Here is a 53,039-nt window from a genome sequence, read left to right as displayed (position 1 = left end):
CTCCCTTTCCCCCAAAGGGAGCTAACTTCTTCCAAGGAAATTTATGAAAAAATCCATTTTGTTTTTAGCATTTACACTTCTATCTTTGAATGCAAACTGGGATATAAATGTGCAAGAGTGCATTAATAAAAGTAACGCTAAAGCTTGCGAGAGTTTTACAAAAAAGCTTTCAAGTGAATGTGAAAATAAAGATAAAATTTCTTGCTTTATCTATGCAGATATGCTAGGGCGTGGTCTTGGCATAGAAAAAGATACGCAAAAATCTTTTGAGATATTTAAATCACTCTGTGATGACGGCAGCAGTGAAGCTTGCTATGAGCTAGCGACAAAGTATCTTCAAGGAAATCACACTGAGTAAAGCTTTGATCTTTCTGCAAACGCTCTTGATAAAGCTTGTAAGATGGGCAGTAAACGAGCTTGCAATGTATTAGAGCTTGTGCCTAAAAATTAGCCTAATTTTATGCTTGTACTAATTAAAAGAAATTTCTTAAATATAGTTTCTTTAAAGTTAAATTTACTTTAGTATTACTTGGAATTTCTTTTTTATTAACTAAAAATTTTATTAAAATTTATGCTTAAATAATACTATTTCATCGTCCTAAATGGACCCTCCTTTTTGTAACTGATAAGTCTTTGCTTCCCCCTTTTCTGGCTTTTCGTATACACAAAGAGGAGTTATTTATTCTTTTGAAAATCAAATCTATTTATTTTTTTTCAATTTACATTCTATAAAAATTTCTATTTTTCATAATTATAATTGATAATAGTTTTAAATATTATCAAAGTAAATTTTGTGTAAGATTGCGAGCCATTATCAAAACCTACCATCAAAAGGCTTTAAAACAAAGTGAAATTTCTAAATCAAAAATTTTTTTATAAATTGCACACTTATTTATCTCTTTTATTTTTTCATTCCACTTGCAGTAGTTTGTTTTAGCGGTGCTATTTTGGTTTATAAAAATGAGATAAACAGCCTTCTTGCCCCAAATGTCGTAAATGTAAATTTAAACAAAGAAAATTTAAGCAAAAGGATCAGCTTTGATGAGCAAAGAGAGATCATCGCAAGCGAGCTTGACGGCTACGAGATGGTCGGCATCAATATCGATCAAATCCTAAAAAGTGTGACAAAATTTGGCTAATCGAGCATAACGACAGCAAAAAAGAGTGGAAATTTATCTATTTTGATGCTTTTAGTGGCAAGATAAAGAGCGAGCCACTCGCACACGACGAGGGATTTTTTGGAGTTTTAACCGAGCTTCATGAGTCGCTATTTCTAGGAAAGAGCGGTCATGTTATCCTTACTTTAACCGCTATTTTTACGTTTTTTATCTGCATAAGTGGTTTCGTGATTTATAGAAAATTTTGGCTGACACTACTTAGGCTTCGTGTAAATAGGCTAAATGTTTTTATGAGCGACATTCATAAAATGATAGGAATTTTTTCTACGCCTATTTTACTACTCATTTGCATAAGTGGTGTTTGGTGGGAATTTCAAATGGCGCGCATGCCAGAGTTTAAAAATGACTTCGTTATAGATGCAAAAATTTATAATAAAAACCTATCTCTTGACGAGCTGGTAGCCCGCTCAAAAAATGATCTTGCTGGCTTTGAGCCACACTTCATCTCATTGCCTTTTATGCAAGGAGCAAATATACGCCTTTTTGGCTATGTAAAAGATCAAAATTTCTTGCATAACGAATATTCAAGCATATTAACTTACGATAAAGATAACGGCGAATTAGTAAGCATTTTGGACATAAAAAATGCAAATCTAAGTGAAGAAATTCTCTCAGCATTTAGAAAATCGCACTTTGGAAACTACAACCAAACTACAAAATTTATCTGGTTTATAGTGGGCATCTCGCCGTTAGTTTTGAGCATCTCAGGGCTTTATTTGTGGATTAAAAGAAATTTTAAAAGGAGAAAAAATGAAAAAATTTTTAATTAGTTTGGTTGCATTAAATTTGATGCAACCTCAAATTTTTGCTAGTCAAAGCGATAAAATTTTAGAAGCAGTCGATGTCGTGGAGAGCGAGCGAAGAGATGATGCAAACTACTTTGCAAAAGAGCTTGTAAAGAGCACAACTAGGCTAAATTTAACCTCTCGTCAAACGCCTCAGTCGCTAACCGTGCTAACAGAAGCAAGACTAAAAGATCAAGGCATCAAGGACTATCAAGTACTTCTTAGAAATGTCCCAGGCGTTACGCTAAACAAATGGGACGAGCGCGTATATCCGACGGCTCGTGGCTTTAAGATAGATTATTACTTGCTTGATTCGATGCCTAGCTTTGGCGGTTTTAGCCTTGGTGCAAACGATATGAGCTTGCTGCCTTATGAAAGAGTTGAAGTGGTAAAAGGGGCAAATGGCCTACTTGCAGGCGCTGGCAACCCAGCTGCAAGCTTAAATTTCATAAGAAAAAGGGCAGACTCAAAGGAGCTAAAAGGAAATTTTGGCGTAAGTGCTGGCTCATACGATAGATATGGCGTAAATGGCGATGTGCAAACGCCTGTAAATGAGAGCGGAAGCGTCAGAGCGAGGCTTTCATTTATGCATGAGAAGTCGCACTCTTATATGGATTATTACAACCGAAAAAATAGCGCGATTTACGGCGTCGTAGATAGCGACATAGGCGATAACTCATGGCTTAGCCTTGGTGCGTTTTATCAAGAGCTAAGACGCCACGGGGGTAGATGGGGCGGTATGCCAGCATTTTACACAGATGGCTCTAGGACAAATTTTAGTAAAAATGAAATTTTCTCTCAGCCTTGGACTAGATGGGATATAAAAACGCTTGATTTCTACGCTGATTTTAAGCACTACTTTGAAAATGAAGCGAGCTTAAATTTAAGCTACTCATTTAGGCGCGCAAATACTGATTCAAATTTACTTTATTACGGCGGAAGAGGTAGCCTAGGAGAAGTAAATTTAGACGGTACTGGCAATATAAACGGTCTTAGCGCTTATGCAAACAAAAGAGAGGAGAACATCCACAACGTAGATGCATACGCAAATATCCCTTACGAGCTAGCAAATTTATCCCATGAGTTTGTCTTTGGCGCTATGTATAACAACTATAAAAAAAGTAGCGATAAGGTAAGTAGCTACTGGCAACAAAAGACCACACCAGCTGGGAGTGCTTATACAGCTAGAAGTAGGATAGACTTTAAAAATTTACACCTTGATGATCCAAAACTCCCTTACGTAGATCAAAACAATAAAGACAAAACGATACAAAAGGCATTTTACGCGGCAAATAAACTATCAATCACCGATGAGCTTAAATTTTTGCTAGGTGCCAGGGTGAGCTACTACAAATACGAGATCGAGGGTGGTAAAGGCAATAGAAATTTCACAAATGAGATCACACCATATCTTGGCGTCACTTACGACATCGGAGCAAACCACACTCTATATGCTAGCTACACGAGCATATTTCAACCTCAAACCGTAAAAGATGCAAATGACAAATATCTTGATCCGATCCAAGGCAAGGACTATGAAGTGGGCATCAAAGGCGAGTATCTTGACGGGGCGCTTCAAGCAAGTCTTGGTGTCTTTAAGATCGTGCAAGACAAGCTTGGCATAAACACTGGCAAGAAAAATCTAGCGACAAATGCTGACATATATGAAGCTGGCAAGGGCGTGACAAGCAAGGGCGTCGAGCTAGATATAAACGGCGAGATCACTAAAAACTTAAGCCTAAGCTTTGGTGCAACGCACTTTAACGCAAAAGATGCCAAAGGTGAAAAATATGTCACCGACTCATCAAGAAGCACGGCAAATTTATTTGCAAAGTATGAATTTAGGGACTTTAGAGTAGGAGCTGGGGCTATGTATAAGAGTAAAATTTACAAAGACGCAGATAAAATCACACAAAAAGGCTACACTTTGGCTAATTTAATGCTTGGTTATAAATTTGCTAAAAACTTTGATGTACAGCTAAATATCGACAATCTCTTTAACAAAAAATACTACGAGGGTATCGGCAAAAATATGATGGTTTATGGCGATCCACGCACATTTAATCTCAGCTTTAACTACAATTTTTAATCTAATTAAATCACCAGCTAAATAAGCTGGTGATAAATTTCAACTCCTAAAGTGTATAATTAGAAAAATATATTTTAGGATGAGTGTCATGTTTAAAGTAGAGGTTATTTATAAATTCTGTCTTGTTTTAGTTCTTATTTTAGGGCTTTGTATGCTCGCATTTTCTGGTGTAAATTTTGCACTTGGTGAATATAATGAGTATCTATTAAATACCCATAAAATCGCAGGTTCTTTAATATTGCTTGCTGCAACACTTCATGTTATAAATCGCAGAAAAAAACTAGTAAAGCTAATGAATGAAACAATGGATGTGCTAACACGAAGTAAAAATCCAAGTATTTGCAACATGGACCGAATTATCGCCTCGCTCGAGCCATATAGCATAACTGAAATTTCGCAAATGTTAGGCTTTGACGAGGCTATTTTTTGCGAAACTTTACGTAAAAATGGAGTTAAATTTAATGACGCTAGCCAAACTCTACGCCAGATCGCACGAATGAATGATGAAAAGATATTTTTCGTGCTAGTTCTTATCATTGAGGCGAAATTTGGCAAGAGATTTTGCGGCGAACTAAAGTACAAACGCGGTGGAAAACTTAAAGATAAAAAAATGGTCGCGTAGAGCTAGCTTAGCCTTTGCTAGCTTGTGCCATGCAGATGAAGCTATCTTTACTCCAACGCCTAAATGCGCAGTCATAGCAGCTCCGCTCGCCTCCACAAGCCATCTCCTCTTCGTCGCTATCTAGCTTAAATTTAGCGCAGTTTTGGGTTATTTCTCGTGCTTTTTCGTAGTTAAATTTACCATATTTAAACTCATTTTTCTCATTGAAATTTTGCATCATCAAAATTCCCGAAGCTCTTTTATATTTAAATTTCTAAACTTGCCATTTTTGTCTTTTCGCACAAGTAAAGTTGCCTTGTGATCCCAAAATATAGGCTTTAAAGTACCATCTAAATTTATCATCTCATCTTTTGCGAGCTCTTTAAAATTCTCGTCCAAAACCGCCTCGATAAATGGAAGCTCTGTAAGCTTAGCAACGCTTAGCTTTGGCTCATTTAGATTAAATTTACCCCTTATCTTGCCATCATCGCCGCTAAGCCCTATACCCGCAAGCGCGCAGGAGCTCATACAAAAGACGCGCTGGGGGCTTGGCAGCGAGCTAAGCGAAACAGAGGAGGCGCGGCTAGCGGAGTATTTTAGCAGCGGCAAATACAAACCAAGGCAAGAATTTATGCACTGGGCGTTCGTAACTGTCGATAAGGCAAATAGAATCTAAATTTAAGCGTTCTATGCAAATTTGTCCCTGAAATGGAGCAAAATTTAATGTTAGTTATATGGCAAAGTAAAAGATAATTGGCAAGTTTTATAGAGTGGTTTTTTGCTTAGTGCCAATGTTTTAAGCAATAAAAATAAAGGTCAGTAGACTTTAAGTTATAGATAGTTTTATGGCGGGTAGAGAGGGATTTGAAAAATTAACTTTTAATACGCAATAGACATCATTTTAAAAATATTAGTCAGCTAAAAGGTCAGCAAAAAAGATATTTCTTATACTTTTTCGGCTCTATTAATCCAGCCTCTTTCATATCTAGCCAAAGTCGGATTAGTCGAAATAATAGCCCTATAATATGCTATTTCTGCTCGGTCGTAGTCTTTATCAAAACTAGCTTCATTATACGCATTTATCGCGGCTAGAGTATTAGCGCCTAAAATGCCATCCATTGTAACGCCTACAACCTTTTGGGCTGCTTTAATAGCGTTTTTGCATCCAGCATTTACGCCAAATATAAACATTTCCGCCTGCTTTTGATAGCTGTTTATTTCATCAAGCCTCATAGCGTCCCAGTAGTTAGCCTTATAAAATTTACCTACAAGCTCAACTAAGGCGTCATCATTATATAGGGCAACGCTAGCCTTTTCAAGATCACCGTATGCGTTGATTGCCGCCCTAACTTGCCCCCAGCCTTGCCAGTTTGGGTGAGCAGCTTCATAAATACCCATAAAAGTTAAGCCTTTTTCGTTTGGGTTTTTGTGTAGGGCGTTTTTAGGGCTGTTAAATTCTAAGCTCATTAATGTATAAAATGCATTAGTAAAATTTTTCATTTTTTTATCCTTTAAAAATTTAAATCTTTAGGCGGTTTAGGTGGGAAGTCATCATAACCTCCAAAACTACTGATCTTTTTGTCTATCGCTTTGTCGATCATTGTACTAACCCACGCTGTGCCACGCCATGCAAAAAAGCCACCGACTGCGAGGCTAAAGTTTGCTTTTTCAGTAAAGAAAAATGTCGCCTCGTAAGCTACCCAGCATATAAAGGTTGAGCTAATAGTGCCAACGAAAAAATTTATGATAGCCTTGCCGTCGCTTGCTGCCTTGGCGTTACCCCCTGCAATGCTTAGCACCCCGCCTACAAAGCCAACTATTATCACCCAAAAGTAAAAGCCTAGCCTATCCATTAAGTCATCCATTGCCCAGCCTCTTTTTTTAAAATTTATATGTAAAAACATACATTATTAGGACGGATAATATTATTTCTACTACAACCATCTTATTTAGCCAAAATTTCTTAGTCCTTTTTATGATCGCTTCCATTTACACATCCTTTTAAAAGTTCTTCGCACGTGAGAAAGTAGCCCATTAGCTCCTTAGCACTTTGCAAATCACTAGGGCTATATTTTGGCTTTGTTGGCATTTTTTCAATGCACGCCACCGGCACATATACATCTTGATATTGAGTTTTTACAATTATTTCAGGCTTTGAGCTACACCCAGCGACAAAAAACGCCACTATTAGACTACTTATTGCTAGCTTCATTTAATAGCCTTTCGTAAAAATTTAATTTTTCCTCGCAGGTGGCGTCCTTGACTGGTACTGCCACACGCTCAACTTTTGTTACAACGCGCTCTTTTATCTTAGCTTCGTCTTGTTTTGGCACACTTAGCGCTTTTAGGCTTGTGTTTGCTAGCTCGATCTTGGCGTTACATGTTTCCAAATTAGAAACAACTACGGCATTACTTGCCTCTTTTAGTGCCAGTTTCGTTGTTAGCTCGTCGATCTTATCGGCTGCGTTGTTGTTTAGCCAGTAGAGCACACCAACTACAAAACTCAAAAATAAGATAGCCCCTATATAAAATTTATCGCTCATTTCGCACCCTTTTAAATGGATTTACACACCAAACACTTTTAAGCACTTTCTTATCATCTGCTTCAAGATATGTGTTTTTATTCTCTTCATTCATTCCACATATATCCATAAGCTTCCAACCAAGATATATGCGGCAATACCATTTTGATTTACCGTAACGTATTTCGCGGTAGTAGCCAAAACGCTCACGTCCATCTTTAAGCCTACAAGTCACTAGGCACTGGGTGCTTTTTGCTCCTTTGTTTTCTGTAGCTAGAGTATTACCGACGCTTTTAACACTGCTTGCATCTATGTCTTCAACCCTGACGCCTAGATACTTCGCGCTAAAGTTTCCTATCCTATTACGATAGAGCCAACAAAGTCTAGCCCAATAAGTTTTATTTTTGCCATTTGGGAAATGCTCGTTTTCCCAGCCATCATCGCCATTTATCCCATAGTCGTTCTCATCAAACCACGCCGCCCATTTAGGCAAATTCTCACTTTTCTCATCGCAAGCTAGCAGAGCGATAGGCACTACGATAAAATGTAGTATTTCGATAGGTAACTCAATAGCTACATTTTTAAGAATTTGTAGTTTTTGCTTTTGGTTTAGCTTCATCTTTTCCCTCGCTTTGATATTTTGGGCACTTTGGGCACTCGCTCCAAGTGCAAGCGCCGTCTTTATCTAGCTTTGATGCGCAAATTTCGCACCTTTTAATTTTTGCTCTCATTTTTTCTCCTATATAGGTAAGTTCATTTTCCATATTATGTATCCTAAGCATATTAGGACACCTACAATTAGTGATATTCCACAAGCTATTACATAACTCATTTTAAACCCTCTCTTTGCACTATTAGCTCTTTTAACTCCGTCCTTAAGCTCTCCAATACGGCAGTGTTGCCGATAATAAGAGCATGCTTTATATCATCCTCACATTCTTTTATATCCGCTTCAAGCTGTGCTAAAGCCTTGGCTTTTTCATCTACCTTTGGCTCTTTGTTTAGGCCTTTTTCTTGGCCTAGTTCGGTTATTATTATGGCGTTGTTATCATTGTCATAGTAGGTTTCGCCTCGCTCGTCTTTGATTTGCTCCCACTTGCCATTAGTAAAAACATTTGTGTAGCCAGTTTTTGGCTCATTTGGTGCGATCTGCGTTGCGTTTGGTGGCATTAGGTAGATCGTTTCGCCCTTATTACTTTCTAGTGGATCTATTTGTGCTTCTGCCTCGTATAGATATTCATTATTTTTGGTGTCATAGATATAAATTTTCATAAGTTACTCCTAGTATTTTATCAACACGGCTACCGCCATATTGTAGGGGCGGTTTTCGTCGGCTTTTTTTGTTGATGAAAAAATATCTGCGTTGTCTTTGCCAGCTACACTTTTATACTCCAAATCTGATCCGGTATTTGAGTAGGTAAAAGCCACCCCTCTAAAATCTGAAGTAGTATTAGTACCATAAATGTGTCTATTGCCAACATTGTCAGTTGTTATGCTTCTTATTTGTAATTTTTTTGTATTTATTGCGTCTTGTTGAGCTGCGCCAAGTGTTGCAGCACCACCACCGGTGCTACGCATGAATTTTCCATCCGCGAAGTTTGGTAGTAAAAATTTATCGTTGATTCGTCCGTATGTGTAGCCGATCACTTCAAAAAGCGCGGAGTATGTGTTTTTATCAAGGGCTGATCCGTCACAACGTAAAAATCCATCTGGAGTATTTGTGTTTGAGCTATATAAAAGATAGCTTCCAACAGGTATGCCGTCCTTTAATTCTGATTTTTTTACAAATAGATTGTCACACCATTTTTGAGTCGCCACAACATCCCAAATTGTCGCCTCGTTTGCTGGGTTTTTGTTTGTGTTTTGGCTTTTTGCGATATAGATAATTCCATTTAGGCTCACAACTGCTCCGATCGGATATTCTAAATCTTTATCCCACTCACTAACGCCTCGCTGTAATTGATAAGCTAGTGATTTATCCACACGATTAAAAGCGGCGTTAAAATATTCCATAGGTGGGATAAAGCCTAAATTTTCGGTTACACCCCAGCCTCTTTTTACGTTTGGGAATTCTACTATTTCGCCGTCTTTTGCGTCACTGGCGAAAATCTCATTTTTTGGTTTTTCGTAAATCATTACTGCTCCTTATATATTCTTGCAAACTTGCCAACGCCAAAGGCTAGATTGGCTTTATTTTGCGTGAAGCCAAAGCATTTTTTGTCAGCGATTAGTATCACGTTTAGCCCTACGCCTACTGGGCGAGCTAAAATGTCGTTTTTAAAAATTAGGTTTATTAAAAATTGTGTTGTCTTAGCATTTTTTAAGACCAAATTTAAGGTCATATCGTAATTATCAAATATGAAGTTGCCAGCCCCTAATAAAAACTCTAGCGACTTGTAGCTATTCTCTAGCGTGCCAGTTTGGTAGTTCTTGATAATTTTTGCTTTTATTAAAAATCTATAATCACTATCGTTGAGATAAAAACTACCCTTTAAAGAATTGCCTAAGCGGTAAAACTCACCCTTATTAAAACCTTGTTTTTTCTCGGTTTGGGTAAAGGCGAAAAAATCTTTTAATATTAGATTTTGCTGCTCTCTACTTACACCTACGTGGCGACCGACCAAATCTAAAGCGTAACCGCTCGCAGTATCAATATTTAAAATTTCGGCTATTTTTATGGCATCATCAAAGGTTTTATACACTTCATCGTTTAGAAGCTTTGCGGTCGCTCTAGCCCTTGGCTTTTTGCGGTATTGCCAAATCAGTTCAACCATTACACTACCGCCAAATCAATATCGTTTTTATTGATTACGCATATCTCACGCACGGCTACCGGCAGGCTTTGTCCGCCATTTATTGTGAATTGCGTAACCTCAAAACCTTTAACGTCGTTTATAATGCTATATAGGCGGCTAATATAAACGTCCTCGCCTATGTTAAAAACGTGGTTAGATAGTAACTCTTTTATTTTATCGGTATTTATATCCGTTACGCCCTCGGTGCGTTTTATACGCAAAAATATTCTAGGGTTTATCTGTGTTGGGCGGTCAAATTTAACCTCACGCTTAGCACCCAAAAACTCAATTTCTAGCTTTGTCTGCCCTTGTACACCGCAGCCGCCTATTTTTTTTCTTAATATTGCTTCGCCTATTGCCGTATCATCGCCACCTAAAACAATAGCATTTAGGCTATGTGGCTCTACTCCGTTGGCGTCTGTTTGGTTAGTGTAGTTTTCTAAAACCTTGCATTGTTTTACGCCCTTTAGGTTGAGTAGGTAGCTTTCTAGCCCTTGGCGCTCGTCGTTATTGTTAATGCTATGGCTTTGCATAAATCTAAGCAAAAGGTCGCCGTCGCTTTCCTCGTCTGCTCCTAGTGTTGAGTTTTGAGTAGCCACTATTCTATCAACGCCTAGGATTATCTCTTGCATTTCTAGCTCGTCTTGCTCGTTTATCCTAAACGCCCCCGTTTCTTGGCTGGTTATACTAACGGCTTTTGACCCCTCTGTGCCTAGTGTTATTTCGTAGTCAGTTGCCCACAAATTGCTATTTTTATCTTTTAAAATTGTGCCTTTTTTGATAATAGTTCCACTAGCTCCGTGTATCGTTACGCCACTAGCCCTACTATAATCTGCCGTTTTTCTTAAAAGCCCTGCATAAGCTACGCGCTGGTCTAGCCACTCGCCAGTCGCTAAGTATGGGTCTAACATTTGTACGATAAAAGTAAGCACTTGATTAACTTCGCTCAACGCCTCGCTAAATAGCCCGATCATTTGTCCGTCTGGTGTTGATGACCCTAGTTCTAAATTTTCGCCATAAATCGCCTTAAAGCCATTTTCTAAACGCTCTTTTATGGTCTCTAATTCATCGATTATTATTCTATTTTCACTCACTCGCATTTATGTATAACCTTTGGCTTTCGTCGTAAATATCCCTATATTGCACCTCAATAGTTGCCTTGCGTTCGTTTAGATTTATGTTTAAAATTTCCAAACTGCTAACGCCATCAACGCTTAAGATTTGCCTTTTTATCTCATCTCGCATTTTGTCCGTGTTAGGATTTTTTGATAAGTAATTAAACCACCTAACGCCGTTTTCAAAGTCTAAAAACCAGTCATTGTAAAGGCTTAAAATTTGCGTTTTCACGTTTTGGGCTATTGCAGCACTATCCGCTTTATGCCCTAGTAACCAGTCGCCCTCGCTATCTATCGCCCTTACTTTCACTTATTGCCCCTTAGTTTGGTTGTGTAGTTGTACCGCCGCTATCGCCGCCATGTGTATGGTGTTTTAAACTTACGCCACTACCTATCATATCTTTGGCGGTAATTGTGCCACTACTTACGCTATCGCCCTCGACTTGTGAAAAATTGCCAACTAGATTTTTATTTCCTATTTGTTTATAGTCGCCCGTCTGTTCTATATTACCCTTGATTATGATTTTTCCCTCGGATAGTTTTAGATAGGTGCTTTTGCTTAGTGTTCGCATGCAAACGCCGTCTAAATCTACATCTTTAACCGCTAAGGGGCGAGGGCTAAAGCCAGTTAAAAAGAAGCCGTCCGAGTAGTCGTGTAGCCTAAAATCTAACGGCTCGCCCTTGCTAGCACTAGCAAACCAGCCGTCAATGCAACGCTCAGCAAATATACAAAGTCCGTGATCACCCTTTCTTATCGGCGTAGTGATTACAAAATCGCCACCCCTAAAAAATTGTACTGGCACATCGTCTATCGGCGGTAATGGCACGCTTACGCCGTCACGTTTTAGCTCGTTTATCATTAGCTCGACTTGCACCGTATTGTCACCTGCATTAAATTTAAGCACCTTAGCAGGTAGCGCCGTATGTACCCCTGCCTCAAAACTTAATAATCCGCTATCAAAAATCTGCGTTAAATTTGGATCGTTCATTTTTTCTCTACTTTGTTAAATTTTCCATTTATTGCGATTAATTCTGTTTGCCACGTATCGTTTAGAAAATCGCCACTATGCGTTAGCTTAGTTATCTTATAATCGCCGTCATATTCGCTTAGAATTGATTGTATTCGTACGAGAGAGCCGATATTTAATTTAGGGTTTAATAAACACGTGACCCTTAGCCCATCGTCGGTCTTTTCTGGGCTGTTAATCAAGCCAGTTTTTTCACTCAAAACAAAGCCCTCGCTATCGTTGATAATTTTATTCTTTGGTAAAATGTTTAAATTACCGTCTAATATATGCCAGTTAGCGTCGTTGTTTTTGGCTACGTGTTTTAAATAATCCTTTATATCGCCACTTAATACTTTACATCTTGGCAAAGCTTTATCTTTTGGCAAATCTACCACGCCTTGTTTTGAGCTTGACATTGCTTTAACGCACATATTTACTACGTCGCTATCCTTTACGCCAGCTTTTAGCGTCGTGTATACCCTAGATTTTGAATAGTCATTTTGTCCGTCGCCGCACTCAATATGCGTTATAAAATCCAAATCATTGCGGCTGGTATAAGCCTGCGTTATTTGCCCTGCAAAAATTAATCTTGGTTCGTCGTAGCCAGCAAATAATTTCACTTGGTTAAAAATCTTATTCGCTATTTGGTTGCGGTTGTTGGCGTTTAGGTTATAAATTTCTATTTTGCTAGTATTCGGCTCTTCGCTTATCGTCTTTTCAATGTTAAAGCTTATAGCGAGATTATCTATTACTATGCTTTGTTTATTATTGCCTATTTCTAAGCGATACCGCCTGCCATATTGTCTCACGTCCTATCCTTTGCTATCTCACTCATCGCTGCGTTAAACTCTTTTTTATCGACAGCATAAAGCTTCAAGCGTTCGCCTAACTCGCTAAAATAAACACAATTAACGCCGCTTTTCGTGGTATCAACTAGCATAAAAACAAAAGGTAGGTTCTTATTAATAAGACTTGGTGCATTAACCGCTAAACCCTTATTAAAAGCTAAAATTTTATTTGTGTTTAGATCGGTTAAATCATATTGCCAAACTGCGCCAACCTCGTTATATTTAAGGGTTAGTTCTAGCTCCATGCCGAATATATTAAAATTTTGCGTTTGTTTTAGCTCGGTCGTCGTCATTATCTCGTAAATCAAAATATATCCTTTAAAAGGCTTGATTTTTTTAGTTTTGGCTCGGTCTTGCCTAAATTTACACCTCTTTTACCTACGTTTAGCCCTTTAGCCGTTTTTGTTTCAACGACAAAAATCTCCTCGAGCGTGAGCGTAACGTCAGCGTAAAGATCGCTTTCAGTGGTTACTTCAATACTTGTGATTAACATATTCCTATATGTTTTTAATCCAGTTGTCACGATCAAAAACTCGCCGCTCTTTTGCACTTCTAAAAGCTTTTCGTATAGGCTTTGTAGTCTATTTTTGGAGGTGCTGTTATCTTTATTTTCTTTTCCGTCGGTTAAAAAGGGAGCTATTTCGCGTATTTTTTTATCAATACCAAAAATCCTAGCGTATCGCATTGCCTCGTTTTTTATATGCTTTACATTGTTGTAGAGTTTGTATGCCTTTTGAGTGAAGCGATGAGCGGTTTTTATATATGGCAAGTTAAAACGGACTACTTGCATAATCTCGTCAAATTGCGTAAAGCTAGGTGGCTCATAGGCTACTATTTTGCCCTTGATTGTTATTTGCTTCGGCTCTAGCACGGCGTGATCGGCTACATTTGCCCCACTTTCTATCGGATTTTTGGTAGTGCGTAGTGTGCTTTTATTATTTTCTTGCTCGGTTGCATCTAATCTAAACGTGCCTATCTTACGGCTTGTTACTTCAATCATTAATAGCCACCTCTTAAATTAGCTTGGGTAAATGCTAGGTCGCTTTTTTGCCTATTATTTATTATTTGCTTAGCCATTTGTGGGTTATTTGTGTTTACGTTTATTGTAGTCGTTGCCGTTCCGCCGTGGTATTGCACTGATCTATTGTTATCTGCGTATTGCGTAGCTAGCGCCGCTTTTGGCGTATCGTTACCAAAGCCTAAAAAGCTTTTTGTGCTTTCCCACATATCGCTAGCGGTTTGCCCTATATCAAAATTTTTAACGGCGTTTATAATCGGGGCTATGTACTCGTCATATTGGTTTTTAATCCATTTAAATGGTACTTCAAACGCCTTAAGGATAGCGTCACCAACTTCTTTGAAACCTTGCTTTATCAACTCCCAGTCGCCCGTAAAAATGCCATATAGCATTTTAAATACGCCAATTATCACATTTACGCTTTCGGTTATAAAATTAACCACGAAGCCCCAAACTTCTTTTATTGTTGGTTCGATTTCTTTATATAACGCAATGGCTTTTTTGCCCCACTCGATAAACGGCTTCCAGTAGTCGCCGAATAAACTTTCGCCTCCGTCTAAATAGGTCATTAGATCATCAATTAGTAAAATAAGACCGCCTATTAGCATAATTACCCAGGCGATAGGGTTGGTTAAAAATGCCGCTAGCATTGCACGCTTGACGACCGCTAAAACACCGACAAGAATTAATAGCGCAGCTTTCCAGCCTATCGTGCTACTTATTACTTTATTTAAAAATCTAAACGTATTTGTAAAGACTTGCCCTAGCTTCAAAATCCACTTAAAGACATTAGTTAGCCCCTCAACCACTAAAGCCTTATTTGCTTTTAGAAAGTTGTTAAAACCTTTTAGGCTTTGATTAACTACTGGGATTAATTTTAATGCTACTTGGGTAGTGATAGACTGCATTGCGGTTTTTGTATCTTTTAGCCTATCTTGGTATTCTTTCGCCTGATCTATTTCCGCTTGGGTTATATCAAATAGTTTATTCTTTTGTTTAGCTAATTCTTGGATATTTTGAAGTGGCACGGTTAAATAATTAGCTATTAAGCCACTAGCCGCTGTTGCTGCTGCGCCTATTAGTATAAATTTGCTTCTTATATTGCTTAGCTCTTGTTTTAAATTGATAGCTGGCTTTTTTTCGGTTAGCTTTTTCGTTTCTTTCGCTGCTTCTTTTGCTTTTTCGCCGACCTTTTCCTCTGCTTCTGCTACTTTGTGAAAACTAGTGGTGAGTTCCTCGGCTTGCCCTCTAGCTTCCTCACACCACTCTACGCCTTTATTTTTGGCTTGTTCTAGTTTTGCTATTAGCTCGGCATTTCTTTCCATGCCAGCTTTTACGGCGTCGCTTATGGGCTGGGCTGTTTGTTTGGCTAGGCTAGAGATATTTTTTAGCCCTTGCTCTATCTGCTTTATCTTGCCACTATCAACATCAAATCCGATTTTGTAAAGAAATTCATCTAATAGCACTATATATCCTTTTAAGGGGCATATTAGAGTATTTTTGAGTTGATTTTTCGGCTTGTGTGTAGAAATAGAGGAGTGAGCTTTATTGCTTTTCCAAGGCTCGGCGCTCCTCATTTAGTAGCTCGATAATAACCTCGTGCATTGCTATTGCGTCCTCTAGGTCGTAAATAGTGCGTAGGTCGTTTAGTGTGGCATAACCCTTTATGATCGGTAGCCACACCAAATAATCTATATCAAACTCGCTTTTTACGCCTTGTTTAGGTAGGCTGTTATACCCGTTAAGGATTTTGCCCCAGCGGGTAAGAAGTCTAAAAAATGGTATTTTAACCCCTCTAAAATAAGCTGTGCGTAATCGCCTCTGTTGGCATTAAAATGTGTTTCGGCTTGGCTCATATTTCTTAATAGTATTTCGCCACCCTCTGCATTTATCACGCTAGCGTATTTTAAAATAAAATTCTCAACTCCACTAAACGCCGCACTGCCTATATTAGCGATAATTTGCCCTACATCTATATTTACATCCTCGCCTTGCATTTTAATAGCGTCCTTGGCTAATCCTAAAAGGCTTTGCAACTGCGTTTTTGTTTCAAAGAAATTTGCACTTCTTAAAACGTATTTGTTTTCATTTATCATTAGCTCGTATGTTTGCATTAGTTTCCAGCTCCATTTTCTAGGCGTTTGTTTATTCTTTCAAAGGCAATTTTAAACTCGGTTGGGTTGTGAGCGTCGCCCCTCTTAAAGCCGCCATCGCTTACAAAAAAACCATTTATTCCGCTTAATTCATCGCCGTTTAGTGTGTCTTTAAATTCTAGTGTTAAAAGATTATCTTTTTTAAAGTCGCTCCGCTGTAGGTTGTAAAGGTCTTGCAAAAATTTACAATCCTCGCTGTGTTGTAGAAGTTTCAGAGTTAGCGTGCCGCTTTGGTTGCAACTTCCCACAAACACCCCTCTGCCATTTGCACCTATTGTATAAGCTCCTGCGTCCGCTGCGTTTTCTATACTTATTACATCGCTTCCGTCTGCATAAGCAGTTATTTCATAGCCGTTTAAATATAAAACGATCGTATCGTGTTGGTATCTTGCCATTTTAGCCCCTTATCTGTTGTAATTAATCAAAATATCTACGCTATGTATTGCACCAGCTAGCTTAATAGCCACATTGATAGGCACTGATTTTCTAGCTTCCCTATCTGCTTGTAGTTGCTCGGTGTAGCTAGGGCTGTAAACGTAATAGCCTAAATCCAAGTAATCGCCACTTTCTAGTGTGCCAACTGGGTCACCACGCCATTGTCCTGGAGCGATAAAGCCATTTTTAACAAACTGCTCGCAAACTTGCTTAACTGCTGCTATTAGTCTTACTTGTCCCTTGTCGGTTTGTGGCACTTTCTTAGCACCTTTTAGCACGTTAAATACTGCTATTTGTGTGCGGTTATTAAAAGCGTCAAGCCCTACAACTTCATCGATAAATTTACCGCCTAAAGCCACACCCTCGGCTATCATGCTTACGCCGTCATAATCAGTATAATAATTTACGCCTAATTTGTCGCACTTCTCGGCTAAATTTAGCGTGATTGTTTCATCGGTGCCAGCCGTTTTTAGGTTTTTAAACTTCATTGTTTGGGCTGTGTTTGATCCCTCCCAATTAGTGCTTAATGCTTTTGCTAGCAATTCAGCGCCTGCGTGTTCGTCGCCCGTGTTGTTGTATGTTGCAAAAAAGCGACCGCTGTCTTTGTCGGCTATTTTTTTTATCACGTTTGTATTCACACTTTCAAGCTGTGCCTTGCGTGTGATCGTATAGCCTACTACGCTTGGGTTTTGTGCTGAAGTGATCCACTCGTTAAGCTCTGCTACTTCCTCGTCTGCCAAAATAGCTGACGAATAAACGCCGTAAAAGCCTTGTGTTGCGTTGAATAATTTATCTAACGCCTCGCTTAGGCTCTCTTTTTTCTGCGTTACACTATCTTTGCCTACGTAAATATCGCTCTTGCCACTAACTAAATTTAAAAGCACACCTATAAAGTCGCCATTATCCGCTTTTTCAAAAAAGCCCAGCCTTGTGTTGTCATTTTTGCCAGCGGTTGCCGCTCTAATAATAAAGCGGTTGCCCTCTGCGTCATATACCGCCTTTATTCCGTCTTTGCTAATCGCCGCTGTTAGTTTTGTAGCCACCGCCTCAAAATCTACACAAGAGCTAAAATCCAAATTTGTATAAACTTTATCCACTCCGCCTACGTTTAGCTTAAAGCTTCCGCTTGCGATAGCCTTTAACTTATTTATTCCTACGTTTAGCGCCGAGCCTCTTAGTTCGTTTGCCGTTGCTTGTGTTGTCTTGTTCTCTTTTACCCACTTAGCAACGATCGCCTTTTTTACACCGCTCACGCTAAAAATAGCTTTTGCCGCCTTGGTTACTCTGCTTTCACTGCCAAAATTTAGGGCGGCGTCGTTTGCACTAGCGATACTTACAAATCTTGTATTTACATCATCGAAAGCCTCGCACCAATCATCGCTTAAAATAGCTATTACGCTAAAATCTCTATTCTTTGCGATCTGCCCTTGTTCGTTTAGCTGGATATTTACTATCCTTTTTATTGTTAAACTCATCTATTTACCTTTATGCCAAAATCTGCCGTTTTAATCTCGGCTTTTTTAATCTCGTTTTGAGAAACTTCCACTCTATTTATGTAGCTTAGCGTCAAATCTATACTAGCTCGCTCCTCTACGCCACCGCCTACTATTTGGCTTAAGTTCCTAATAGGACTAATCGTTACCAGCCCTAATCCTAAAATCTTAAGCTCTTTTAAGCACTCGCTAGAATAAAAAAGGGTGTTTAATTTTTCGATTATGAAGTTCGCATTTTTGCCAAAAGCATTTACGCTAACCACGGCTTCACGTGTTGAAGTGATAACCTCTTTTTCGCCCTCGATAAATTTATACTCACGCCCTTTTTGCGTGCTAGTTAGCAAATGAAGCGTTAAATATGCCGTCTTATCATTTAGCGTTTTGGAGTAGCTATCACGCACTAGGCTTTCATTTACGTTCAAAGCCTTGGCTATCAAAACTTTCAAGCCCGTCAAATCTAACGCCTGCAAAGTTTTTGTATCCATATTCGCTCCAATCTTGTATATTGATAATGCGGTAATTTACGCCCTTATAAGTGATTACATCTTGCAAATTTAGGTTAAATTTTGTATCTATCCTAACCGCTTCTTTGTATCTTTCTCCCTCTGGCAACCTTTGCATTTCGTCATTACTCAAAAACTGCACCACCGCCTTAAACTCGTCATCGCCCCTTTTGATAACTTGGCAAAAATCACTATCCTCTATTAACTCGCTAACGTTTATCATTTTCTGACCTCGTATGTTATTGAGCTTTGTAGCTCTCCAGTATCAATTAGTGGCTTAGTGCTTGGTCTGTTTAGCTTTGCTCTATGCCTAATTGTTGCTTTTTTTAGTGATGGTGCTATGCCGTCCGATATTGCCTCTTTGCTTATACCCTTAGCTTCCTCGCCTATTACTCCAAGCGCTTCTGCTGCTGATATTTCGCCTGCGATAAATTTTCCTATTGCGGTTTTTGCCAAATTAGCCACCGCCTCGGCATTGTTTATCAAAGGCTTACGCAAAAATGAGCGCTCTGGGATATTGTGAGCGGGGCTGCCAAACTCGTGGATCATAGCTAAGTCTGCGTTGGTTAGCTCGTTGCTTCTAGCGTTGCTTTTAGCGGTTACACCTACCACTACGCTAAGCCCTTTTAGCTCGGTTATCTTGCCCTCTAGTTTTTCGATCATCTAACTAGCCCAAAATGTGGAATTACTAGCTTTTTAAGCTCTAGGTAGCGTTGTCCGTATTTGGTTAAATAGTAGCTTCCGCTTTCGCTCTCAAAGCCAGTTTTCCCACTTGTATAGCTTACGCTTAGGCTACCTACGGTTTTACTGCCTATTTCTCGCAGAGGTTGGGGGCTGGTATTAGCTTCCGTGCTTAATGCCCCCTGCATTGCCAAAATGTGAGCCGCTAAGTGTAAAACGCCGACTTCGTAAAAACGCCCCCATATTTTTTCGGTAACCTGCAAACTCGCCTCATCTAAACTTAGCTCTATGCGTGTTTCATCTACCGCTTGAAATTCAGGGAATTTATTTAAAAAATCGGCTGCTGTCATAATTAAGCCTTGTAATTTACGTAAACCACTTTGTCAAGCTGGCGAATTAATGTGCCCGTAAATTTAGCTTTAACGGCGATTTCCCAGCTTAATACGCTTCTTTGAAATGGTTGCATTGCTGTCGGCGATAAAGCCCAATCAGTGCTTAGCACGTCCTCGCTCTTTGTATATACAACGGCTCTGTTTTTACCCTTGCCACCACCTAAGCCTTGTGCGAAGCCTAAAGGTATGCCGACGATATTAACATCGACACCCGTGCTTTGTTTTAGTGCCTCTTTAATAGCGGTTAGTGCGTTTATGCCACCATTTACCGCGCTAATAGAGTTATCATATTTGCTAGCTAGTGCCATAAGGTCTTCACTGTCGATTGCGATCGTATTAGGAATTAGTAGCCCGCCGTTTTGCTTGTAGCCAAACTCAATTAGCGATAAGAAAAACGCTCTAGCTTCTGCACCAGTCATTGTACTAATTGCCGTACCAGCTGTTAGGTCTTTTGCTTTTACGCTAGTGTTATTTAGCAAGCCTTGCACCGCACCGATCTTTGCGTGACCGACAAGCGCTGTTTTTTGCATTGTAAGAAGTGCTATACGCTCAAGGTTGCTAAGGTTTGCTGTGTCTAGCTCAATATCTAGCCTTTTAGCTCTAGCTACTGCTTCGCTAGTATAAACCGCTGACTTAGCCCATATTAGGTATAGTCCTTTTTTGGCTGTAATGTTTAAACCCTCGGTTTCTAGTGACGTTGTGTTTTCATCAATTAAGCCGTTTTCTAAATCTTGCGTTCCTTCGATCTCGCCGTAATCTAGTGCGTCTATGCTCTCGTCGCCCTTTTGTGTAATAGGCACAAAATTAGCTAGTTGCACTTCTGGATATTCACGCTCTTTAAAGCCCTCGTTAAAACTAGCCGCTGCCGACGCAAGCTGGCTTAAAATTTCCTCGTCTCTTAGTTTCATATTATTCCTTTCTCATTAGTTTTACAAGATTACCGCTTACTTCGGTTACGTAAAATTTGTCTTTAGCTGCTGTCACTGCTAGCGTTGCCGCTTTAGCTACCTTGCCAGCGTCTGCGCCTGCTGTTGCTTCTACTTGGATAGTGTCGCCAACTGCTAAGCCGTGATTTTCTTTACCTTGTACCCAAACTTCACTACCATAAGAGATTGATAAAACGCTCATAACCTCGCTTGGCTTGTTTTCGCTCTTAGTCCCCATTTTAAGGCTAACGCCCATAATCTGATCGGTTGCTTTGCTTACTTTGGCTACGCCGCCGTCCTTGCTAGTCACAAATACGCCAAAAGGGATAACCTCGGTATCGTTATTTACATAAGCTAACGCTACTACGGCACTTTCGCCCGCTCTAGCTACTTGTCCTGCAAAAGCTCTTTTATCTAAATAGCCCATTATTTACCTCCAAATTTTTTATTTAAATCAATTTTGTTTGGCTTAGCGTCGTAAAATTTATCTAACACGCTGCCGCTGTTGTCTTTAGTCCTTTTAGCCGCCTTTAGCCCTAGGTACAAAGCGTGTATCTCGCTATCGCTTAGCTTTTTGAGTTCGCTAGCCTCAAATACTTTACTATCTAGGATAACCGCCTCATAAACGCCCCTAGCGTTCTTAGCGTCGCTTAGTTTTACGTGGCTAAAATTTGCTTTAGCGTCTGTTACGGCTTCGGTTGTAGCTGCCTCGCCTTTTAGTTTCTCGATCTCTGCTTTTAGCTCGGCGTTTTCTTTTTCCAACGCTTCAATTTTAGCTTTTAGCTCGGCAATTTCTGCGTTCTCGTCCGTGCCGTCATCGTCTTTTACGCTTTTGGCTTTTACATCTGCTAGCTCAGTTTTTGTTTTTTCAAGCTCTGCTGTTGTTTCGTCTAGTTTTGTGCTTACTTCCTCAGCTCCACTTAATGCTTGCTCTAAAAGATCAACTAGCTCATTATTAGCCTCGTTAGCTTCCTCTACTTTCTCTTTACCAACTTCGTCGTTGTCTTTAAACTTTTTGGCTGCTGTCAAAGCGCCTTTTAATTTATTTATGAATTTCATTTTTATCCTTTTGCTATCACCTAATTTACAATCTTTGCCAGCTCGCCCCTCGGCTACTACTGCCAAATGATTGCCCCTTATATTCGTTTGCCAAATTTTCCCATCACGCTCGATTAGTTTGCTGTCATATCCGCAACTTACCTCCTTTATTCCTTGTTCTTTTATTATTTTGATCGCTATTTCGTCGTTTATATATGCGTCGCCTACCAAAAAATCACCCTCACGGCGCACGTTTTGAATATGTCCTATGGCAGTATCTTTCCAGTTCTTGGCGGTTACGTCGTCGTCTGGGTGTGTTAGCGTTAGCGGCTTACCCTCAAAGCTTTTTATTGTTTCAGGGCTAAAAACTTCTTTTTCATCCCGAAAAACTTTATATACCTTGCCGCTTGTGCGTCCTATTTCCTCGCCCAGGTATTCCATAGGCTGAATACTTGCCATTTTGGCTTTTGTTATTATGTAGCCGTCATCGTTTATCTTAAAATCCATTTATACCCCTATGATTGCTTTTGCAAAACAACGGCATTGTATATCAACGCCGGGCTTACATTTCGGCTTGTCCGCTTCTCGTTTTATCCACGTTTTGCCGCCGTCCTTGCTATATACGCTATCATCATCAAAACGACATAGTACGCCTTGCATATTCGCATGCGTGTGCCTTACCCTTTCATCTTTCGCCGTCTGCCAAATATAAAGCTTTACGCCTAGCCCTTGCATTCGTTCTTGATCTAATTCGGCGTTGATTTTTGCCGTTTGATCTCTAGCTATTAGCCTAGCTCTGCTTTTGCTTACGCCCGTGCGTTCGTGTATGATCGTGGCTAAATTTTCAGCCCTGCCGTTTTGTAGGTAGCTCTCTCTTATCGCTTTTTCTACGTCATTTAAATAGTCATTTTTAACCGAGGTTATCAAACTCACGTTTTTGGCTATGTATTCATCTAATTTTGTTTTTACGGCAGTATCTCCCACAAGTGGGGTTAAATCTACATCAGTGCCTTTTTGCACGTTTTGGATTAATCGCTCTTTGTTGGTTTCATTTACTGCACTAACTACACCACGGCTTAGCTTTTTGGCGTAGTCTAATGTGTCGGCTTTTCGTAGTCCGTCTAGTATTTGGGTTGTATGTTCTATGATTTCGGCGTCGCTAGGATTACCAAGCAAAAACGCTCTAAGCCTTTTTAATAAAGCCGTTTTTAAAGAGGCTATTAATAGCAATAAGGCGTTACGATATTTAACCTCTGCACGCTTGCTAGGCTGAGCAGGCTTAAACTCTTTATTGCGTTTTTTGTTAAATAATTCAGATAAGGTCGGTTTCATCGGCTGGCTCGTCTAACTTTTGGGCTAATAGCTCGGCTTCGTTTATATCCTCTACACTTATGTTTTTAATCAACCCCTCGTCTTTTAGCTCTTTTAAAATGATCGCTTCGGTTATTACGCCCTTATCTAATAAATTGCCTAATGCCGTGCTTTTAACGTTTAAAATTTCGGCTTTTTCTTTATCGTTTAAGCTGTCGATACTGTAAAAATCGTATTCTAAATTTTCGCCTAAAAGGAAAGGGTCAATAAAATCATAAACGGGGCGCAATAGGGTGTTTTGTAATTCGTTGATAGTTTCATAATATGCTCGGTTGTCCTCCTCGCCACTACTAAAGCCACCAGCACCCTCGCCAAATAGTATGCTAATAGGGCGATTTAGCGCGCCTGCTACTACTATACAACTCTTACTCCAAAGCTCGGCTATTCCAGCTAAATTGTTTTCTTTGGTTAGGTAGTCGTCCTCCATATCCATAGCTATTGCGTTAGTGTAGCTTTTGGCTTCATTTATTAGTCTTAGCCGTTTTAGTATCTCGCCCTCATTGCCCATTGCTATTTGCTCGTTATATCCGTGCATTCTATAAATATCTATTTTGCACTCCTCGATCAAGTCGCTAACACTTAGCGTGATAGTGTCAAACATTTTTATCACGTCTAGGGCAGTGGCTATATCACTTATGCTTTCACGCTGTTTTACGCCGTAGCTTTTTATTCCCCCTTGCACTACACAAAGACGGCTAACGTGTGTCTTAACTCCCTTTACATCATAAAGGCTAGGTCGGTTAAATTTGTGTTCTGCATTTCTTGCTTTAAATTCGCCTTTACCAAAAACGATAAATTGTTTAATTGTTTCATCGGGGCTTAATGGTAATTGATAGGCTTCCTCGCTTGCATCCGTTACGGCTAATATTGCCGCCTCGCCGTAAAGCAAAACGTTAAAAAGCAGGTCTTTAATAATGCCGTCGATTTCTAGTTTCCCACAAGCGTTAAAAAACTCTTTTTTGCGTTCCTCGTCTATATTCCCCCAGTCGATTTCACGCCCCATTTTTAACATATCGCCTATGGTCTTTTTAATGTAGCGTTTGGCTATCCAGCCATTGTTATAAGCGTTTAAAAGCTGTGTGTTTGTGACTAATAATGGCGTATAATCTCTATTCGCCGTCATTTGCCCCATTTTCGTTACTAGGTTTTCTAAGCTGTCGGTTATTTTTTGCCCCATTATTCCGCCTTTTATTTTTGATTAATAATAAGGCGTTTTTGGGTGTTAGCTTCGGCTTGTAATGTGCCCCCAAATTGTTGTTTTGCTTTTTATTAGTGGCTCTAAGGCGTAACGTAATGCGTCTATGTAGTGGTTGTTTTCATCTAATATTTGCGGTAGTATATCCCCGCTATGTGGATCCGTTTTGTAGCTGTATAGCCTAAATTCTCGTGCCGTTTCTACGCAACGCTCGTGTATTATAATTGCCTCAAAACTGCGTATAAACTCTATTCCGTCCTCTATACTGCCTTTGCCTTTTATTGTTGGCGTTATCATACTTAGTCCGTGCCTTTTTAAGTAGCTTATACTTTCAGGGCGTGCGTTATCGGCTCTTATTACATATCTATGTATATCCTCGATCCGATCCTTTAAAAACTCCGCTGTATAATCAAGTTCTAATCCTACCGCTCCAGCTTCGTGGCTTATGTAAAGTTTGCGATCGTGTATATAACACCTTATCGCAGCTGTCGGATCGTTAGCAAAGCCGAAGTCTAAGCCGTGATAAGGATTTCCTAGCCCATCGGTGCTAAAATTTTCTACTCTAAATTTGCCCTTGAAAATAAGTGCGTCGCTCTTTGTGTTGTAGCCCCCTAGCCAAATATGCTCGTAGGTGCTGGGATTATACCTGCGGTCATATTCTTGCTCGTTAAATAGTTCGGTTGGCAAAAATGGATTATCACTAAAATTGGCCGTAACTAGAATAAAATCAGTCGCGCCATTCTCTTGCATTTGTTTAAAAAAGCTATCCACTGCGTCCGTTTCGTTTTCAGGGTTCCAACTAAACCAAAGCTCGGAGTTTTCCTTGCGTATAGTCGGACGTAAAAGCTCTAGACTTCGCTTGCTTAAGTTTTGTGCTTCCTCCACCCATGCAATATCAAAGCCCTCTAGTGATTTTATACTATCGGCTGTATGATCTTGCATGCCTTGAAAAATTATTAACCCATTGCCCTTTTTAGCCCTAATCTCGGTTAGTGTCACGTCAAAATATTCACTTACCCCTAAGCTATTTATCTTGCTTTCTATTAGGGCTTTTGATGAAAATTTTAACGATCGTTGAATTTCTCTTATGCAAACTATGCGAGCGTCTGGGTTGATTAGCATTGTTTCGATTATGCACTCGGCAAAAAAATGGCTTTTTCCGCTACCACGTCCGCCCTTAGCCCCTTTATATCTTTTGCTTTCCAGTAGTGGCTCGAATATAGGGGCGGTGTTTAAGTCTATTATCATTTATCTAGCTTTACTATCGTTCGCCTAATTTCGGTTACTTCGTTTTGCTGTGCATTGGTGTTGTTAATAATCGTCTGTGGCTCTTTCCCAAATATGGTTTCTTTATTCCTAGCGGTTATCCTACTGTGAGCCTCAACGTCTGCTATCTTATCGCTCATCTCTAGCATTTCGTCCGCTATTTTTTGATTTCTAAGCGCTGCGTTCTGAAAATAGAGTAAATGCTTAGTCCTTTCATCTACTATTCGCTCAATACTATTCACTTCTATTTGGCTTTTGCCCTCTAATGCCCTATTTGTCGCTATCGCAGTATTCACTAAAGTATTCACTATTTCGACATTTTCTTGAGGGATATTCTTACATAGCTTATTAATAGTCGCTGGGCTTAGCTTGTAATTTTTTGCTAGTTGATTTTGGCTTATCCCTGCTTTATAATCGGCTATTATTTGCTCTTTTGTTTTGTCGGTTAATTTTAATTTTCCCAATCTCTACCCCTAAAATAAAGTCAGTTGTTGATATTTTTTCTTTTTATATTTGCGTTTAGGCTTTGTGCTTAAATATTTACTTTGGCACATCTTTTGCCTACTTGCTGTCATTCTATGTTTTAACACCCAATCTAAAAATTCTTTAGGCGTATTTAATAGCGTGTTAAGTTCAGCTTGGTATTTTTTTACCTCGCTCACTCTTAGATTATTAATAACGGTTTCGTCCGTATAGGGGCTATTTAACACCTCCCTTATTAAAAACGAAATTTCCGTTAAATAATAATGATCCTCTCGCTTTTCCCAGCCTGGGTAAAACTTATCGAGCACGGCATAAAATACGTCTAAATGTTTTAAATTAGGCAAATCCATTTATCTAATAAATCCTAAACTCGCCCTCTATCACTCCAAGGGCTATTTTTCTCTCTAGCAGTTTTCGCTTTATTTTAAAAACGTCCGTTTGCATTCCTTTTACGTCCTCTATTATTCTCTTGCCGTTTTTAAGACGATAGGTAAAATCTGCTATATATCTGATCTCACGCACGGTTCTAAAGCCTTGTCTCGTTGTTTCGTCTGCTATGGTGTAGCTAGGCATTAATACAAAAGGCACTTGGCGGTTTAACTCGCTTATCTCGCCAGCTCGCTGTAAGGCTTCTAGCTCTTGGTTTCTACGCCACTCTTTAGCACTATCAAAGCCTTTGGTCTTGCGGTTGTGGTATTTATTCGCCGAAACGTTGCCAATTCTCATCTGCTACCTCCTCGTATTTTTCTATACTCTCGTGTTTGTGTGCGTGGCACCATTGATGGCACTCTCTACAAACGGCTATTTGCTTGCTGTCGTCCTTATCTGCTCCAAATCTGCCATATCTTACGTGGTGGCACTCTATGCTTTGTTGCTCCTCACATATTTGGCAAAGTGGGTACGCTTCAAGTAGTCTTAGTTGGTAGGCTTTATTTTCGCTTCTAGTTAGTCGCATTAATATCCTACCTCTACATATTCGCCCATTTCTGCGTCTAATGAGTAGTGTCCACGAGTGCAAAAATAAAAATAATAAGAGCTTGTACTAAAACCTTTTTTTTGCAAAACTGGGCAGCATCATCATAATCAAAAAACACTGCAACTATTTGGGCGTTCTCTAAGGCTCCGCTTTCGCACAAAGTCTTAAATAAATAATTCTCCTTATATTTGAGACATCCGTCTTTATCAAACCAGTCGCTGCTATTTTCAATATCATCAATATCTAATTTGTAAACTGCATAATTTAGTACCATTCTTTCTTTCCTTTTTTGCATTTTGTTAATCTCAAAATAGCCCCCTTGCTCCGCTTTTGTAGATCATATAATCAGCCTTCGCTTGTCCATTAGCTAAAATTGCTTGTTTTAGGCCGTATCCTTTAAAAACTTCATCGCCACACTCTACACGGTCGTCTATGTATGGCAAGATGTCACTATTCTCACTTGAGAAAAATATAAACGGCTCGCGCACTAGCCTAATTAATTTTAAAAAATCTCTTAGCCCCCAAAAACACTTATAGCCTACTTTGTTTGTTTGTAAATATGGCGGATCTAAAATTAATACAACGTCTTCATTTTCAAATTCTTTTATTAGCTCCATTGCATCTTTACGTATTATCTCAACGCCCCTCAAATATCCATTTGCTTGATATAAAGGCGTATTTTGGCTGGTTATAAAAAACGTCTTTTCTTTTTTAAGCTCAGACTCATTGTGGCAGTATTTACCTCCAAAAAGAAGCCTTGAGCTAAGTGTTAGCCAGTCGATGAAATATCCTCTTTTTATATACTCATCTATGATTTTTATAATTTTTTCTCTATCCTCTTCACTTACTTTTTCATTTTTTTTATATTTTTCTGTGATAGGTGCCATTGATCGTAAAATCTCATTTGTTGCCTCTATGTTTGCCAGCCTTTCGCTGTAATTATCGTAGTCATTGTAAATTACCCTTGCGTTAGGATAAATTTGCTTTATATTGTGGCTAAGCAGACCAGAGCCACCAAAGGCATCAATAAAAATTCCGTTCCGATGCGCTCTAAACTCGTCTTGTATAAGCTCTCTAAATTGCTTAATAAAATTTCTTTTTTGTCCTTGAAATGGCAAAGGGGCAGAGTTATATATCAAGGCTAGCCTCCTTTTCGTCTTTGTGCTTCTCGTTCCACTTTCTCATTACTTCAAGCACTCCGCTTGCGTCTTTACGGCTTATCTCAAAGCTATCAAGTATCTTTTTGTTTTCGTCCGCTACCTTTGCGATTATGCTAGCTCCGCTTTCGGTTATCGTGATATATACGGCTTTCATCTGCTCTCCAAATAACGCTCAAATATCTTTTTGCCTATCTCATAATCAACTTCATTTCTTACAGCCTGGCGTTTATTTGTTATATTAAACTCGCTCAAGTCGAGGTCTTTAAAGTCGCCTATTTTAACTTTCTCTATGATCCTGAATTTATCATTACTTAAAAAAAATAGATCAAAATTAGCCCAAAAATAATGTCTGCCTATCTCGGCGGTTGGTCTTATAAGTGGCTCATAGTATGGCACTACGTTTTCAACTACAAAAGCTTTTTTGCAAAACGTCTTAAGATACGATATAAGCTCATAAAGTCTAAAATCAGGCAATTTTCTAGTATGTTGCCAACGTAAATTGTTGCCAGTATTTAGCCTACTATGAGTTTGGCAAGGCGGAGACGCCCATATAAAATCAAAATCTAAGTAGTTTTTAGCAGCATAATCCCAAGCGTCGCCAATTATCACATTGTCGTTTGGATAACGCTTTGTATAAGCCTTTGCTATTTCAGGATCAAACTCAACGGCTGTTACCTCTATGTTTATGCCTTTTTCTCTTGCTACTTCGTCCCAATACTTGCGGTTACCACCAAGTCCTGCGAAAAGATTTAATACTTTCATCTCACGCCCCAATCCTTTTTACCACGCCTGACAATATCGCCTTAATAGGTGATTTTTGCTCTGTTAGGGCTTTAAATTTAGCCACATCCATAAATTTACCGTCGTTAGTTCCACCGATAAAATATACTGGCTCGTTTCCGCCTACGCCGTTGAAGCCGTTATTTGCCTCGCTCTCGCCGATTAGATAATCGGGACAAATTTGCGGGGTTTTCGCATAAATCTTATAAAGCTTGGCAAAATCCCACTTTTTAAAATTCTCCCAGTCTTGTCCTTCTAGGTTGCAAACCTTTACCCAGCCGCCCCTAGCACGCACTACTGACATTATCGCGCCGTCTTTAAAACATACACTACGATAAGGTCCGTAGCGTCTTATCGCGTAAGCTAGCTCGTCTAACGCTTTTTGCGCTTTGTCGCCATCGTCCCCGTTAAGTGCTTCTAAAATTTCCGCAGACGTAGGCATCGTAGGATATTTTCGTGTTTGCCTAACTAATTTTAGCGCCGCAGCTAATTCATTCGCCTCGTAGTCCATTAGGTCCTCAAAATAAAGTGCGATCACGGCTTTACTTAAATTCGCTCCGTAATACTCCACTGTTGGCATAAATACGCCGTAAAATTCTTGTATCGTCATTGAAAATCCCCTACTAAGTCACTTCGCCCATTTTTTATCATTTCTTTAGCCAGCTCCTTAAAAGCCGCCATTGTTTTTAGCGTGCCTTGTTTTAGTCCGTGAGGGTTATCATCACTTACGCCTTGCGTGCTATTAGTCGCCTTTGCTTTGTAGGTTGGCTTTGGCGGAAATACCCCTTGCCACTCGTTACGCATTGCTTCTCTAAGGCACTCATTGACGTCTATGCCTTCGGCGTCCCATTTAGCCCACTCGCTAAATTTCATCTCGATACCCTTAGAGCTTAATTTTTCTCGTCGTTCTTTTTTGTAAGCTAGATATTCTTGCCAAAGATTTGGATCAATGAAGTCAGGTAGCAAAACGCCCTTAGGGGGTAGGGGGTTAATTGACGGTTCTTTGATGGTTCTACTGACGGTTCTATTGGTGGTTATATTAATAGGGGTGACACCCTTGTCACTATGCAATGACACATTTGTCACCGCCCTAGTGTCATCAGTGTCACTATGTGATGTCATATATGTCACTGCCTCTTTTTCGTTTGTCATCATAGGGGGCGTCTGTGTCACCCTCTCATTTTCGCTTACTATTTTGTATAAATTTGTCCTACTTGTTCCGTCGTTTAGTTCTCTTTTTTCTTTTTTCAAAAATCCAAGCTCAGCCAACTTTTCAACTGCTCTTATGGCTGTTCTTTTTGATTTTGATATTTTTTTGGCTAAGACTTCATAGCTAGGGTAGCAATACCCCTCATCATCTGAAAAGTCAGCTAGTGCCATAAGCGTAAGTTTTGCAGTGCTATCGTCAATTTCCATATTCCAAACTTGGCTCATTATTCTTATGCTCATCTCAACCCTTTCCAAATTTCAATAAATGTGTCAAGTATCGCCATAACACAAAGAGCCACTAAAAGATATAATGGATTATCCATTACGCTATCCTTTCGGTGGGCTTTAATATCGATGTGCTGCACCCACTTATCACATCTTTTTTTGATCCGACTTCAATCAGGTAGCCACGCTCAACCAGCTCATTTACTCTGCCACACACTCCGCACTCTTTAAGCATATACCAGCGTGCTATCTCTTGTCTTGTAGCTCCGTTTGGGTGTGCTTTAAATAACTCATAAATTTGCTTACGCTTGCCATTTAAAAACGGCTTGATTTTTTTATATGCTTGTCTTGACGTTTCTGCTATCATTTTTTAACCTTTTTGAGTTTTTGAAGTCTCTTGTTTTCCTGCTTGATTATCCAAGCTCTGATGTCTTGCCAAGCGTCAAGAGGCACATTAATTTCTTTTTGTGCCAAAATAACTATTTCCATGCGTGGAAAAAATTTACGCTTCTCGCTCAAAATGTGCTTCACGCTATTTAACGTATAGTGTTTTAATAAAAAATTTTTGATTTTTTGATATGTTTTATTTGCTCTCATGGCATAAGTGTATATTAACACCACTTAAAATAAGTTTAAAAAGTGGTATCTATTCATTCTATAAATAAATTAAAAATAAAGTATAATTAGTGTATTTATCTTACACCTAATAAAAAGGGGATAGTTATGAAAAGCAACTTTAACTATGAACTTGTCAAACAAGCCATGAAAGATAAAAATATAACACAGGCAATGCTTGCGGACTATTTAACACAAAATGGCATCCCAACGCCAATAGATACTGTAAAATCGTGGTTTAGAAAAGATAACGATAGGCGCGTATCACCAGAAATTATCAAAATAAGGCTTATAGGGCGGTGTTTGTCTTTGGATGCAAATCAAATGATAAATGGCTTTAATAGTGATATTAGTTCGGTCAAAGAGATCCCTATCGTAGGCGAAGCTAGTTGTGGCATACCGGAGCCAAATTCATACCAAGACTACGATCAAAAGACCTATTGTAGTGCCGATATTTGGAACGAGGACATGTATGCAGTCATCGCAAGCGGCGATAGCATGTATGATTTGATAGAAAGAGGCGACGAAGTGATTTGTGACCCTAGAGCCGATATACTGAGTGGGGACATCGTGCACTATGAATTTAACGGGGAAAGTGCTATCAAGGTTTATTTTAAAGAGGAAAAATTTGGGGTTGTTAGGTTCGTCCCATATAATAGAAGTGGGGAATTTCAAACTCTTAGCTTTAGCGTGAACGATGAGTCCTTGCAAGATATAAAAATGGTCAAAGTCATCAAAGTCAATAAATCTATGGAAAATAATCGCAAAAACAGGCTAAGGGCAATGGGACTAATATAAGTCCATTGCGAAGTGTATAAAGGGCTAACGTTTGAGGATTATGGGATAAAGTAAAGATATAGTAGGCGATTATTAGCATGATAGTTTCAACGAGATTTTAGAAAGGAAAAATAATCTGTGGCAGCATCGAACAAAGAGTTAATAGAAACTTTTCAAAAGGCGATAGAGCAGACAAAAAGACACCCCTTTTTATTTTTAGGCTCAGGCTTTTCTATGCGCTATATGGGAACACCTACATTCGAAGAGCTACTTAAACAATTTACAGGCTTTATCAGCGACGATGAGTATAAATTTGCTTCGTATGGCACAGCTGAAAGTACTCTGCCACAAATAGCACAAGAATTAGAGAAAGACTTTAATGCAAATTTCTTCAATAATGATACTTTTATGCCTATGTTTAAAAAGCAAAATAATGTGCTTATAAAAAACAGAGTATCACCATTTAAAATAGTCCTAGCGAGCTATTTTCAGAAATTTACAATAGAAAAAATAAAAACTGACGATCCGCAAATATCAAAAGAAATAGAATTATTAAAAAGAATATCTATTCGTAGTGTCAGCGGCGTAATAACTACAAATTACGATAATTTGGCTGAGAGTATATTTGACGGCTTTCAAAAGTATATCGGGCAAGATGAGCTATTTTTTGCTGGCATTCAAGAAATATCGGAAATTTACAAGATACACGGATGTTGCACCGACCCAAAAAGCATACTCATAACACAACAAGATTATGATAAATTTCATGAAAAAGACAAATACTTAGCCGCAAAACTTATGACTATTTTTTTAGAATATCCAATTGTTTTTATAGGATATTCAATAAATGACGAAAATATCAAAAGGATTATAGAAAATATAACAGAATGTCTAACTCAAGATCAATTAAAAAAATTAAGCGGTAGATTATTTTTCGTAAAAAGGTTACGTGATGGCGACGTGCAAGGCATTTATACGTACATGTTAAACGGATTAACTATGACGCAAATTTCTACAAACGATTTTTCTCTGGTTTACGAAGCTATAGGCAATGCAAGGTCTCAATATAACCCAAGAATAATTAGGCGGCTAAAAAAGGATGTCTATGACGTCGTTATGTCAAACAGCTCAAGTGGCTTGATAAGGGTTGTAGGGCTTGCTGATATTGACGACAAGCAAGAGATTGATAGTGTTGTTATTGGAGTAGGTAAAGACTACTACGGCAAAGAGCCTACAGCTGCAGATATTTACAGAGATATTTTATTTGAAGATACGAAGTTAGATCCAAAAAGGGTTTTAGAGGACTATATACCAAAACTAATTACCCAAAGCACCAAAATGCCTATCTTTAAGTATATAAAACAAATGCAAGTCAGAGGCGAGCCAGTAGTGTTGTGCGATAAAATCAATGCCCTAGTAAATGATTTTAGACAAAGAGGGGCTACAGCCCTATACAGCAACACCGACAAGAAAAAGATCAATAAATACGGTGCCGCATATATGGGGAAAACCATAAACGATTTAGTCGATACTGAAAACAATAACGACCCATTGCCTCCACACAAGGCCTATACTTTTGTGTATCTATTGCAAATAGAAAATATAAATTTAGATGACTTTTACCGGCTTTTATGCAGAACACTGGAAGAGAAAAGCTCTATAATAAACGACAGTTTTTTTAAGAAAATGATAAGGCTGTATGATTATTTAAAATATGGAGTATAGATCGTAGCCCCACCCCTTGCCTATTAGCCCATTATCATCTAGGATAGTCCGCCCAGGTAGTCAGCGAGGCATTGCACTCTCTATTTGTAATTCTAACAAAAAAGAGTAAATGATTGCATAAAATTAAATTAAATTAAAAGAATTAAAAAGAAATGAAAGCTATTTTATTATTAATAATGCTGCATGCGTCGCTTTTTGCTTTCCCTGCTAAAGTTATAAAAATATCTGACGGCGACACTATCACTGTGCTAAGTGGCAAAGAGCAAACAAAGGTCAGACTATACGGCATTGACGCTCCAGAAAAAAAGCAAGACTACGGACAAAAATCAAAACAATTTTTAGCCAGCCTGATCGCAGGGCAAGTGGTAGAAGTAGAGCAAAAGGGCAAGGATAGATACAAACGCACGCTAGGCATTATTTACTATAAAGGGCAAGATATAAACGCTCAAATGGTGCTAAACGGCTACGCTTGGGCTTACGTCAAATACTCAAGAATGTATGTAGATCAAGAGAAAACAGCGCGTGAGAATAAGCGAGGACTTTGGCAGAGTAGTAATCCTACTCCGCCGTGGGTGTGGCGAAAATTAAGATAAATTGTTGGTATTGTTTTTTAATATTTGTTGTCCTATTGGGGTGTTAATTGGCACAAGAGTTTTAGCTCCACACACTGGACAAACATTTTCTTTTTTTCCTATTAGAAAATAAACGATCAAGCCCAATCCCATACTAATAAATATAAAAATTATCCAAAACCATCCCATCGAATACTTTCTTTTAAAATGTGCACCTGTTCTTGAATGGCAAGTGGTGCAAATATAATCTCCCCCGTCATTACTATTTGTCTGATTTGTTATACTTGTTGTTTTCTTTTTAAATAAAATTTTTAAAATTAAAAAAAATAAAATAACCCCCAATATTACCTGTATATTCTCAAGTGCACTGTGAAGCTCTTTATTTGTCAAATCACTTTCTGCCCCAAATAGTGCTATTTGTGTTGCAAACAACAATAAAGCTAATATTTTTTTCATGTAATCCCCTTAAAAAATTTAACAAAAATTATACCACAAAAATATTTTTAGTAAGTGTATTTAATATCCACTTTTTTAAGCTTTATTTAAGTGGTATTATACTACACTTCTTTCATCGAAACAAAAAACCTTAAAGCCCTGACAGACATCAGGCAGGAGCCCCACTCCTAGCTAGAGTTTAGCTGAAGCTACGCGGTAACCCGAGTATAGCGGACATAATGTTATACCCATCGCCAGCCCTGATTTAGGATAGTTTTTCACAGGGTTATCAATAAAACGAAAAACACCACTTTTTCTAATAAAAGCCTTGCTTGCTTGGAGTAGGCGAAAGCCTGCTAACATTTTTCATATAAAAAATTTTCCTTTAAAGTTGCTTTTGCAAGCTAAATTAATTTTTAACATCTAGTCGGCGGTGGCGAGCAAGGTTTCTATTAGAAAAAGGAGCTAAAAATGAAAAAGATAATTAGATTTTTTCGCATAGTTTTCAGTAATGGCGGCGAGATAAAGAATATCGCCTATCTAAATATCAAAAGGAGTTAAAAATGAGTTTGAGCTACGACCTAGCACGTGCCGAAAGTGACGTGGCACATATAAATTTAAATCAAAAGTTTGACTATTTAATAACCGACATCAGATATGTATATAACCTCCACCGCTACACATTTAAAAACTCCCTTGGCGAAAACAGCGGTGAAATAGTTGATCTGCTTATTGAGCATTGTAAAAAAGACTTTTTCGCCTACGCAGCACTTGTCTATGTGCTATGCGTTGAAGCTGAAATGAGCAATGAGGCAGTCTTAAGCTATACAACTACCTACAAACAAACACTGAAAAAACTACGAGAGGAGGCCCAAAGAGATGCGATACTCCACACTAAAGAGGCTTGTTAAGTACTATGGCGAGCCAAATATGACTGTAGGCGAGTTTTTAGAGATTATAAAAAGGATTAAATAATGGCAAATTTTAAAAAATACTGCCCTAATGTATGGGTGGCAGAATGCGACGAAAAGCACAATAAGGGCGAAATAATAACTCTTGAAACACAATACGGCAAAGAGGTGTATTGCAAAATTTATAACTTGGTAGCCGAAAAAAATAACAAATTTTATTATTCGATTGTCCGCCTAGAGGAGTTAAGTTATGCTGAAAGAAAAGCCGACAAATATAGAAATTCGCAGGCTTTACACGAAGCAAAAAGCCATGAGTGGCACAAAAAAAGCCAAGAAGGGGCGGAGTTTTTAAGGCTAGCCGAGCCAATAAAAGTCGGACATCACAGCGAAAAAAGACACAGAGCGTTGATAGATCGGAATTGGCGCAGGATAGGAAACGCTGTAAAAGAAGAGGATATAGCTGACAAGAAAGCAGCTAGGGCGCAGTATTGGGAAGAAAAAGCGCAGGAGATAAATCTCTCAATGCCACAAAGTTTAGAGTATTTTTCTAAACAATTAGAAAAAGCCAAAACTCGCCAACAAGGGCTAAAGGACGGCACAATAAAAAGAGAGCATAGTTACAGCTTAACCTATGCGACAAAAGCAGTAAAAGACCTAACGGCAAAATTAGAATTAGCTCATAAATTATGGGCTTAAACCATTGTTAAAAAATTGAGAAATTTTTAACATAAAAGATAAATACGTTAAAAAAAGGATAAAAAATGGAATTAATTGTAACTTATGAGGCACAAACAGCAGATAGTCAAAAATTGACTACTAATTTTGAGGAACTAAAAGCTGAAGCTAGTAGGCAGGTAGAAAAATATTCTATCAATGTAACTGAGGAAAACATCCCTGAAGCCAAAAAGGTGATGGCAAATTTTAACAAGGTTAAAACAGAGATTGGCGAGCGATATAAATTTTATATTGATAAAATTTCAGCACCAGTAAATCAACTAAAAGCCGAGAAAAAAGAGATCGAAGCTATCATCACGGACGGCCGCCAAAAGATAGCAGACGGCGTGGCAAATTTTGAAAACGCCAAGCTTGAAGCAATCGCTGCAAGGATAGCTGAATATACAAAAGCTCTTTGCGATGAAAAAGGGCTAAATTTTGAAAGAATAAATACATCCGATCTAATTAAATTAAGCGCGGTAACATCTGCTGGAGCTCTAGCAAAAGCCACAAAAGAGGCGATTGAGGCAAAAATACAATCTCTTGAAAACGAAATCTTGCAGGCCAAGCTCGCAGAGCAAGAAAAAGCGGCTAGAGATGCCGAAATAGCAGCTCAAGCAAGACGTGAAGCAGAGGAGCGAGCAGCGAGAGAGAAAGCAGAGCTAGAAGCAAAAGCCGCACAAAGAGAGGCTGAGCTACTAGCAAGAGCCGAAAGAGAAAAACAAGAAGCTATCGAGCGCGCAAAAGCCGAGCAAGCAAGCCCACAAGCTTTTTATGACGCACAACGTGAAATTTTGCAAAAACCACGCGAAGCCGAAAACGGCAAGGCTATCTACACTATCCGCGCTGAGTTTGAGGTCAAAGCTCCAGCAAACGCTCCGCACGACAAGCTAACGGACAAGATCAAAGAGATGTTAGCCGCGGCGGGCATAACCAATCTAAGTAAAATTGAGGTGTTAAATGCTTGAAATTAGTTTTGATGAAGCGGCAGAAGACAACAAAAATATTAGTAATAAAGAATACCACGCACGCCCTGAAATATCAAAGAGTGACCTCGACCTACTTGCACGTAGCCCTTTGCACTTAAAAATGAAAAATGAGCTTAGGAGTGAGCCTACAAAGGCTTTGCTTCTAGGCTCTGCGGTGCATAAGCTAGTGTTAGAGCCAAAAGATTTTTCAAATGAGTTTTGCGTAGAGCCTGACGTTGATAAACGCACCAAAGAGGGCAAAGCGATCTATAACGATTTTTTAGAAAATTTAGGCGATAAACCCCCGCTTGATCTTGATATTTTTGGCTCAGCCGTAGAAATAGCAAACTCGGTTAATTCTATGCGTGAAACAGCTATGTTTTTAAGAGACGGACTGGCTGAACAAAGCTATTTTAGTGAGATAAATGGTGTTGCGGTTAAATGTCGCCCTGATTTTTATAATGAGAAAATGGGTGCAGTAATTGATCTAAAAACAACTTCTGACGCTTCGGCTAGTGGCTTTGCTAGATCGGTAGCTAGTTTTAATTATCACGTGCAAGCAGCGTTTTACAGCGATATTTTAAGAAGCTTAGGCAAAGAAGTAAATTATTTCTTGTTTATCGCCGTTGAAACGAAAGCCCCTTATTTTGTAGGCTTTTATGAGCTTGACGCCGCAGCAATAGAACAAGGACGGAAAACATATCTTGAATTGCTAGAGCTTTACAAATATTGCCGTGAGCGTGACGAGTGGTGGGGCTATGCAAAAAAAGACGGCGACAAGATAAATGCGGTGCAAACTTTGAGCCTGCCAGCGTGGAAATTTTACGAACAGATAGCATAAATTTGAAAGGATAAAAAATGAAAATAACAACAACGATACTAGCCGTTCACGAAAACGGCGGGGAAGCGTTTGAGTGGGCTATTAGCCCCATATTGGCAGCTCGCGCAATGGACGGGCTCGCCAAAGGATATGACGTAATCGCACACGTCCACAATCTTGACGGCGTAGCTACGGTAAAAATTGTCGGCGCATATTTCGCACCAAAAGGTCAGCACAAAAAAGTGCTTGATATTGAGTTCTTTGCCGCAGGCTCTTGGCAAGGTGAGAACGAACAAAGGGGGCAAGAAAAATGAAAGAGGAAAAAGTTTTGTATCTAGTTAAAAAGCTAGAAAAAAATATCAAAAAAGAGATTTTTAGCATTTTTGATTATATGTTTTACGACTGCGAAGATGATAGAAATTACGAGTATGAGGTAGCTTACGATTTAAACCATGACGAAAAAAGCCAAAAATGCAGTCCTTGCTTTTACGTTTATTATGGGGATTATCGGAAAAGTAATGAGTATAAATTTAACGACAACGACAGATCTACCGCAAAATATAAACACGACGATGAAGCTATACAGACCAGTTGCTATTTTGAAGCCGCAAACAGAAACGATGATTATTTGGATAGCTCTAGGGTTGCGGCTTATGCTTTAGCTAGGCTTATGCATTTTTCTAAAAAGTATGACAAAAAACTAAAAAAAAGGACAGACAATGAGTAACGACCTAATAACAGCAGAAGTGCAGCGGTTTGAATTAGAACAACGCAAGGCAAAAGCTTTTAGTTTGTCAGCCTTCTTCCCAAAACACTTATGGGGGCAAGGTCAAAACGCAGCGCAAATATCAGTGGCAAACGCAACTATTGTCTATGACATAGCCTACCGAATGAATTTAAGCCCACTTGAGGTAGCGCAAAGTATTTTCATCATACAAGGCAAACCTAGCTTTGAAACAAAATTTTTAGTCGCGCGGCTAAACACGAGCGGACTTTTAAAAGGCAGGCTTAATACGATCGTATCCCAAGACGGGCAAAGCGCATATTGCGAAGCGATAGACGCCCAAACGGGCGCAGTCTTAAGAGGCACTACGATCACTATGGAAATGGCAAAGCGCGAGGGCTGGCTAGGCAAAAACGGCTCAAAATGGCAAACGATGCCGACGCTAATGCTAAAGTACCGCGCACAAAGCTTTTTCATAAATGAGTTTTTCCCCGAGGTCAGGTTAGGACTTCGCACAAAAGAGGAAATACAGGACATAGTAGATGTCGAGGAAGTGCAAAAAGATACTTTTAAGCCCGAACCGACGCAAAACCTAAACGAGCTTTTGAGTAGTTCGGAAAAACCGAACAGCTCAGTTGGTGCAAAAAATTCACAAACTGAATACATCGAAGCCGCGCCCCTTGAAGTTGAAATCGCAACTGTAAAAGAAAATTTGACAGTTGAACCAATGCCTCACGATCTATTACAAAGCGAGCTGGTAAAAAGAGGGGCTAGTGAAACAGAGGCTGAAAAATTAGTTGAGAGGTTAAGCATTGATGACGCTACTGCCTATTTAAACGACCCAAGCAGTATAGACAATTTAATAGAGAATTTAAAGGATAAATAATGAATGTAGGCTATTTTAAAAATCAAACTTTCAAAGCTCAAGACGGCAAAGAAGCAAAATTTATAGGGGGGCATGATAAACATGCCCTTTTTACGCCCTATTGAGTGTGGGCTGATCCCAACTCCTGATGAGGAGCTAGCTAAAAATCAAAACGCCCCAATATATAAAATAGTGCTTTTTAAACCTAAAAATTACGAGGGAGCAAGGCAAATTATAGGCGGTATATGGAACGCGGTAAGCAATGACGGAAAGATAAATTATTTTAAAGGGCATATAGAAACGCCTCTAGTAGCTGGCGGTCGCATTTATTTAGCGTTATTTACTCCAAAAGAACCTAATGGGTTAATGCTTGAAGCTACTTGGAGCGCACCAAAAAGAAACAATAACTCCCACACGCCACAAGCTAGCGAGAGTGCAAGCGATGAAATAGATGTTAGCCAATATTGCGATAGCGATGAAATACCATTTTAAGAGGCGGTTATGACTTACGGCGAAGCAATTATGAGCGCAAAAGATAAGATGAAGCTAGTAAAAGGCACGTTTAAAATAGGCGTACCACTGCCACAGCGGTTAAACTTTGAAAGTGCGATGAAATACTACTGCGAAAAACTAGATCACTACTGGCTTAGCAAAATCGAGCTAAGTCCAGCCTCTAAATTTTCAAAGCAAGAGGTGCTACAAATACTAAAAGGCAAAAACCTAAATGGAGCGAGCGATGACAACGGCTGAGATAAAAGACGCTGCTATTTTTATAATGGCATACTCATTCCTCAAAATGGATAGCACCGAGGAGCTAGGGCTATTTATCAATAAAAAAGCGAGCAAATTTATTGATGAGCTAATAGAGGCGATGACGCCAATAGTAGGACACTATCACGCTTTTAAAAGGCGGATAGAAACTCAAATAAATGCTTTGGATAATAAGGCGAGTATTGTCAAGCAAAGCTTTAGCACGACAGCTCCACAACTAGCGTGCGATCTGCTTTATTTGCGTTTAGCACCAAATGAACGCAAAGGGCAAAGGCTGGCACCAATACTGGCTAGTTTTTACGCGGAGAATAAAGACAAGATAGCGTATATATCGAACAAAAGTTGCGATACGAAATACCGTAAAGAGGCAGAGGATAGCCAAACGCTGGCTTATTTTTATATTGAGAATATTTGAAAGGGTAACAATGAAAATTTTTTTAAGAGAAGTTTGCTGCTCACTGGTGGCTTTTGACAAAGCCTCTCCGCTAGCAAACTGTATCATAGTGATACTTGCCTTTGTTGGCAGTTTGACATTTCTATTTACCGCAGTTTTCTACCTTACTGACGGTGTTATATTTTGGCGAGGAGTGCACGTGATAGCGTTGTCCTTGTTGTTAACAATGGCAATACTATTTATTGACGCATATATTAGGAAAAATGCAGAACATAAAAACACTAAAAATTAAGGGAGAGATAATGAAAAAGATAACACTAGAAGAAAAGATAAAGCTTATCACAGCTTATGCAGAGGGTAAGCCTGTGGAAGCCTATGATACCATTTTTCGACGCTGGTTTGAAAAAGGCACGGATACTTGGGATTTTGATAGAGAGGAATACAGGATAAAACCTAATGAAGCTGCTAAGTTTGAAGTAGGAGATGTCCTTGTTTTAAGAAGTGATGTAGATACACCAGATGTTACTACCTATGAGATTAGAGAGGTAAACCAATACTATTATAGGTTTAGTGATAAAAGTCTACACCCAATAGAAGAAGTAGAGAAAAAGTTTATCAATATTAAGGACGTCTTGTGGTACTTTGAAGTCTTTGACTTTATCTCTAAAGAGCCTCATATATACCCTACTAGGATTACTATGAGTGATATTAACAAGAAGCTTGCACCATATCACGATACTCTTAGCTGGAAACCTATCTACGCTCTTGGATTTAAACTAAAGGAGAACTGATGAAAGACATATATGAAAGCGTCTTAGTATGTATAGTGGTAGCTGTAACTTGTGTAGGTGCAATGTTAATAGTAGCCTTTAATTTTTTAAGCAAGCTAGTTTATTACATAGGGCTTGGTATTTTCTTTTTGTATACGTTCTTTGTAACTTTACCTTTTCTTATATTATATAGGTTTAAGGAGTTTAAAAAAGACCCTAAAGGCTTCATAAAGAAAAAAGTAATAGATGTAACTGCTCGTTTTGCAGAGGGGGGATAATATGAGAGAGATTAAATTTAGAGCATTTTTATGCTCCAGCCAAAGATTATTAAACGGGATAACGTTAGGATATAAAAAATTTCCGAGGGGAATATATGAAATAATATATATAAATCTCGCGAGCGAAACAGTTACGCTTTGGAGTGAAAAAGAGCAAACAAGTTTCGAGGTCTCTTTTCGCAAAGTTAAGATTATGCAATATACTGGTCTAAAGGACAAAAACGGCAAAGAAATTTATGAGGGCGATATTGTCAAATTTAATTCATGCGCCCCTTACCCGCTAGATAATAATTTAGAAGATGGACAAATGGGAACTATTGTGTTTTTCTTATCAGAGTTCTTGGTAAAGCCCCTAAATGATGATGGTCCTAATTTTATCCTAAACGAGCTTGGCGATTGGGTAGTCATCGGTAATATTTACGAAAACAAGGAGTTGCTAAATGAGTAGCCCAGAAAGAGAAAAACATTTAGCAGCCCTTGCAAGTTTAGAGGCGTTTTGCGAGGCACACAATGAAAAAATAAATTTAGTTGAGCGAATACAAGCTCTTTTATTTAAATGTGACGTCCGCTATTTACGGCACGCATTGCGAGATTTGAAAGATTATATTAAGGAGAGGAAATGAGCGATACATTTATTACGCGCGATGAAGCCTTAAAAGAGCTAGGCATCTCTGCACGATCACTTTATGACAAAGTGAAACAAGGTGCAATAATCGCCAACAAAATAAACTCCAGGGTAATTTATTACTCCCTAAAATCTATACGTGCCTACAAATCAGGCAAAGCCACCCAAGCTATCTAAATAATCACTCCACCACTGCATAAGCTTAGCTCTTGCTTTTAGGTTTTTGGCGTGGTTGTATGCGTCTTTAACCTTGTTACTTTCAACGTGAGCGAGGCAAAGCTCGATAACATCACTATTGCAGCCGTGCTTATCAATGTTTTCGTTGGCGATCGTGCTAAACGTAGCTCTAAAGCCGTGTGGCGTTACCGTCTCTTTGTTAAAGCCTAAATTTCTAAGCATTATGCGGATAGTATTATCACTTAACGGAGCGACGTTTGATTTTATGGACGGAAAAATTAACTCACTTTTTAAAGGCAAGCGCTCACGATATGTTTTTAATAGGTTGATTACACTTTTACTTAAAAACACTTCGTGGGGCTTTGCCATTTTCATCTCGTCTGCTGGGATATGCCAAAGGCAATTTTCAAAATCTATCTGCGACCACTTGGCATTTCTAGCGTTTTGCCCTCTTACTGCGGTATATAGTTGAAATATCGCACATGTTTTTACTCTTATATCTCCAAAATAATCTCTTATCGCCATTAATACGGCTCTTATTTCATCATCATTTTTTAAGTATGCAAAATGTTTCACTTCTCTACGCCCTAGTAGAGTTTTTTTGTCAATATCTGCTATTATATTGTGATCTACATACTCGTGCAATAGAGCATATTTGAAAAAGCCGTTTAATATACTTAACACTCTATCGGCTGTTTCTAGTTTTTCATCCTCTAGTAGTGGGCTAATGGCAGCTATTATGTCTCTTCTGCTTATCTCTTTTATATCCATTTCGCCAAGTTTTGGCAATAATAACGTTTCAAACCGCCTTTTTACCCAAAACTGCTGCTTCTCACTCAACTTACTTTTTGTTTTATACCACGCTTCAAAAACTGCTTTAAATTTTGTTTTTTCTGCTGTTTGTGTTAGGCTCTCGCCTTGATTGAGTTTTGATCTTAGCTCACTTCTTTTATCTCTTGCTTCGCTTAGGCTTATTTCATCGTATTTCCCAAGAGTTAGGCGGTGCCGCTTTCCGTTTTCTCTAAACTCGTACATAAAAAACTTTGTGCCATTTGGCATTATCTTAATTAGCAGGTTATCACCGTCGCTGATAAAATATGGCTTCTCTTTGGCTTTTAGATTTTTAAACTGTGTGATCGTTAATTGGCGTGATAACTTAGGCATTTATAATCCTTTTTGGCTGACTATTTTTATATTTTTAGCTACTTTTTTAAAAGCGATCAGCCAAAAGTCAGCTAAAAAGTCTTTGCTATTACTTGCTTTTTGTTTCTTTTTATTGCCGTAAGTTTATGAGATAATGCTTTAAATTATTGTTAAAATCGAGATTTTATTGCTGTAATTTGCTTAATAATTCTATGTATTTCTTAATATGGTGGCGGGTAGAGAGAGATTCGAACTCTCGGTGAGTTGCCCCACACACGCGTTCCAGGCGTGCTCCTTAAACCGCTCGGACATCTACCCATGAAGAAGTGGAATTATATCTTTATTTGCTTAATGCTTGGTTTTTAAAGTTTAGCCCCAAGATAACGACATCTTTGTACTTGCCATCCATCAGACAAATACTGGGCAATTCACCCCATTTTTCAAAGCCAAATTTTAAAAATAGCCCAAGGCTTGCTTTATTTTTGCTAAAGATTAGTGCGATGATATTTTTTAAATTTAGCTTCTTTACTTCATCTAGGCTGTGGGCTAAAAGCTGCTTGCTAATGCCCATGTCAAGAGCCTTTTTAGCGACATATATGCTTATCCCTACGCTTATATCGTAAGCGATCTTGGGATTAAAGTCACTTAGCGAGCAGTAACCTAAAATTTCACCATTTTCTTTATAGACAAAGATTGGGCGAGAGTTGTTGTGAACTTTAAACCAAGACTCTTGCTAACTAGCCGAATATCAGCGGTCATAGTTTTTTAAAATGTACTAGTTATAAATTTGAGCAACCATTTCAAGATCGCTCAAATTTTTTGAAGCCTAGCCTTTTTTGGCTGCTTGATATACTGGCTCAAGCTTTGCTGCGATCTCTTTTAAGTCCTTGATCCTGCTCTCATTTGATGGGTGAGTGCTTAAAATTTCAGGCACCTTTCCGCCACTCATCTTGCTCATTTTTACCCAGACTTCGACCGCTTCTTTTGGATCGTATCCGGCTCTTGCCATTAGCTCAGTACCGATATGATCAGCCTCAGTTTCGTGAGATCGTGAAAATGGCAGAGATATGGTGTATTCGCTAGCTAAATTTAGAGCATTAGCTCCAAGATCGCCAAGGCCAGTAGCTGTAGCTATTGCAAAGATGCCGATACTTTTCATCTGATCAGCACTTGCTTGCTCTCTGCTGTGCTCCCTAAGAGCGTGTGCGATCTCGTGTCCCATGACTGCAGCTAGCTGTGCATCTGTTAAATTTAGCCTTTTTATGATGCCACTATAAACGACTATCCTGCCACCTGGCATACACCAAGCATTTAGCGTATCCTCGTTAATAACATTTACTTGCCACTTCCATTTTAGAGCGTCATCTCTAAAAACACCAGTTTGAGCGATGAGCCTTTTAGCGATATCTTGAACTCTTTTTGTAAGGATTGGATCGACATTTAGCTCGCCTTTACTTCTAGCAGCTGTTAGCGTCTTGACGTAGGCTTGGGCCGAGCTTTGCTCCATAGCTTCTGATGAGACTAACATAAATTGCTTACGATCAGCACCAACAACGCCTGCTTTTGTAACGCTTGAACAGCCAGTAAAGAGCAAGCTAGTCGCTAACAATGTAAGTAAAAATTTTTTCATTTTTATCCTTTTTGGACTAAAATTTTGCGTATTATAGCCTGAGTTAGATATGCATTGTTAAACGAAGGGCGAAATTTAAATTTTGCGATTTTTACTATTTTTCAAATTTTAAAATTTGTCTGACGCTTGCCTGATGATAAAGCGCATGCAGTGCGCCAGCACGATTGCATGCCACTCCTAACGTGCGAGGGGTTTAGGGGATTTAAAAAGGGGGATAAGGGGACGGCTTCGTAATTCAAGTCCCCCTTGTCTCCCTTTTAAATAAAAAGAAATTTAAGAATTTAATAAAGCTATTTTGCAAATTTTAAACTTTCATTCACCCCTAATAATTAACTACTAAAATTTGGCTTCGCTTATCGCTTAGCTCAAATTTTAGAGCCGAAATTACTCGCTCATGAAATTTTAAAATTTACTAGAGTTTATTTGGTATGTAAATTTACCCTTACGCCTTATAGTTTATATTTCTCTCAAATTCTCTCAAACGTTTATTTACAGATCTTAGCTCTGTTATCGTCGTCCAGTTGTCGATAAAGACGCTAAAACTCTCTCTGACTTGCGAGAAAGCGTTGCTAGCTTGTATAAGCACACCAAGCGTTATAACACCGCTAAATAGGCCATTTCCCATAATGATATAAGGTACGATGACAAGAATTTGTGAAAATGAGATGAGCCAAAGGTTAAAGTAGCCGTAGTGCAAAAATAGTTTGTAGTAATTTAACTTTACGCCCGTAAAAAGCTCTAGCATGATGTTTGGTTGGCAAAATTTAGACTTATCATCTTCGCCGTAAACTAGCTCTTTTCTAAACGCCGCTTCTGCTTTTTGGTTGTTATACTCGATATGCGGGAGTTTAATGCCCACAAACCACGAAATAATTAAGCCACCGATGCTAATTATTAAAGCGATATAAACAAGTGAGCCTTCGATATCTTTGATGTAAGGTAAACTCACACTCTTACTTAGCTCCCAAAGCACTGGTATAAAGGCAATTAGCGTCATGATCGCTCTTAAAACCTGCACGCCAAGGCTTTCCATTATTTTGGCAAAGCGGTAGACATCTTCTTGGATACGCTGCGAACTACCTTCGATGTCACTTTTGCAGTTTTGCCAAAATTTTAGATATCTAAACGTCATCGCCTCTCTCCAGCGAAAGACCCAGTGGCTAGCAAAAAACGAGATCACAGTATAAGTCACGACGTAAGGCATAGCGATTTTTATAAAGTTAAAAATTTCTCGCCAAAACTCACTTACATCATGATCTTTTGAGTTTTGCACGATGTCGTAGAAATTTTTATACCACTCGTTAATGCGGACATTTAAATGAGTTTGATAAACAAGTAGCAAGATGATAAATAGTGCCCCGCCATAAGCCCAGCGTGCCCATTTTTTATCTTTAAAAAATGATGAAAACATAAAGTGCCTTTTATAAATTTTGGCGAATTATAGCAAGCAATATTAAGCATTTATATAAAATTTAAATGTGAGCTATATCATTTTGCAAATTTTATGTAAAGGAAAATGATGAAGAAATTAGCATTTTTGGCTCTTGGCTTTTTTGCAACATTTGCGTTCGCGGCTGATATGAAGGTCTATAAAAGCCCAACTTGTGGATGCTGTACTAGTTGGGGTGAGGCGATGCAGAAGGCTGGATTTAGCGAAGAGGTCATAAAAGTAGATGATATAGCTAAAGTTAAGAAAGAATTTAACGTACCGCTAGAGCTTTCAAGCTGCCATACAGCTATCGTTGATGGCTACGTCGTTGAAGGTCACGTTCCAGCCGATGAGGTAAAGCGCCTACTAGAGCTTAAGCCAAAAGATGTAGTTGGTATCGCAGTACCTGGCATGCCGATGGAGAGTCAAGGCATGGAACAAGGCAGTAAAGCCGAGCAATACGATGTTATTTTATTTAAAAAAGATGGCTCACAAGAAATTTTTGCCACTTATATTGGCACAAAAAAACTAAGATAACTTCAAAAATTTTTAAATTTAGCTTATTTTTTGGTGAGCTAAATTTAAAAAGAAATTCCCTTACTTACGGCTATGATACAAAGTAGAAATGTTAGCGGGACGTAGATAAATTTGCCAACAAAATACCAGAAGTTACCATAAGATTTATTTGCTCCAGAATTTATCTCATCTAAAATTTCATCTTTTTTAATAATCCAAAACCAAGAAATAGCACCGATTACTGCACCGATTGGAATAATATAGATCGACACAAAGTCCATCCAAGGCCCCCAACTGCTAATAGGCTCCATAAATGCTCCTATGCCAAAGCAAACTGCACAAAGTAGCGTGAGTGTCCAAAATCTATTAAGAAACGGAAATTTATGCATAAGCGACTCAGCCACGACCTCAAACATATTTTGAAGTGAGGTGATACCGCCAAAGATGACTGCTGTAAATAGTATGATCGCAAAAATTTGACCGCCGATCATATTTTGTAAAATTTTTGGAAGCGTTACAAAAAGTAGCTTTGGACCTTCGGCTGGATCCATAGCATAGGCAAAGACCGCTGGGATCATAACAAGAGCCGCCACAAGAGCCGCAATAGTATCAAAAAAGGCCGTAGTTTTAGCACTCTCAACGATATCTTCATCTTTTGAAAGGTAAGCCCCATAAACTATCATGCCAGATCCTGTGATAGAGAGTGAGAAAAAGGCTTGACCCATCGCAGAAACCCATACCATTGGGTCTGCAAGCTTACTAAAGTCAGGGATAAAAAGGAATTTATATCCATCAAATGCATTTGGTAGCATTGCGACATTTATAGCCAAAATGCTAAACAATACGAAAAACAGTGGCATCATTATTTGATTTGTTTTTTCAATACTTTTTGCCCCAAAAAATAGTGTAAGAAGCGTGCCAACAACGATGATAAAATGATAAGGCAAGACTGAGTAATCTTGAAGTGCAAATGAGTTAAACCAAACATTCGTATCAACGCTCATAAATGAGCCAGTAAGCGCCTGAGTAAGGGCTTTTAGTACGTAGGCGATGATGACTGCGTAGCCGATGGCTATACAAAGTGAGCCAGCAAGCGGAAGCCAGCCAATAATACTACCAAATACGCCTAAATTTCTACTTTGCCAAGCATATTTATATGATCCAAGCGTACCAGTTTTTGCACGTCTGCCAATCGCATACTCCGCACTTAGACCAACGTATGAAAAAAGAGCTATGAAAAAAACATAGATGAGTAAAAACGCTGCACCGCCATTTGTGCCAAGTTTGTAAGGAAAGCCCCAGACATTTGCCATGCCAACTGCTGATCCAACACAGGCCAATATAAAGGCCCAACGCGATGAAAAATTCTTTTTGCTCATTGTAAAATCCATAAATTTAGTGATGAAAATAATGTTATCAAAATATGATTTAAGAACTTTTTATAAATCTTAAATTTAAGAAATGTTGTTACTTTTGGGCGTGGATAATTTGACCGCTAAATATAAATTCGCTATAATCAGGCAAAAATTTTTAACTCTTAAGGATCATAATTGAACCCCAGTAGCGATAATTCGCTTTTAATGGTAATACTTGCCATTGTATTCATTTTACTAAATGCCTTTTTTGTTTTATCAGAATTTTCTCTTGTTAAAGTTCGTAAGTCTAGACTTGAAGAGCTTATCAAAGAGAAAAAGCCAAACGCTCAGCTTGCTTTCGAGATGTCGAACAAGCTTGATACTTATCTTAGTGCCACTCAGCTTGGTATCACACTAAGCTCACTTGCTCTTGGTTGGATCGGTGAGCCAGCAGTCGCAAGACTTATAGAAGCTCCACTTAAAAATTTCTTCAACTTTAGCGATATATTAGTTCATACGGTTGGTTTTGCGATTGCATTTACGCTCATTACGCTACTTCATGTTGTAATGGGTGAGCTTGTGCCAAAGTCAGTTGCTATCGCAAAGGCTGAGACTTCAGTACTAAAAATTGCTCGCCCACTTCACTTTTTCTGGGTTCTGTTTTCGCCTGTAATTAAGCTTTTTGATATTTTAGCGACCATTGGACTTAAAATTTTAGGTATCCAGCCAGCTAAAGAAAATGAGCTAGCGCACTCTGAAGAAGAGATAAAAATCATCGTTGGTGAGAGCTTAAAGGGCGGCGTGCTTGATAGCTTTGAGACTGAGATCATTAAAAATGCAGTCGATTTTAGTGACACAGTTGCAAAAGAGATCATGACGCCAAGGCGCGATATGATCTGCATAAATAAACAAAAGAGCTTTGAAGAGAATTTGCAAGTCGTATTTGAATCAAAATACACTCGCTTTCCTTATATAGACGGCTCAAAAGATATCATTTTGGGCATGATACACATTAGAGATATTTTGCAGCTCCACTTTAGTAAAGATAAAGAGAAGAGTTTTGATTCAATTGTTCGTAAATTTGTCATCGTGCCTGAGAGCCTTTCTATTTCAAAAGTGCTTGTAATGATGAATAAAGAGCAAATTTCGGCTGCACTCGTAGTTGATGAATATGGCGGCACAGCCGGACTTCTTACGATGGAAGATATAATGGAAGAGGTGCTTGGTGATTTTAATGACGAGCATGATGAAGTCGATCAGCACTACAAAAAGATAAATGACAATATTTATGAATTTCAAGGCAGATACGATCTAGAGAGCGTTGAAGAGGTTCTTGGTATAAGCTTTGATGAAGAGACAGATCAAGTTACAATCGGTGGATATGTCTTCAACTTAATCGGTCGTTTGCCAGTTGTGGGCGATAAGATCGAGGATGAAAACTGCTACTACGAAGTAAGAAAGATGGATGGAGCTAGTATCTCACGCGTAAAAGTTAGAAAAAAGATAAAAAATGAAGAGGAGAGCATTCAATCTTAAATTTATATATTTATGGCTTAAATAAGCCATGTTATGTAAATTTCTATCAATATTGTGATGCTCTAGGCTCAATTTCGCCACCATTTATTTCATTAAATTTGTTTTAGACAAGTCTTCTAGTTGTGGCCAAACAAAATAAACTCATATAAATTTTTTCGAGTAGATATACAGCAGTAAAATTTAATCTTAAATTTTAAATATAGTTAATATAATTAAAAATTGTTTTTTATGAGGAGTAAAGATGAGAATAATAAATGTAAAAGATATAAGAGAAGTCGTTGCCAAGCTTTGCAAACAGGCCTGTTATGTTGTGACGCCAGATTTAAAGGCTGCTTTTACAAAGGCTCAAAGTAGCGAAAGCTCGTCGCTTGGCAAAGATATTTTGGGCAAAATTTTACAAAATGCTAAGCTTGCGGAAGAGGGCGTTGCACCTATCTGCCAAGACACCGGTATGACGGTTGTTTTCGTGCAGATCGGCCAAGATGTGCATATTGAAGGTGGTTATATTGAAGATGCGATAAATGAGGGTATTGCGGAAGGCTACACTGAAGGTTATCTAAGAAAGTCAGTCGTTGCTGAGCCACTATTTGAGAGAAAAAATACCACAAATAACACTCCAGCTGTCATTCACACTAGAATCGTGCCAGGAGATAAGCTAAAGATAAAAGTAGCTCCAAAAGGGTTTGGTAGTGAGAATAAATCAGTTTTAAAAATGCTTGTGCCAGCTGATGGTATAGAGGGTGTAAAAAAAGTCTTTTTAGAAGCTGTAAAATATGCTGGACCAAACGCCTGTCCTCCACTAACAATAGGTGTTGGCATAGGCGGTACGATGGATAAGGCAGCAATTTTAGCAAAAGAGGCGGCAGTTCGTTCAGTCGATAGTAAAAATTCTGATCCAAGATATGCCAAATTAGAAGACGAGCTACTAGAGCTTGCTTGTAAAACCGGCGTTGGTCCTCAAGGGCTTGGTGGCGATACTACTGCCGTAAAAGTAAATGTCGAGTGGTATCCAACCCACATAGCAGGTCTTCCTGTTGCTATAAACATCAACTGCCACGCTGCGCGCCACGCAGATGCCGAGCTTTAAGGAGAGAAAATGTCAGAAGTAAAAAGAATAACAGCACCATTTGATAAAGAGGTAGTAAAAAGCCTAAAAGCAGGCGATAACGTCCTAATATCAGGCACTATCATAGCAGCTCGTGACGCTGCACATAAGGCACTTACTGAAACATTGGCGCGCGGAGAGAAGCTACCAGTTGAACTAAAGGGTGAGACTATCTACTATGTCGGACCAACTCCAGCTAAACCAAATCAAGCTATCGGCGCAGCAGGCCCAACAACAAGCGGCAGAATGGATAAATACACCCCAACTATGATAAATGAAGTTGGTATAAATGGTATGATCGGTAAAGGCTACAGGAGTGACGCAGTAGTCGATGCTATGAAAAAATCATGCTGTGTTTATATGGTTGCTATCGGTGGTATCGGAGCGCTCATTAGCCAAAGTATCAAAAAATATGAGGTACTGGCTTATCCAGAACTAGGACCAGAGGCAGTTGCAAGGCTTACAGTTGAGGATTTCCCAGCAATAGTTGCCATTGACTGCGAGGGCAATAACTTCTACGAAGTTGGCCAAGCTCCTTACAAAAAGATATAAATTTATCCCGCTAGCAAGCTAGCTAGCGGACTTTAATAATATCCAAGACACATCGTTTCAGTTAATTTTATGCGTTTTTCAAATGGAGCAGGTGAGAAAAATTTACACTTTTCAATGTAAATTCTATAAGAATAGCTAAGATTAAAATCATCATAAAATTTCTTCAAGTCTATAAATTTGATGCCGCAAATCTCATGAAATTTAAAGAGCTCGTAGATCTTAGAGCCATTTTTTGCTACAAGATGAGAAGGAGCAAGCGAGGTAAAAGAGCAAAATACGCCTGTTGGAATAAGGCCATTTAAAGGCGTACAGGTTTTTATAGTGTTTTGAAATTTGACTGGAATGCTATTTTTTCTAAGAAAAACTATTCTTGAGTTTTCAAATTTAGCACTTATGACGTTTTTCCAAAAAAGATAAGCATTTGATGAGATGCCAGCATTTTTAGCCAACTCAGCACCGAGCACATAATCATCTAAAAACTCATTTGGTGCGAGTATATTTTGCATCTTCATCCTTTTGAAATTTTGTCCATTATAGCTTTTAGAGACTAAAAATTTAGAAAATTTATAGTAGGATTTTAAAAAATTTCAAAAGGAGAAAATATGAAAAAACAAATCTCAACAAAAAATGCTCCACAAGCGATTGGGCCATATTCTCAAGCTATTAGCGCAAATGGATTTTTGTTTATCTCAGGTCAGCTTGGTGTCACACCAGCGGGTGAGTTTGCAGGTAGTAGCGTAGAGGCCCAAGCTGAGCAATCACTTGAAAATTTAAAAAATATCTTGACTGAAGTAGGACTTACTTTTGATAATGCTGTAAAGACTACAATATTTCTAGCAGATATGGCGGATTTTGTTAAAGTAAATACTGTGTATGCTAAATTTTTTAAAGAGCCTTATCCTGCTAGAAGTACAGTAGCTGTTAAGACCTTGCCAAAAGACGCACTTGTGGAAATAGAGCTTATCGCGGCTTATTAATAGATGTTGTGTAAAAGTTCACATAATTTAATGCTTAATTATAATGGAGAGCAAAAACTCTCCAAATTTATACTTCAAAAACTAAACCCTATAAACCTACTAATAAAAATACATACTTTAAAATTTTTAATCGCCAACAATTTTTTCTCAAATTCCCTAATTATTTCAACTGTCTTTAAGTATTGCTCATATATAATTCCAGCTCACGAAACGAGAAACCACCTTTAACTTYTTTCACTGGTTAATAAAGCCTTTTCTTTTTATCGTTGTTCTTTTAACTTACAATTGTTAAACTATTAGTCAATCTTTGAATCTAAACAAGTGATCGATTGAGCCAGTCTATTATTTATAATTATAATAGATTAGACAACTAATAAATAAACTAAAAGTTTTTTTGATTTAAAAACTTCA

The 53,039-nt window shown here is 38.7% G+C and carries 77 protein-coding genes, 1 tRNA gene and 1 pseudogene; 28 read left to right on the top strand and 51 right to left on the bottom strand.

All coding sequences use genetic code 11. The features are described 5' to 3' along the window. Window positions 1-43 precede the first annotated feature (43 nt). The 5 genes from TH67_RS07650 (at window position 44) to TH67_RS07635 (ending at window position 4,674) form a co-directional block, all read left to right on the top strand. Complete coding sequence (locus TH67_RS07650) at window positions 44-358, top strand: sel1 repeat family protein (protein WP_257638063.1); 315 nt, start codon at window positions 44-46, stop codon at window positions 356-358. Between the two features lie 589 nt (window positions 359-947). Next, window positions 948-1,139 (top strand): hypothetical protein, encoded by a 192-nt coding sequence (locus TH67_RS10685; protein WP_257638062.1) that lies wholly within the window; start codon window positions 948-950, stop codon window positions 1,137-1,139. After that, window positions 1,130-1,948, top strand: coding sequence for a PepSY-associated TM helix domain-containing protein (locus TH67_RS07645; protein ID WP_307781429.1), 819 nt, complete (start codon window positions 1,130-1,132; stop codon window positions 1,946-1,948). Before TH67_RS10685 ends, TH67_RS07645 begins: the two co-directional genes overlap by 10 nt. After that, complete coding sequence (locus TH67_RS07640) at window positions 1,929-4,052, top strand: TonB-dependent siderophore receptor (protein ID WP_072595064.1); 2,124 nt, start codon at window positions 1,929-1,931, stop codon at window positions 4,050-4,052. Before TH67_RS07645 ends, TH67_RS07640 begins: the two co-directional genes overlap by 20 nt. A gap of 88 nt (window positions 4,053-4,140) precedes the next feature. Continuing rightward, window positions 4,141-4,674 (top strand): chemotaxis protein, encoded by a 534-nt coding sequence (locus TH67_RS07635; protein ID WP_072595063.1) that lies wholly within the window; start codon window positions 4,141-4,143, stop codon window positions 4,672-4,674. A gap of 7 nt (window positions 4,675-4,681) precedes the next feature. On the opposite strand, the gene TH67_RS07630 is transcribed toward TH67_RS07635, so the two are convergent. From TH67_RS07630 to TH67_RS07420, 43 genes are all read right to left on the bottom strand, one after another. Further along, window positions 4,682-4,894: a molybdopterin biosynthesis protein MoeB gene (locus TH67_RS07630; protein WP_180371742.1), complete on the bottom strand. Its 213-nt coding sequence runs from the start codon at window positions 4,892-4,894 to the stop codon at window positions 4,682-4,684. After that, the gene (locus tag TH67_RS07625) at window positions 4,894-5,181 is read right to left on the bottom strand and encodes a hypothetical protein (RefSeq protein WP_072595061.1); all 288 of its coding nucleotides are present in this window, start codon (window positions 5,179-5,181) and stop codon (window positions 4,894-4,896) included. Before TH67_RS07625 ends, TH67_RS07630 begins: the two co-directional genes overlap by 1 nt. Window positions 5,182-5,598: 417 nt before the next feature. Beyond that, a complete protein-coding gene (locus TH67_RS07615; RefSeq protein WP_072595060.1) occupies window positions 5,599-6,153 on the bottom strand; it encodes a glycoside hydrolase family 108 protein in 555 nt (184 codons plus the stop codon). 11 nt (window positions 6,154-6,164) lie between these two features. Continuing rightward, window positions 6,165-6,518, bottom strand: a complete 354-nt coding sequence (locus TH67_RS07610; RefSeq protein ID WP_072595075.1) for a hypothetical protein — start codon at window positions 6,516-6,518, stop codon at window positions 6,165-6,167. Between the two features lie 98 nt (window positions 6,519-6,616). Then, the gene (locus TH67_RS07605) at window positions 6,617-6,865 is read right to left on the bottom strand and encodes a hypothetical protein (RefSeq protein ID WP_072595059.1); all 249 of its coding nucleotides are present in this window, start codon (window positions 6,863-6,865) and stop codon (window positions 6,617-6,619) included. Then, window positions 6,846-7,196 carry a hypothetical protein gene (locus TH67_RS07600; RefSeq protein WP_072595058.1) on the bottom strand — a complete coding sequence of 117 codons (351 nt, stop codon included), beginning with the start codon at window positions 7,194-7,196 and terminating at the stop codon, window positions 6,846-6,848. Before TH67_RS07600 ends, TH67_RS07605 begins: the two co-directional genes overlap by 20 nt. Next, window positions 7,186-7,794, bottom strand: coding sequence for a DUF7338 family protein (locus tag TH67_RS07595; RefSeq protein WP_072595057.1), 609 nt, complete (start codon window positions 7,792-7,794; stop codon window positions 7,186-7,188). Before TH67_RS07595 ends, TH67_RS07600 begins: the two co-directional genes overlap by 11 nt. Further along, a complete protein-coding gene (locus TH67_RS10365; protein WP_180371741.1) occupies window positions 7,757-7,906 on the bottom strand; it encodes a hypothetical protein in 150 nt (49 codons plus the stop codon). Before TH67_RS10365 ends, TH67_RS07595 begins: the two co-directional genes overlap by 38 nt. A gap of 97 nt (window positions 7,907-8,003) precedes the next feature. Further along, window positions 8,004-8,447 carry a hypothetical protein gene (locus tag TH67_RS07585; protein ID WP_072595055.1) on the bottom strand — a complete coding sequence of 148 codons (444 nt, stop codon included), beginning with the start codon at window positions 8,445-8,447 and terminating at the stop codon, window positions 8,004-8,006. 9 nt (window positions 8,448-8,456) lie between these two features. Next, window positions 8,457-9,311, bottom strand: a complete 855-nt coding sequence (locus TH67_RS07580) for a phage tail protein (RefSeq protein ID WP_072595054.1) — start codon at window positions 9,309-9,311, stop codon at window positions 8,457-8,459. Continuing rightward, window positions 9,311-9,949 carry a DUF2612 domain-containing protein gene (locus tag TH67_RS07575; RefSeq protein ID WP_072595053.1) on the bottom strand — a complete coding sequence of 213 codons (639 nt, stop codon included), beginning with the start codon at window positions 9,947-9,949 and terminating at the stop codon, window positions 9,311-9,313. The genes TH67_RS07580 and TH67_RS07575 overlap by 1 nt, the downstream gene beginning before the upstream one ends. Beyond that, window positions 9,949-11,064 carry a baseplate J/gp47 family protein gene (locus TH67_RS07570; protein WP_180371740.1) on the bottom strand — a complete coding sequence of 372 codons (1,116 nt, stop codon included), beginning with the start codon at window positions 11,062-11,064 and terminating at the stop codon, window positions 9,949-9,951. The genes TH67_RS07575 and TH67_RS07570 overlap by 1 nt, the downstream gene beginning before the upstream one ends. Then, window positions 11,057-11,395, bottom strand: coding sequence for a hypothetical protein (locus TH67_RS07565; RefSeq protein WP_072595051.1), 339 nt, complete (start codon window positions 11,393-11,395; stop codon window positions 11,057-11,059). Before TH67_RS07565 ends, TH67_RS07570 begins: the two co-directional genes overlap by 8 nt. 10 nt (window positions 11,396-11,405) lie before the next feature. Next, complete coding sequence (locus TH67_RS07560; protein ID WP_072595050.1) at window positions 11,406-12,074, bottom strand: Gp138 family membrane-puncturing spike protein; 669 nt, start codon at window positions 12,072-12,074, stop codon at window positions 11,406-11,408. Then, complete coding sequence (locus TH67_RS07555; protein ID WP_072595049.1) at window positions 12,071-12,901, bottom strand: phage protein; 831 nt, start codon at window positions 12,899-12,901, stop codon at window positions 12,071-12,073. Before TH67_RS07555 ends, TH67_RS07560 begins: the two co-directional genes overlap by 4 nt. Beyond that, the gene (locus TH67_RS07550) at window positions 12,898-13,248 is read right to left on the bottom strand and encodes a phage baseplate plug family protein (protein WP_072595048.1); all 351 of its coding nucleotides are present in this window, start codon (window positions 13,246-13,248) and stop codon (window positions 12,898-12,900) included. The genes TH67_RS07555 and TH67_RS07550 overlap by 4 nt, the downstream gene beginning before the upstream one ends. Continuing rightward, entirely contained in the window at window positions 13,245-13,940 is a 696-nt protein-coding gene (locus TH67_RS07545; protein ID WP_072595047.1) for a phage baseplate protein, read from the bottom strand. The genes TH67_RS07550 and TH67_RS07545 overlap by 4 nt, the downstream gene beginning before the upstream one ends. After that, a complete protein-coding gene (locus TH67_RS07540) occupies window positions 13,940-15,424 on the bottom strand; it encodes a hypothetical protein (RefSeq protein WP_072595046.1) in 1,485 nt (494 codons plus the stop codon). Before TH67_RS07540 ends, TH67_RS07545 begins: the two co-directional genes overlap by 1 nt. A 79-nt stretch (window positions 15,425-15,503) precedes the next feature. After that, window positions 15,504-15,641 carry a hypothetical protein gene (locus tag TH67_RS10360; protein WP_162141877.1) on the bottom strand — a complete coding sequence of 46 codons (138 nt, stop codon included), beginning with the start codon at window positions 15,639-15,641 and terminating at the stop codon, window positions 15,504-15,506. Window positions 15,642-15,667: 26 nt separating this feature from the next. Beyond that, window positions 15,668-16,072 (bottom strand): putative phage tail assembly chaperone, encoded by a 405-nt coding sequence (locus TH67_RS07535; RefSeq protein ID WP_081370928.1) that lies wholly within the window; start codon window positions 16,070-16,072, stop codon window positions 15,668-15,670. Continuing rightward, window positions 16,072-16,506, bottom strand: coding sequence for a phage protein (locus TH67_RS07530; RefSeq protein WP_072595045.1), 435 nt, complete (start codon window positions 16,504-16,506; stop codon window positions 16,072-16,074). Before TH67_RS07530 ends, TH67_RS07535 begins: the two co-directional genes overlap by 1 nt. Before the next feature lie 9 nt (window positions 16,507-16,515). Further along, window positions 16,516-18,021 carry a DUF3383 domain-containing protein gene (locus tag TH67_RS07525; protein ID WP_072595044.1) on the bottom strand — a complete coding sequence of 502 codons (1,506 nt, stop codon included), beginning with the start codon at window positions 18,019-18,021 and terminating at the stop codon, window positions 16,516-16,518. Continuing rightward, window positions 18,018-18,461 carry a phage neck terminator protein gene (locus TH67_RS07520; RefSeq protein WP_072595043.1) on the bottom strand — a complete coding sequence of 148 codons (444 nt, stop codon included), beginning with the start codon at window positions 18,459-18,461 and terminating at the stop codon, window positions 18,018-18,020. The genes TH67_RS07525 and TH67_RS07520 overlap by 4 nt, the downstream gene beginning before the upstream one ends. Beyond that, window positions 18,448-18,765, bottom strand: a complete 318-nt coding sequence (locus TH67_RS07515) for a hypothetical protein (protein WP_072595042.1) — start codon at window positions 18,763-18,765, stop codon at window positions 18,448-18,450. Before TH67_RS07515 ends, TH67_RS07520 begins: the two co-directional genes overlap by 14 nt. Further along, window positions 18,762-19,205, bottom strand: coding sequence for a hypothetical protein (locus tag TH67_RS07510; protein ID WP_072595041.1), 444 nt, complete (start codon window positions 19,203-19,205; stop codon window positions 18,762-18,764). The genes TH67_RS07515 and TH67_RS07510 overlap by 4 nt, the downstream gene beginning before the upstream one ends. Further along, a complete protein-coding gene (locus TH67_RS07505; RefSeq protein WP_072595040.1) occupies window positions 19,202-19,573 on the bottom strand; it encodes a DUF4054 domain-containing protein in 372 nt (123 codons plus the stop codon). The genes TH67_RS07510 and TH67_RS07505 overlap by 4 nt, the downstream gene beginning before the upstream one ends. Window positions 19,574-19,575: 2 nt before the next feature. Further along, the gene (locus TH67_RS07500; protein ID WP_072595039.1) at window positions 19,576-20,523 is read right to left on the bottom strand and encodes a major capsid family protein; all 948 of its coding nucleotides are present in this window, start codon (window positions 20,521-20,523) and stop codon (window positions 19,576-19,578) included. Window position 20,524: 1 nt separating this feature from the next. After that, window positions 20,525-20,968, bottom strand: coding sequence for a structural cement protein Gp24 (locus TH67_RS07495; protein WP_072595038.1), 444 nt, complete (start codon window positions 20,966-20,968; stop codon window positions 20,525-20,527). Next, entirely contained in the window at window positions 20,968-22,086 is a 1,119-nt protein-coding gene (locus TH67_RS07490) for a DUF2213 domain-containing protein (RefSeq protein ID WP_072595037.1), read from the bottom strand. Before TH67_RS07490 ends, TH67_RS07495 begins: the two co-directional genes overlap by 1 nt. Continuing rightward, window positions 22,087-22,911, bottom strand: a complete 825-nt coding sequence (locus tag TH67_RS07485; protein WP_072595036.1) for a phage head morphogenesis protein — start codon at window positions 22,909-22,911, stop codon at window positions 22,087-22,089. Further along, a complete protein-coding gene (locus TH67_RS07480) occupies window positions 22,892-24,127 on the bottom strand; it encodes an anti-CBASS protein Acb1 family protein (protein WP_072595035.1) in 1,236 nt (411 codons plus the stop codon). The genes TH67_RS07485 and TH67_RS07480 overlap by 20 nt, the downstream gene beginning before the upstream one ends. 45 nt (window positions 24,128-24,172) lie before the next feature. Beyond that, window positions 24,173-25,393 (bottom strand): PBSX family phage terminase large subunit, encoded by a 1,221-nt coding sequence (locus TH67_RS07475; RefSeq protein ID WP_072595034.1) that lies wholly within the window; start codon window positions 25,391-25,393, stop codon window positions 24,173-24,175. Continuing rightward, the gene (locus tag TH67_RS07470) at window positions 25,390-25,875 is read right to left on the bottom strand and encodes a hypothetical protein (RefSeq protein ID WP_072595033.1); all 486 of its coding nucleotides are present in this window, start codon (window positions 25,873-25,875) and stop codon (window positions 25,390-25,392) included. Before TH67_RS07470 ends, TH67_RS07475 begins: the two co-directional genes overlap by 4 nt. Window positions 25,876-25,884: 9 nt before the next feature. After that, window positions 25,885-26,244, bottom strand: coding sequence for a hypothetical protein (locus TH67_RS07465; RefSeq protein WP_072595032.1), 360 nt, complete (start codon window positions 26,242-26,244; stop codon window positions 25,885-25,887). 4 nt (window positions 26,245-26,248) lie between these two features. After that, complete coding sequence (locus tag TH67_RS07460; protein ID WP_072595031.1) at window positions 26,249-26,620, bottom strand: DUF1064 domain-containing protein; 372 nt, start codon at window positions 26,618-26,620, stop codon at window positions 26,249-26,251. Next, window positions 26,592-26,849: a hypothetical protein gene (locus TH67_RS07455; RefSeq protein WP_072595030.1), complete on the bottom strand. Its 258-nt coding sequence runs from the start codon at window positions 26,847-26,849 to the stop codon at window positions 26,592-26,594. The genes TH67_RS07460 and TH67_RS07455 overlap by 29 nt, the downstream gene beginning before the upstream one ends. Window positions 26,850-26,886: 37 nt before the next feature. Beyond that, on the bottom strand, window positions 26,887-27,144 hold the full coding sequence (locus TH67_RS07450; protein WP_081370927.1) for a hypothetical protein: 258 nt from the start codon (window positions 27,142-27,144) through the stop codon (window positions 26,887-26,889). 31 nt (window positions 27,145-27,175) lie between these two features. After that, a complete protein-coding gene (locus tag TH67_RS07445; RefSeq protein WP_072595029.1) occupies window positions 27,176-28,009 on the bottom strand; it encodes a DNA adenine methylase in 834 nt (277 codons plus the stop codon). Continuing rightward, window positions 27,999-28,184: a hypothetical protein gene (locus TH67_RS07440; protein WP_072595028.1), complete on the bottom strand. Its 186-nt coding sequence runs from the start codon at window positions 28,182-28,184 to the stop codon at window positions 27,999-28,001. Before TH67_RS07440 ends, TH67_RS07445 begins: the two co-directional genes overlap by 11 nt. After that, window positions 28,181-28,792, bottom strand: coding sequence for a DNA cytosine methyltransferase (locus tag TH67_RS07435; protein ID WP_072595027.1), 612 nt, complete (start codon window positions 28,790-28,792; stop codon window positions 28,181-28,183). Before TH67_RS07435 ends, TH67_RS07440 begins: the two co-directional genes overlap by 4 nt. Window position 28,793: 1 nt before the next feature. Beyond that, window positions 28,794-29,420 carry a DUF6475 domain-containing protein gene (locus TH67_RS07430; protein WP_072595026.1) on the bottom strand — a complete coding sequence of 209 codons (627 nt, stop codon included), beginning with the start codon at window positions 29,418-29,420 and terminating at the stop codon, window positions 28,794-28,796. After that, window positions 29,417-30,259, bottom strand: a complete 843-nt coding sequence (locus TH67_RS07425) for a helix-turn-helix domain-containing protein (protein WP_072595025.1) — start codon at window positions 30,257-30,259, stop codon at window positions 29,417-29,419. The genes TH67_RS07430 and TH67_RS07425 overlap by 4 nt, the downstream gene beginning before the upstream one ends. Before the next feature lie 82 nt (window positions 30,260-30,341). Then, complete coding sequence (locus TH67_RS07420; RefSeq protein ID WP_072595024.1) at window positions 30,342-30,611, bottom strand: hypothetical protein; 270 nt, start codon at window positions 30,609-30,611, stop codon at window positions 30,342-30,344. Window positions 30,612-30,967: 356 nt separating this feature from the next. Here TH67_RS07420 and TH67_RS07410 point away from each other — a divergent pair, with 356 nt between their 5' ends. From TH67_RS07410 to TH67_RS07400, 3 genes are all read left to right on the top strand, one after another. After that, window positions 30,968-31,657, top strand: coding sequence for a S24 family peptidase (locus tag TH67_RS07410; RefSeq protein WP_072595022.1), 690 nt, complete (start codon window positions 30,968-30,970; stop codon window positions 31,655-31,657). A gap of 117 nt (window positions 31,658-31,774) precedes the next feature. Beyond that, window positions 31,775-33,361: an SIR2 family protein gene (locus TH67_RS07405; RefSeq protein WP_072595021.1), complete on the top strand. Its 1,587-nt coding sequence runs from the start codon at window positions 31,775-31,777 to the stop codon at window positions 33,359-33,361. A 152-nt stretch (window positions 33,362-33,513) separates the two neighbouring features. Next, window positions 33,514-33,954, top strand: a complete 441-nt coding sequence (locus TH67_RS07400) for a thermonuclease family protein (RefSeq protein ID WP_072595020.1) — start codon at window positions 33,514-33,516, stop codon at window positions 33,952-33,954. Here TH67_RS07400 and TH67_RS07395 read toward each other — a convergent pair. Continuing rightward, window positions 33,946-34,389 carry a hypothetical protein gene (locus TH67_RS07395; protein WP_072595019.1) on the bottom strand — a complete coding sequence of 148 codons (444 nt, stop codon included), beginning with the start codon at window positions 34,387-34,389 and terminating at the stop codon, window positions 33,946-33,948. The genes TH67_RS07400 and TH67_RS07395 overlap by 9 nt on opposite strands. 542 nt (window positions 34,390-34,931) lie before the next feature. On the opposite strand from TH67_RS07395, the gene TH67_RS07390 reads away from it, so the two are divergent. The 15 genes from TH67_RS07390 to TH67_RS07315 all read left to right on the top strand — a co-directional run bounded on the left by TH67_RS07390 (window position 34,932) and on the right by TH67_RS07315 (window position 42,385). Beyond that, window positions 34,932-35,279 (top strand): hypothetical protein, encoded by a 348-nt coding sequence (locus tag TH67_RS07390; protein ID WP_072595018.1) that lies wholly within the window; start codon window positions 34,932-34,934, stop codon window positions 35,277-35,279. 63 nt (window positions 35,280-35,342) lie between these two features. Next, a complete protein-coding gene (locus tag TH67_RS07385; RefSeq protein WP_072595017.1) occupies window positions 35,343-35,975 on the top strand; it encodes a DUF3560 domain-containing protein in 633 nt (210 codons plus the stop codon). A gap of 65 nt (window positions 35,976-36,040) precedes the next feature. Next, window positions 36,041-36,961, top strand: coding sequence for a DUF1351 domain-containing protein (locus tag TH67_RS07380; RefSeq protein ID WP_072595016.1), 921 nt, complete (start codon window positions 36,041-36,043; stop codon window positions 36,959-36,961). After that, window positions 36,954-37,802 (top strand): PD-(D/E)XK nuclease-like domain-containing protein, encoded by an 849-nt coding sequence (locus tag TH67_RS07375; RefSeq protein ID WP_072595015.1) that lies wholly within the window; start codon window positions 36,954-36,956, stop codon window positions 37,800-37,802. The genes TH67_RS07380 and TH67_RS07375 overlap by 8 nt, the downstream gene beginning before the upstream one ends. A gap of 17 nt (window positions 37,803-37,819) precedes the next feature. Then, window positions 37,820-38,095 (top strand): hypothetical protein, encoded by a 276-nt coding sequence (locus tag TH67_RS07370; protein ID WP_072595014.1) that lies wholly within the window; start codon window positions 37,820-37,822, stop codon window positions 38,093-38,095. Then, window positions 38,092-38,508, top strand: a complete 417-nt coding sequence (locus TH67_RS07365; protein ID WP_072595013.1) for a hypothetical protein — start codon at window positions 38,092-38,094, stop codon at window positions 38,506-38,508. The genes TH67_RS07370 and TH67_RS07365 overlap by 4 nt, the downstream gene beginning before the upstream one ends. Continuing rightward, the gene (locus TH67_RS10680; protein WP_072595012.1) at window positions 38,501-39,391 is read left to right on the top strand and encodes a hypothetical protein; all 891 of its coding nucleotides are present in this window, start codon (window positions 38,501-38,503) and stop codon (window positions 39,389-39,391) included. Before TH67_RS07365 ends, TH67_RS10680 begins: the two co-directional genes overlap by 8 nt. 72 nt (window positions 39,392-39,463) lie before the next feature. Then, entirely contained in the window at window positions 39,464-39,862 is a 399-nt protein-coding gene (locus TH67_RS07355; protein ID WP_072595011.1) for a DUF736 family protein, read from the top strand. Between the two features lie 9 nt (window positions 39,863-39,871). Then, a complete protein-coding gene (locus tag TH67_RS07350) occupies window positions 39,872-40,120 on the top strand; it encodes a hypothetical protein (RefSeq protein ID WP_072595010.1) in 249 nt (82 codons plus the stop codon). Beyond that, a complete protein-coding gene (locus tag TH67_RS07345; RefSeq protein WP_257638061.1) occupies window positions 40,107-40,556 on the top strand; it encodes a hypothetical protein in 450 nt (149 codons plus the stop codon). The genes TH67_RS07350 and TH67_RS07345 overlap by 14 nt, the downstream gene beginning before the upstream one ends. Before the next feature lie 10 nt (window positions 40,557-40,566). Further along, a complete protein-coding gene (locus TH67_RS07340) occupies window positions 40,567-40,827 on the top strand; it encodes a hypothetical protein (protein ID WP_072595008.1) in 261 nt (86 codons plus the stop codon). Between the two features lie 10 nt (window positions 40,828-40,837). Further along, on the top strand, window positions 40,838-41,326 hold the full coding sequence (locus TH67_RS07335; protein ID WP_141081777.1) for a hypothetical protein: 489 nt from the start codon (window positions 40,838-40,840) through the stop codon (window positions 41,324-41,326). After that, window positions 41,326-41,583, top strand: a complete 258-nt coding sequence (locus TH67_RS07330; RefSeq protein WP_072595006.1) for a hypothetical protein — start codon at window positions 41,326-41,328, stop codon at window positions 41,581-41,583. The genes TH67_RS07335 and TH67_RS07330 overlap by 1 nt, the downstream gene beginning before the upstream one ends. A 1-nt stretch (window position 41,584) precedes the next feature. After that, window positions 41,585-42,031, top strand: a complete 447-nt coding sequence (locus tag TH67_RS07325; protein ID WP_072595005.1) for a YopX family protein — start codon at window positions 41,585-41,587, stop codon at window positions 42,029-42,031. Between the two features lie 171 nt (window positions 42,032-42,202). After that, entirely contained in the window at window positions 42,203-42,385 is a 183-nt protein-coding gene (locus TH67_RS07315) for a helix-turn-helix transcriptional regulator (RefSeq protein WP_072595003.1), read from the top strand. Here the strand turns inward: TH67_RS07315 and TH67_RS07310 are convergent. From TH67_RS07310 to TH67_RS07290, 5 genes and pseudogenes are all read right to left on the bottom strand, one after another. Then, window positions 42,359-43,549, bottom strand: coding sequence for a tyrosine-type recombinase/integrase (locus TH67_RS07310; protein WP_072595002.1), 1,191 nt, complete (start codon window positions 43,547-43,549; stop codon window positions 42,359-42,361). The two genes, TH67_RS07315 and TH67_RS07310, sit on opposite strands and share 27 nt — an antisense overlap. Before the next feature lie 209 nt (window positions 43,550-43,758). Continuing rightward, a tRNA-Ser gene (locus TH67_RS07305) sits at window positions 43,759-43,846 on the bottom strand. 22 nt (window positions 43,847-43,868) lie between these two features. Then, a pseudogene (locus TH67_RS07300) lies at window positions 43,869-44,231 on the bottom strand (GNAT family N-acetyltransferase); the annotation flags it as partial. Window positions 44,232-44,354: 123 nt separating this feature from the next. Further along, window positions 44,355-45,158 (bottom strand): M48 family metallopeptidase, encoded by an 804-nt coding sequence (locus TH67_RS07295; RefSeq protein WP_021091964.1) that lies wholly within the window; start codon window positions 45,156-45,158, stop codon window positions 44,355-44,357. A 442-nt stretch (window positions 45,159-45,600) separates the two neighbouring features. After that, complete coding sequence (locus tag TH67_RS07290) at window positions 45,601-46,569, bottom strand: putative transporter (RefSeq protein WP_072595001.1); 969 nt, start codon at window positions 46,567-46,569, stop codon at window positions 45,601-45,603. A gap of 108 nt (window positions 46,570-46,677) precedes the next feature. On the opposite strand from TH67_RS07290, the gene TH67_RS07285 reads away from it, so the two are divergent. Further along, window positions 46,678-47,124 carry a DUF411 domain-containing protein gene (locus TH67_RS07285; RefSeq protein ID WP_072595000.1) on the top strand — a complete coding sequence of 149 codons (447 nt, stop codon included), beginning with the start codon at window positions 46,678-46,680 and terminating at the stop codon, window positions 47,122-47,124. 44 nt (window positions 47,125-47,168) lie between these two features. On the opposite strand, the gene TH67_RS07280 is transcribed toward TH67_RS07285, so the two are convergent. Further along, window positions 47,169-48,482, bottom strand: a complete 1,314-nt coding sequence (locus tag TH67_RS07280; RefSeq protein WP_072594999.1) for a sodium-dependent transporter — start codon at window positions 48,480-48,482, stop codon at window positions 47,169-47,171. Between the two features lie 201 nt (window positions 48,483-48,683). Here TH67_RS07280 and TH67_RS07275 point away from each other — a divergent pair, with 201 nt between their 5' ends. The 3 genes from TH67_RS07275 to TH67_RS07265 all read left to right on the top strand — a co-directional run bounded on the left by TH67_RS07275 (window position 48,684) and on the right by TH67_RS07265 (window position 51,651). Beyond that, window positions 48,684-49,994 (top strand): hemolysin family protein, encoded by a 1,311-nt coding sequence (locus TH67_RS07275; protein ID WP_223154647.1) that lies wholly within the window; start codon window positions 48,684-48,686, stop codon window positions 49,992-49,994. A gap of 241 nt (window positions 49,995-50,235) precedes the next feature. Then, window positions 50,236-51,081: a fumarate hydratase gene (locus TH67_RS07270; protein WP_072594998.1), complete on the top strand. Its 846-nt coding sequence runs from the start codon at window positions 50,236-50,238 to the stop codon at window positions 51,079-51,081. A gap of 9 nt (window positions 51,082-51,090) precedes the next feature. Then, the gene (locus tag TH67_RS07265; RefSeq protein WP_072594997.1) at window positions 51,091-51,651 is read left to right on the top strand and encodes a Fe-S-containing hydro-lyase; all 561 of its coding nucleotides are present in this window, start codon (window positions 51,091-51,093) and stop codon (window positions 51,649-51,651) included. 32 nt (window positions 51,652-51,683) lie between these two features. Here TH67_RS07265 and TH67_RS07260 read toward each other — a convergent pair whose 3' ends face one another. Then, window positions 51,684-52,157: a hypothetical protein gene (locus TH67_RS07260; protein WP_021091958.1), complete on the bottom strand. Its 474-nt coding sequence runs from the start codon at window positions 52,155-52,157 to the stop codon at window positions 51,684-51,686. Between the two features lie 96 nt (window positions 52,158-52,253). On the opposite strand from TH67_RS07260, the gene TH67_RS07255 reads away from it, so the two are divergent. Beyond that, the gene (locus tag TH67_RS07255; RefSeq protein ID WP_072594996.1) at window positions 52,254-52,628 is read left to right on the top strand and encodes a RidA family protein; all 375 of its coding nucleotides are present in this window, start codon (window positions 52,254-52,256) and stop codon (window positions 52,626-52,628) included. Window positions 52,629-53,039 lie beyond the last annotated feature (411 nt).

It is taken from the genome of Campylobacter concisus (genome assembly GCF_001891085.1).
Classification (GTDB): domain Bacteria; phylum Campylobacterota; class Campylobacteria; order Campylobacterales; family Campylobacteraceae; genus Campylobacter_A; species Campylobacter_A concisus_O.
The sequence above is the reverse complement of the archived record's forward strand: the minus strand, read 5'-3'. Positions and strand labels throughout refer to the sequence as shown.

Coding starts and splice junctions, on each gene's coding strand:
- TH67_RS07650 (WP_257638063.1), top strand. CDS start 44: ATGAAAAAATCCATTTTGTTTTTAGCATTTACACTTCTATCTTTGAAT.
- TH67_RS07640 (WP_072595064.1), top strand. CDS start 1,929: ATGAAAAAATTTTTAATTAGTTTGGTTGCATTAAATTTGATGCAACCT.
- TH67_RS07635 (WP_072595063.1), top strand. CDS start 4,141: ATGTTTAAAGTAGAGGTTATTTATAAATTCTGTCTTGTTTTAGTTCTT.
- TH67_RS07630 (WP_180371742.1), bottom strand. CDS start 4,894: ATGATGCAAAATTTCAATGAGAAAAATGAGTTTAAATATGGTAAATTT.
- TH67_RS07625 (WP_072595061.1), bottom strand. CDS start 5,181: ATGAGCTCCTGCGCGCTTGCGGGTATAGGGCTTAGCGGCGATGATGGC.
- TH67_RS07615 (WP_072595060.1), bottom strand. CDS start 6,153: ATGAAAAATTTTACTAATGCATTTTATACATTAATGAGCTTAGAATTT.
- TH67_RS07610 (WP_072595075.1), bottom strand. CDS start 6,518: ATGGATGACTTAATGGATAGGCTAGGCTTTTACTTTTGGGTGATAATA.
- TH67_RS07605 (WP_072595059.1), bottom strand. CDS start 6,865: ATGAAGCTAGCAATAAGTAGTCTAATAGTGGCGTTTTTTGTCGCTGGG.
- TH67_RS07600 (WP_072595058.1), bottom strand. CDS start 7,196: ATGAGCGATAAATTTTATATAGGGGCTATCTTATTTTTGAGTTTTGTA.
- TH67_RS07595 (WP_072595057.1), bottom strand. CDS start 7,794: ATGAAGCTAAACCAAAAGCAAAAACTACAAATTCTTAAAAATGTAGCT.
- TH67_RS10365 (WP_180371741.1), bottom strand. CDS start 7,906: ATGAGAGCAAAAATTAAAAGGTGCGAAATTTGCGCATCAAAGCTAGAT.
- TH67_RS07585 (WP_072595055.1), bottom strand. CDS start 8,447: ATGAAAATTTATATCTATGACACCAAAAATAATGAATATCTATACGAG.
- TH67_RS07580 (WP_072595054.1), bottom strand. CDS start 9,311: ATGATTTACGAAAAACCAAAAAATGAGATTTTCGCCAGTGACGCAAAA.
- TH67_RS07575 (WP_072595053.1), bottom strand. CDS start 9,949: ATGGTTGAACTGATTTGGCAATACCGCAAAAAGCCAAGGGCTAGAGCG.
- TH67_RS07560 (WP_072595050.1), bottom strand. CDS start 12,074: ATGAACGATCCAAATTTAACGCAGATTTTTGATAGCGGATTATTAAGT.
- TH67_RS07545 (WP_072595047.1), bottom strand. CDS start 13,940: ATGATTGAAGTAACAAGCCGTAAGATAGGCACGTTTAGATTAGATGCA.
- TH67_RS07535 (WP_081370928.1), bottom strand. CDS start 16,072: ATGCAAACATACGAGCTAATGATAAATGAAAACAAATACGTTTTAAGA.
- TH67_RS07530 (WP_072595045.1), bottom strand. CDS start 16,506: ATGGCAAGATACCAACACGATACGATCGTTTTATATTTAAACGGCTAT.
- TH67_RS07525 (WP_072595044.1), bottom strand. CDS start 18,021: ATGAGTTTAACAATAAAAAGGATAGTAAATATCCAGCTAAACGAACAA.
- TH67_RS07515 (WP_072595042.1), bottom strand. CDS start 18,765: ATGATAAACGTTAGCGAGTTAATAGAGGATAGTGATTTTTGCCAAGTT.
- TH67_RS07510 (WP_072595041.1), bottom strand. CDS start 19,205: ATGATCGAAAAACTAGAGGGCAAGATAACCGAGCTAAAAGGGCTTAGC.
- TH67_RS07505 (WP_072595040.1), bottom strand. CDS start 19,573: ATGACAGCAGCCGATTTTTTAAATAAATTCCCTGAATTTCAAGCGGTA.
- TH67_RS07500 (WP_072595039.1), bottom strand. CDS start 20,523: ATGAAACTAAGAGACGAGGAAATTTTAAGCCAGCTTGCGTCGGCAGCG.
- TH67_RS07495 (WP_072595038.1), bottom strand. CDS start 20,968: ATGGGCTATTTAGATAAAAGAGCTTTTGCAGGACAAGTAGCTAGAGCG.
- TH67_RS07490 (WP_072595037.1), bottom strand. CDS start 22,086: ATGGATTTTAAGATAAACGATGACGGCTACATAATAACAAAAGCCAAA.
- TH67_RS07485 (WP_072595036.1), bottom strand. CDS start 22,911: ATGAAACCGACCTTATCTGAATTATTTAACAAAAAACGCAATAAAGAG.
- TH67_RS07480 (WP_072595035.1), bottom strand. CDS start 24,127: ATGGGGCAAAAAATAACCGACAGCTTAGAAAACCTAGTAACGAAAATG.
- TH67_RS07475 (WP_072595034.1), bottom strand. CDS start 25,393: ATGATAATAGACTTAAACACCGCCCCTATATTCGAGCCACTACTGGAA.
- TH67_RS07465 (WP_072595032.1), bottom strand. CDS start 26,244: ATGGATTTGCCTAATTTAAAACATTTAGACGTATTTTATGCCGTGCTC.
- TH67_RS07460 (WP_072595031.1), bottom strand. CDS start 26,620: ATGAGAATTGGCAACGTTTCGGCGAATAAATACCACAACCGCAAGACC.
- TH67_RS07455 (WP_072595030.1), bottom strand. CDS start 26,849: ATGCGACTAACTAGAAGCGAAAATAAAGCCTACCAACTAAGACTACTT.
- TH67_RS07450 (WP_081370927.1), bottom strand. CDS start 27,144: ATGGTACTAAATTATGCAGTTTACAAATTAGATATTGATGATATTGAA.
- TH67_RS07440 (WP_072595028.1), bottom strand. CDS start 28,184: ATGAAAGCCGTATATATCACGATAACCGAAAGCGGAGCTAGCATAATC.
- TH67_RS07435 (WP_072595027.1), bottom strand. CDS start 28,792: ATGAAAGTATTAAATCTTTTCGCAGGACTTGGTGGTAACCGCAAGTAT.
- TH67_RS07430 (WP_072595026.1), bottom strand. CDS start 29,420: ATGACGATACAAGAATTTTACGGCGTATTTATGCCAACAGTGGAGTAT.
- TH67_RS07425 (WP_072595025.1), bottom strand. CDS start 30,259: ATGAGCATAAGAATAATGAGCCAAGTTTGGAATATGGAAATTGACGAT.
- TH67_RS07420 (WP_072595024.1), bottom strand. CDS start 30,611: ATGATAGCAGAAACGTCAAGACAAGCATATAAAAAAATCAAGCCGTTT.
- TH67_RS07410 (WP_072595022.1), top strand. CDS start 30,968: ATGAAAAGCAACTTTAACTATGAACTTGTCAAACAAGCCATGAAAGAT.
- TH67_RS07400 (WP_072595020.1), top strand. CDS start 33,514: ATGAAAGCTATTTTATTATTAATAATGCTGCATGCGTCGCTTTTTGCT.
- TH67_RS07395 (WP_072595019.1), bottom strand. CDS start 34,389: ATGAAAAAAATATTAGCTTTATTGTTGTTTGCAACACAAATAGCACTA.
- TH67_RS07390 (WP_072595018.1), top strand. CDS start 34,932: ATGAGTTTGAGCTACGACCTAGCACGTGCCGAAAGTGACGTGGCACAT.
- TH67_RS07385 (WP_072595017.1), top strand. CDS start 35,343: ATGGCAAATTTTAAAAAATACTGCCCTAATGTATGGGTGGCAGAATGC.
- TH67_RS07380 (WP_072595016.1), top strand. CDS start 36,041: ATGGAATTAATTGTAACTTATGAGGCACAAACAGCAGATAGTCAAAAA.
- TH67_RS07375 (WP_072595015.1), top strand. CDS start 36,954: ATGCTTGAAATTAGTTTTGATGAAGCGGCAGAAGACAACAAAAATATT.
- TH67_RS07370 (WP_072595014.1), top strand. CDS start 37,820: ATGAAAATAACAACAACGATACTAGCCGTTCACGAAAACGGCGGGGAA.
- TH67_RS07365 (WP_072595013.1), top strand. CDS start 38,092: ATGAAAGAGGAAAAAGTTTTGTATCTAGTTAAAAAGCTAGAAAAAAAT.
- TH67_RS10680 (WP_072595012.1), top strand. CDS start 38,501: ATGAGTAACGACCTAATAACAGCAGAAGTGCAGCGGTTTGAATTAGAA.
- TH67_RS07355 (WP_072595011.1), top strand. CDS start 39,464: ATGATAAACATGCCCTTTTTACGCCCTATTGAGTGTGGGCTGATCCCA.
- TH67_RS07350 (WP_072595010.1), top strand. CDS start 39,872: ATGACTTACGGCGAAGCAATTATGAGCGCAAAAGATAAGATGAAGCTA.
- TH67_RS07345 (WP_257638061.1), top strand. CDS start 40,107: ATGACAACGGCTGAGATAAAAGACGCTGCTATTTTTATAATGGCATAC.
- TH67_RS07340 (WP_072595008.1), top strand. CDS start 40,567: ATGAAAATTTTTTTAAGAGAAGTTTGCTGCTCACTGGTGGCTTTTGAC.
- TH67_RS07335 (WP_141081777.1), top strand. CDS start 40,838: ATGAAAAAGATAACACTAGAAGAAAAGATAAAGCTTATCACAGCTTAT.
- TH67_RS07330 (WP_072595006.1), top strand. CDS start 41,326: ATGAAAGACATATATGAAAGCGTCTTAGTATGTATAGTGGTAGCTGTA.
- TH67_RS07325 (WP_072595005.1), top strand. CDS start 41,585: ATGAGAGAGATTAAATTTAGAGCATTTTTATGCTCCAGCCAAAGATTA.
- TH67_RS07315 (WP_072595003.1), top strand. CDS start 42,203: ATGAGCGATACATTTATTACGCGCGATGAAGCCTTAAAAGAGCTAGGC.
- TH67_RS07310 (WP_072595002.1), bottom strand. CDS start 43,549: ATGCCTAAGTTATCACGCCAATTAACGATCACACAGTTTAAAAATCTA.
- TH67_RS07295 (WP_021091964.1), bottom strand. CDS start 45,158: ATGAAAAAATTTTTACTTACATTGTTAGCGACTAGCTTGCTCTTTACT.
- TH67_RS07290 (WP_072595001.1), bottom strand. CDS start 46,569: ATGTTTTCATCATTTTTTAAAGATAAAAAATGGGCACGCTGGGCTTAT.
- TH67_RS07285 (WP_072595000.1), top strand. CDS start 46,678: ATGAAGAAATTAGCATTTTTGGCTCTTGGCTTTTTTGCAACATTTGCG.
- TH67_RS07280 (WP_072594999.1), bottom strand. CDS start 48,482: ATGAGCAAAAAGAATTTTTCATCGCGTTGGGCCTTTATATTGGCCTGT.
- TH67_RS07275 (WP_223154647.1), top strand. CDS start 48,684: ATGGTAATACTTGCCATTGTATTCATTTTACTAAATGCCTTTTTTGTT.
- TH67_RS07270 (WP_072594998.1), top strand. CDS start 50,236: ATGAGAATAATAAATGTAAAAGATATAAGAGAAGTCGTTGCCAAGCTT.
- TH67_RS07265 (WP_072594997.1), top strand. CDS start 51,091: ATGTCAGAAGTAAAAAGAATAACAGCACCATTTGATAAAGAGGTAGTA.
- TH67_RS07260 (WP_021091958.1), bottom strand. CDS start 52,157: ATGCAAAATATACTCGCACCAAATGAGTTTTTAGATGATTATGTGCTC.
- TH67_RS07255 (WP_072594996.1), top strand. CDS start 52,254: ATGAAAAAACAAATCTCAACAAAAAATGCTCCACAAGCGATTGGGCCA.